The organism is Stagnimonas aquatica (assembly GCF_003730135.1).
GTDB lineage: Bacteria > Pseudomonadota > Gammaproteobacteria > Nevskiales > Nevskiaceae > Stagnimonas > Stagnimonas aquatica.
The window spans coordinates 1-55,188 of record NZ_RJVO01000010.1 but is presented as its reverse complement, the minus strand read 5'-3'; the positions used below and the strand labels follow the sequence as shown (position 1 = coordinate 55,188).

Sequence of the window (55,188 nt, the reverse complement as noted above, 5' to 3'; positions counted from 1 at the left end):
TACCAGTCCGCCAGCCACTGTCCGACGAACATCGCCGGCACCAGCCATAGCGCGCCAGTGGCGCCCTGGCTGAAGGCGACCAGCGCCGGACCCGGGCAGTAGCCGGCGAGTCCCCAGCCAAGGCCGAACAGCGCGGCGCCGACCAGCAGCGGCGCGTCGATGCGTCCCGCCGCCGTCGCCGGCGCCCGCCCGCTGCGGCGCAGCCACCAGAAGCCGGGCAGGGTGACTGCCAGGGCGCTGCCCATCACGAACATCAGCGAGGCGTCCCAGCCCGGACCGAGCCGGAGGAAGGCCAGCACCTTGCCGGGATCGGCCATGCCCGAGATCACCAGGCCGGCGCCGAACAGCAAGCCCGAGAGGCCGGCGAGCAGCGGGCTGGGCGTTGACGGCGCGCTCACGAATGCACCCCCGCGCTGAGCAGGCTGGCGGTCAGCACGCCCACCGCCATGAACACCAGCACCGCCACCAGCGAGCGCGGCGACAGTCGTGCCAGGCCGCAGATGCCGTGGCCGCTGGTGCAGCCGTTGCCGAGCCGGGTGCCGAAGCCCACCAGCAGGCCGGCCAGCAGCAGCCAGGGCACCGGCGTCAGCAGCGCGCGCGGCAGCGGCGCCGCCGGCAGCGCCAGCCAGCCGCCGGCCGCCAGCCCGGCCAGGAACCACCAGCGCCAGGCCCGTTCCGGCCCCCACAGCGCCGCATGGCTGATGCCGCTGATGCCGGCGATGCGGCCGGAGCCGGCGTAGAGCAGCAGCGCCGCGCTGCCGATCAGGGCGCCGCCGAGGGCGGCATGGAGATAGTCGTGCATGAGGGTCTCGGTTTTGACACGGTACCCCGTAGGGTATTAACTTGCGCCGCAATCCGCAATGGAGTCTCCGATGTCCGACTGGCAAGACAGCAAGGCGCAGGTGTTGGCGCGACTGAAGCGCGCCGAAGGCCAGGTGCGGGCGGTGGCCGGCATGGTCGAGCGCGAGGAGGACTGCGAGCGTGTCGCCCAGCAGCTGGCCGCCGCGCGCAAGGCCCTGGACCGCGCCTTCTACGACCTGATGGCCTGCATGCTGCGCCGCGAGCTGGCCGACGCCGGCCTGCAAGACACCAAGCTCGACGGCGTCAATCATCTGAGCGCGCTGCTCGCCCGCTATGGCTGAACTCGGGCCACTGCTGGGCATCGGCCTGTTCCTGGGCCTGGTGCTGGGGCTGACCGGGGCTGGCGGCGCCATCCTCGCGGTGCCGCTGCTGATGGCCGGGCTGGGCTGGGAGTTTCCCCGTGCCGCCGCGCTGGCGCTGACTGCCGTGGCGGCTTCGGCGGCGATCGGTGCCTGGTCGGGCTGGCGGCAGGGGCTGGTGCGCTACCGCGCCGCCTTGCTGATGGCGACGGCCGGACTGTTGTTCGTGCCGCTGGGCTTGTGGCTGGCGCAACGGCTGCCGCACCCGCTGCTGGAGCTGCTGTTCGCCGCCTTCATGCTCGCCGCCGCCTGGCGCCTGCACCGGCAGACGCTGGAGGCCGAGGTGGCGCGCGGCGCGGTACCGCTGCCGGCGCCGGAGCGCCCGGAAATGCTCTGCACGGTCAATCCCGCCACCGGCCGCTTCCGCTGGACCTCGCCCTGCGCGCTGGCGCTGACCGTCACCGGCGCCTTCACCGGCCTGCTCTCCGGATTACTGGGGGTCGGCGGCGGCTTCGTGCTGGTGCCGGCCATGCGCCAGGTCACCGATCTGTCCATGCATTCGGCGGTGGCGACCTCGCTGCTGTTCGTCGCGCTGGTCAGCGGCGGCGCCGTGTTCTGGGCCGCCGTCCATCACGGTCTGCCGGTGGCGACGCTGGCCTGGCCGTTTGTGCTGTCGGCGGTGGCCGGCATGCTGCTTGGCCGTCGCATCGCTCCGCGTCTGGCCGGCCCGCGTCTGCAACGCGGCTTTGCCGGCCTGATGCTGCTGGTGGCCCTTGGCATGGCCGGGTCTGCCCTACGTTGAGGAGAAACCCCATGCTGTTCCGCCAGCTCTACGACCACGAATCCTCCACCTACAGCTACCTGCTGGCCGATGGCCCCGGCGGCGAGGCCCTGCTGGTCGACCCGGTGCGCGAGCACAGCGCGCAGTACCTGCAGCTGATCGAGCAACTCGGCCTGCGCTTGCTGGTGGCGGTCGATACCCACACCCACGCCGACCACGTCACCGCCCTGGGTGCGCTGCGCGACGCCACCGCCTGCGTCACCCGCATGGGCGAGCAGAGCAAGGCCGAGTGTGTGAGCGAGCGCTTCCGCGACGGCGAGACCCTGCGCATCGGCAGCCTGCGCCTGCGCGCCCTGTACACCCCCGGCCACACCGACGAGTCCTACAGCCTGGTGATGGACGACCGGGTGTTCACCGGCGATGCCCTGCTGATCCGAGGCACCGGCCGCACCGACTTCCAGAACGGCGACAGCCATGCCGCCTACGACTCGCTGTTCAACAAGCTCTTGAAGCTGCCCGACGACACCCTGGTCTACCCCGGCCACGACTACAAGGGCTGGACGGTCTCCAGCATCGGTGAGGAGCGGCGCTGGAACCCGCGCCTGCAAGTGCGCAGCGCCGAGGAGTACGCGGCGCTGATGGCCAGCCTCAAGTTGCCGACCCCGAAGCTGATGGATGTGGCGGTGCCGGCCAATCTGGCTTGCGGGCGGGTGGCTGGCTGAGGCCCGTCAAAACCACGGGGTGCGCCGCGGTCGTGGGAGGGGCCTGGAGATCGTCGCTCGCTTGATGGAAGCCCCGGCTTGCAGCCGGGCTACGCTGGCTAGTTTGCTCACCCATGCTCATTTCGTAGCCCAACGCCCACGTTCAGGCGCGGCCGAGCCGAAGGCGAGGACGTCGCACTGGAACGTGTTGTTAGCGTTTGCTTGCGACACGATATCTATTCTCTGTGACGCCGTATTTCGTAAAGGCACACCTGGCCTTGCGAACACGAATGGGGTGCGGATAAGACGAGACCAGTTCTTTCACACGCTTTACGCTCGCGGACGAACGTTCCCCGATCACAACCTCCTCAAGTCTTATGTCTTTGCTGAAGGGAGCGAAATGTAGGCCGCCCTCTTCCTCGCACTCGGCTAGATCCACGAATACGCGCCTTTCATCCTCATACGACCACCCGGAGTATTTCGTGACAAATAGTTTCTTAGTCTCATCTTCCGCGCGTGTGGGATCGGAAATGGCACTGACGTCGAAGTCGAGGAGAGTTGCCGAGTAATTAACCTGGGCAACCAGGTGGTCCGGAATCTCGAAGCCGAGGGCCATGCCCTTGTGCTTGTCGCCGTAATGGGCCCACATCACCGGGCTAGACCAACTGGGGCTAAAGCAGAGAATGCCTCGTTTCCTGTTGAATTCATCGCGGTTGTGGCGCAACGCCGCCCGGAGGTCCTTATTCCTGACGTTGACGGGCAGCAGCTCGAACGGATCATTGAGGTCGGCGACACGCGACACTTTGATGCGTCGAAGAGCAAGGTTCAGGAGGCCATGATTGCTGTCGGTGAGGTTAAACAGTTTCATCGCAAACTCTAACGCCAATTAGCCAGCACAGCCGTGACGCTTAATCCACTGCCCGTGATCGCTAATCCGGCAGCAGGCAGCGCACGAATCGGCGCGGAAAGGCAGGCAACTGCCTGACCAGAAAGAAAAATCGGAATTCTGGGAGGCAACAGATGGCCTCACGTTATACGTCAGCGGCAAATGCGTCATCCGCGCAGCCCCTTCTGAATTATTGGATTCGCTGCGGTCCCACAGCCGCAGCTTGATCGGCAGCCTACGGGCGGTGGACTCCCGCGTCCACCGCGCCGCTTCCTCTCCGCTCTGCCTTGTTCTGCTAGCCGGCCGTCACAGCGCCGCAATCGGCAGATTCAGCGTGGTGTCGTCCAGCGTTGCCAGCAGTTCCGCCTGGCGCAGCGCCTTCGGCAGTTCGTGGCGGATGAAGTAGCGGCAGGCCCAACGCTTGCCCTGGTAGTAGTCCTGGTCGGCGGCACTGGCGCTAGGTAGCGCCTTGGTCGCCAGTTCCGCCTGTTGTAGCCACAGCCAGGCGATGACGGTGTGGCCCATCATCTCCAGGTACAGATGGGCGTTGGCGAGGAAGAGATCCAGCTTGCCCTGCGCGGCGGCGGCACCCAGGGTCATGGTGGTGCGGGTGGCGGCGTCGATGGCATTGGCCAGGGCGTCGGCGTATTCGGTGAGCGCGGCGTCGCCGCTGGCCCGGGCGCTGGCGATGCTGGCCTGGATGCGGCCGAGCAGCAGCTTGAGCGCGGCGCCGTTCTGCATCAGTACTTTGCGGCCCAGGAGGTCCAGGCCCTGGATGCCGTTGGTGCCTTCGTGGATGGGGTTGAGGCGGTTGTCGCGGTAGAGCCGCTCGACCGGATAGTCGCGGGTGTAGCCGTAGCCGCCGAGCACCTGGATGGCGAGCTTGTTGGCTTCCAGGCAGAACTCGCTGGGCCAGGCCTTGGCGATGGGCGTGAGGATGTCGAGCAACAGGTGGGCGTCGGCGCGGACCTGCTCGTCGGGGTTGGCCAGCTCTTCGTCCACCAGCCGCGCGCAGTACAGGCACAGCGCCAGGCCGCCTTCGACATAGGCTTTCTGCTGCAACAGCATGCGGCGCACATCGCTGTGTTCGATGATCGCGACCGGCTTGGCTTCCGGATTCTTGTTGCTGGCCGGGCGGCCTTGTAGCCGGGTCTTGGCGTAGTCGAGGCTGTAGCGATAGCCGGCGGAGGCGAGGGCGACGGCACTGAGACCAACGCCGATGCGCGCCTCGTTCATCATGTGGAACATGCAGGCCAGGCCCTGGCCGGGCGCGCCGACCAGCTCGCCCACGCAGTCGCCCTGTTCGCCGAAGCTGAGTGCGGTGTTGGTGGTGCCGCGATAACCCATCTTGTGGTTGAGGCCCATCAGCCGCACTCCGTTCTTCGCGCCCAGGCTGCCGTCGGCGTTGACGCGGTACTTGGGCACGATGAACAGCGAGATGCCCTTGACGCCGGCTGGCGCGCCGTCGATGCGCGCCAACACGTGGTGAACGATGTTCTCGCTCAGGTCGTGCTCGCCGCCGGAGATCCACATCTTGTTGCCGCTGATCGCATAGCCACCGTCGGGCAGCGGCTTGGCGCGGGTCTTGATGTCGCCCAGGCTGGAGCCGGCCTGCGGCTCCGACAGGCACATGGTGCCAAACCAGCGGCCCTCGATCATCGGCCGCATGTAGCGCTGGCGCTGCTCCGGCGAGCCGTGCGCGGCCAGCAGGTTGGCGGCGGCGCCGGTCAGGAACAGATAGCCGGCGGTGCCGATGTTGGCGGCGGTAAACAGCGCGCTGACCGCCTGGAAGATGGTGTAGGGCAGTTGCAGGCCGCCGTGCTCGCTGGCGAAGGCGGTGCCCAGGAAGCCGCCGTCGATATAGGCATCGAGCGCCGCCTTCACCTCCGGGATCAGGTGCACGCGCTCGCCGTCGAAGTGCGGCTCGTTGGCATCGAGCTTGGCGGCGTGCGGCAGGAACTGCTCCTCGGCCAGCACGGTGGCGGCGTCGATCACGTCGTCGTAGCTGGCGCGGTCCTGGCCGCTGTAGCGCGGGTAGCGGCTGAGGGTCTCAATGCGCAGCCATTCGTGCAGCAGGAAGTCGAGATCGCGACGCTGGATCAGTTCGGGCATGTCAGGGCTCTAATGTGGTTGTCTCCTCGGGCGGCAAGACTACCAGTCTGCCGCCGCCGTTAGCGCCCCGGTCCAGCGCGAAGGTTCAGCGGTTGAGCGTGCGCTCCCACATCTGCAGATAGCCTTCGGCGGAGTTGTAGAGCGCGTCCAGCGCTTCGCGCCCGCCCTCGATCCGCACTTCCTCAACGAAGTCGGCCACCAGGCCGTAGTGGGCCATGCCCTCGGCGTTGATGTCGAAGGCTCGCTCGCCACTGACCTGCTCGTCGAAGGTCACCGGCGCCACCTTGGCGAACTGCGGGCCCCAGTCGCTGCCCTGGAACAGGGTGAATGGGTAGCTCACCGGCACCGCCTCGCTGCCGCGCGGGTTGGCCTGCGAGCCCATGCCGTTGGTGTCGGCGCCGTAGCCGAGCGCGAACAGGTACTTGTCGCTCTTGATCGGCTTGAGGCGGTTGAGCATCTCGACGTGCTGGCGGCCGTTGCCTTTGTAGGGGTAGATCAGGCCGCCGCCGGCGAGGATGCGCTGCGCCTGCGTCATGCTGATGCCGCCATGGCCGCCGTGGGTGGACACCAGCGGATACACCGGCGTCTGCGCCTCGGCGAGGTCGAGCAGCTGGTTCTTCATCTTCAGCTCCAGATGATCGACCTCGATGATCATCTTCTTCTCCATCATCTTCTTGAACGCGTATTCGCCGAGGTTGGTCATGCTCCGCGAATTGCACTGCAGCTTGCTGGAGCTGTAGAGCGGCACCGCGCCGTTGAGGATGGGCAGCAGCAGGGCGGTGAGCGGATCGTTGCCCAGGCCCGGCACCGTGCTCATGATCGCGCCGGCGCCGTAGAGGTAGTCGTCCTCCGGGCAGTCGTAGGTGCCCCAGAACTTGCCGGTATCGGCAAAGTTGCCGATGTTGAGGATCAAGCCGTTGAAGATGCCGTTGCCGCCGAAGGCATTGTCGAACTCGTGGATCGGGAACATCTGCCGCACGCCCAGATCGTAGAGGCGGTCCATCTGCTCGTCGATGTCGGTCTCGGTGCAGCCGCTGACTTCGGTGAGGTTGGCGAGGTAGCGCACGTTGCAGTTGAACAGGTGCGAGATCTCGATGCCCAGCACCACTGCCATCTTGCCGTCGTTGATCACCTTGCGGGCTTCCTGCGGCGTGGTGACGATGCGGTACCAGCCCTTGCCGGGGCCGCCTTCCTGGGCGTCGATGTAGTCCTGCATGCGGTGCATGAAGTCGGCCTGGGAGACGGCGCTGTCCATCTCGTTGCAGTTCTTCAGCGGCTGCAACTGGGTGGTGGCGGCAAGCCGGCAGAGCACCTCGTTCTCCACCAGGTTGTTGACCATCAGCCGCAGGCCCGCCTTCCAGGCCCGCTCCACCCACTTGTAGTACATCGCCTCGTGGGTCAGCGAATGCGCCGCCGGCCAGTCGATGAAGCTGGGCCAGCCGATGTTGTCGTGGGTGGCTTCCGGGGTGCCGGCGTAGAGATTGCCGACCAGATCCAGGCGGCCGTTGGGGCCGTGCTTGGCCTGGCAGCTGCCCACCGCGTCCTCGACGCCGAAGCGCGAGTAGGGGTAGCCGTAGTGCGCGCCACCAAGAAAGTCGGTGGCGGAGATGTGCACGTGCACGTCGGCGAAGCCGAGCACCGGCTGGTCCTCGCCATTGCCCTTGAAGGTCTCGCCCTGAGTGTTGGTGGCGATCTCGGGGAACTCGCTGCAATTCTCCACCCACTCGAAGCCGAACTTGCCGGCATTGGCGGCGTTGGCGACCAGGCTCAGGCTGCCGTCGGCTGCGGCACTGAGGTAGCCGGCCTCGGAGGCGGAGTAGAGCGTGTAGCCCTGGTCGAGATCGCCGTCGATGGTCCAGTCGATGGCCTCGCCCAGGGCGGTGCTGCTGCTGACCGCGCTGCCGTTGCCGGTCAGGAAGGCGCGGCTCTGGTCATAGACCATGTACTTGCCGAGCGCGGTCGGCTTCAGGAAGAACGGCTCGGCCGCCTTGGCGGTTGCGGCGCTCATCGCATAACCGCTGCCGCTACGCGCGCACCAGCCCTGGGTGGCGCGCGATTGCAGCGCCCAGCAGCCGTTGGCGAGGTCGTAGCGGGTCTTGGCGGTGGGCAGTGCCGGCGTCGGCGAAACGCCATCGCCATCCTGCGGGCGTTCGGAACTGCCGCAGCCAACCAGCACGACGCCAAGCAGCAGCGCGGAAACCGCAAGGGACCAAGGGCGCATCGGGACTCTCCTGAATCAACCGCCGAGGACCGGTCGTCCCTGGCGGGCGCCGGTGTTCTTTTAGGGCCGTCATGCTAGTGACATATGCAGGTTCGCACCTATGGTAAAAACGCCTTCGCATAACCCGCCCGCGAACCCGCAAGACCCCATGCGCAATACCCTGATCACCCTCGCCATCGGCCTGCTGTTGCTGGTCGGCTTGTTCTGGCTGTTCAAGCCGACCCCGACCCCGACCCCGGCAGTTGCGGCCAGTGCGGTCGCACCGTCGGCCGCCGTCGACCCGGCCCCCGCGCCCGCGCCTGCACCGGCGCCGGCGGTGCAACGACTGGAGCTGCAGATCGCCGAAGGCCGCCTGCTCGGCGAGCCACAGAGCTTCCGGCTGTCGCAGGGTGCGCAGGTGGAATTGCAGCTGCGCAGCGACCGCGCCGGCGAACTGCACCTGCACGGCTACGATCTGGAAGCCAAGGTGCAGGCCGGCATGCCGGCGCTGCTGAGCTTCCGCGCCGACCACGCCGGGCGCTTCGAGATGGAGCTGCACAGCAAGGCCGGCCACATCGACCTCGGCGCCCTGGAAGTCCAGCCGCAGTGAGCCGGCGGCTGGCGCTGGCGCTTGCGCTGCTGTCGCCGGCGCTGGCCAGCGCCCACTCCTTTGGCCGCCAGTACAACCTGCCGGTCCCGTTCTGGCTGTACGCCTACGGGGCGGCGGCGGCGCTGCTGCTGTCGTTCCTGGTCGCCGGCTACTTCCTCAGGACCGGCGCGACTGGCAGCGGCGGGGCGACTGGCAGCGGCGGGGCGACACGCGAGCTGACCGACTCCGCCCTGCTGCGCGCGCTGCGTCGTTGGCGGCTGCCGGGGCTGCTGCGCGCCGCGAGCCTGGCCGCGCTGCTGCTCTGCGTGGTCGCCGGGCTGGTCGGCAGCCGCAACCCCTACACCAACATCAACATGACCCTGTTCTGGGTCTGCTTCGTGCTGGGCTTCGCCTACCTGAGCGCGCTGCTGGGCGATCTCTATGCCCGGATCAATCCCTGGCAGACCCTGGCCCAGGGCCTGGCGCGGCTGTGGCCGGACTACGCGCGCGGCCGGCTGCGGCAGCCGGAGCGCTATGGCTACTGGCCGGCGCTGGCGCTGTACATGGGCTTTATCTGGCTGGAGCTGTTCGGCCATAGCAAACCGCCCTCGCTGGCCCGGGCGCTGCTCGCCTACGGCGCGATCAATCTGCTGGGAGTCTGGCTCTGGGGCCTGCGGGCCTGGTTCCGTTACGGCGAGCTGTTTGCGGTGTTCCTGCGGCTGATCGCGCTGATGGCGCCGCTCGACATCCGGCGGCAGGACGGTTGCACCCGGGTCTATCTGCGCTGGCCGTTTTCCGGGCTGCTGCAGTCGCGTGCCGAGCACGGCAGCCTGCTGGTCTTCATCCTGTTCATGCTGTCGTCGACGGCGTTCGACGGCCTGCGCGAGACCGTGCCCTGGGTGCGGCTGTTCTGGACCGATGTCTACGCGCTGCTGAAACCCTGGGTGGGCGCCGAGCCGGCGCTGGCCTACCCGCGCTTGAGCGAGCTTTACCGGGTCTGGCAGACCCTGGCCCTGCTGCTCTCGCCGTTCCTCTACCTGGCGCTGTATCTGGGCTGCCTATGGCTGTCGCGGGCGCTCGCCGGCAGCCAGCTGCCACTGCGTGAACTGGCGCTGCGCTTTGCCTATTCGCTGCTGCCCATCGCCCTGGTCTATCACCTCACGCACTACTACACGCTGCTGATGATCCAGGGCGTGAAGATCGTGCCGATGCTGTCCGATCCCTTCGGCTGGCGCTGGAACCTGTTCGGCACCGCCGGCTGGTTACGCTCGGCGGTGATCCCCGACATGGGCCGGGTCTGGCATACCCAGGTGGGCCTGATCGTGTTCGGCCACATCGTCAGCGTGGTGATCGCGCATCTGGAAGCGCTGCGCTGCTTCCCCGGCCGGCGCCAGGCCACGCTGAGTCAGTTGCCGATGCTGCTGCTGATGGTGCTGTTCACGGCGGCGGGGCTGTGGATTCTGGCGCAGCCGATCCAGAGTGGCCGCTGACGGCCGCCTCGTGCGCGGCGGCCAGCTTCTTCCATTCGCTCAGCGCGCGGCCGTAGAGGCGTAGCTCGCAGTCGGCACAGCCGCCACCGCAGCAGTCGTAGTCCTGCGGCGGTTGGGGTCTGGGGGGCAGCGCGGGCAATGTCACCCGCGCAGTTTATCGCCTGCGGTTGCGGTTGCGCTCAGGCGCGGGCGCGGTCGCCGCGCTGTTCCGGCACCGCGTTGGCCACCACGTCCGGCAGGGTCTTCAGCGGTGCGCCTCCCTCGGGTGGGAACAGACCGTAGATGGCCGGCAGCAGTCGCAGCTGCGCGCCCGGCACCAGGGCGGCGGTGAGCGGGTCCAGGTGCGAAAGCTCGATGTCGACACGCGTGCCGTCGTGCGCCAGCTTGGCGCCGGCGCGGACGAAGGGTCCGGTGCGCTGTACCGACAGGACGCGGGCGTCGAGGCCGGGGCTGCTGTCCTCGACGATGCGCAGGTCGTGGGGGCGCACGTAGATCTCCACCGCACCGGACAGCGGGCTGTCGGTGTTGAGGCTCAGGCCGTTGATCTTGAGCTTGCCGCCTTGCACCTCGCCACGGAAGCGGTTGACGCTGCCGAGGAAGTCGAACACGAAGGGCGTCGCCGGCTGCTCGTAGACCTCGGCGGTGGTGCCGACCTGCTCGATGCGGCCACGGTTCATCACCACCACCCGGTCGGCCAGTTCCAGCGCCTCTTCCTGGTCGTGGGTGACGAACACGGTGGTCACGCCGGTCTTGTCGTGCAGTTCGCGCAGCCAGCGGCGCAGGTCCTTGCGCACCTTGGCGTCGAGGGCGCCGAAGGGTTCGTCGAGCAGCAGCACGCGCGGCTCGATGGCAAGCGCGCGCGCCAGCGCCACGCGCTGCTTCTGGCCGCCGGAAAGCTGGGCCGGATAGCGCTTGCCGAGGCCGGAGAGCTGCACCAGTTCGAGCAGCTCCTGGGCGCGCTGGCGGATCGCCGCCTTGTCCGGCTTGTCAGGGCCTTTGCGCACCGACAGTCCGAAGCCGATGTTGTCCTCAACGGTCATGTGCTTGAACAGCGCGTAGTGCTGAAACACGAAACCGACACGGCGTTCCTGTACCGACAGATGGGTGGCGTCGTTGGCGCCGAACTTGATCTGGCCGGCGTCGATCGGCTCCAGGCCGGCGAGCGCGCGCAGCAGGGTGGTCTTGCCCGAGCCCGAGGGGCCAAGCAGGGCGATCAGCTCGCCGCTGGCGATGTCGAGATCGACGCCGGCCAGCGCCGGGAAGGCGGCGAAGGTCTTGCGGACGTTACGGATGGAAATTTCCATGGCGATGGCGGACAGGTGGAATCAGTGGCGACGGGCGGCGGCGAGCTGGTCGGCGTAGCGCCATTCGAGGAAGGTCTTGAGCGCCAGCGTCACCAGCGCCAGGGCGGCGAGCAGCGAGGCCACGGCGAAGGCGGCGGCGAAGGCGTACTCGTTGTAGAGAATCTCGATGTGCAGCGGCAGGGTGTTGGTCTGGCCACGGATGTGACCGGACACCACGCTGACCGCGCCGAACTCGCCGAAGGCGCGGGCGTTGCACAGCAGCACGCCGTAGAGCAGACCCCACTTGATATTGGGCAGGGTGACGCGCCAGAAGGTGCGAAAGCCGCCGGCACCCAGGGTCAGCGCCGCCTGCTCGTCGTCGGTGCCCTGCTCCTGCATCAGCGGAATCAGTTCGCGGGCGATGAACGGGAAGGTGACGAAGATGGTCGCCAGCGCGATGCCCGGCACTGCGAAGATGATCTTGATGTCGTGCTCCGCCAGCCAGCCGCCGGCCCAGCCGTGGGCGCCGAAGATCAGCACGTAGACCAGGCCCGCCACCACCGGCGACACCGAGAACGGCAGGTCGATCAGCGAGATCAGCAACTGCTTGCCGCGAAACTCGAACTTGGCGATGCACCAGGCGGCGGCGACGCCGAACACGAGGTTGAGAGGCACGGCGATGGCGGCGGCGAGCAGGGTGAGCTTGACGGCCGAATAGGCGTCCGGCTCGCGCAGCGCCGAGACATAGGTACCCCAGCCGTCACGCAGGGCCTCGGTGAACACCGAGGCCAGCGGCAGCAGCAGGAACAGCGACAGGAAGCCGAGCGCGCTGCCGATCAGCAGCCAGCGCACCCAGGCCGGCTCGGTGATCGCCGAGTTCTTGCGCACCAGTGGTCCGGTGCCGAACTCCGGGGGGAGCGCTGGCGGGTCCTGCAGCGAGTGGTCGCGGGGTTGGCTCATCGGTTGCGGCTCCGGCGGGTCCAGGCCTGGAACAGGTTGATCAGCAGCAGCAGCAGGAAGGACAGCGTCAGCATCGCCGCCGCGATGGCGGTGGCGCCGGCGTAGTCGAACTCCTCCAGCTTGATGATGATCAGCAGCGGGGTGATTTCCGACACCATCGGGATGTTGCCGGCAATGAAGATGATCGAGCCGTACTCGCCGACCGCACGGGCGAAGGCGAGCGCGAAGCCGGTGAGCAGCGCCGGCCAGACGCTGGGCAGGATCACCCGCGTCACCGTGATCCAGCGGCCGGCGCCGAGGGTGGCGGCGGCTTCTTCCAGCTCCTTCTCGGCTTCGGCCAGCACCGGTTCGACGGTACGCACCACGAAGGGCAGGCTGATGAAGGTCATCGCCACCACCACGCCCAGCGGGTGGTAGGCGACCTGGATGCCGAGCGGCTCCAGATACTGGCCGAGCCAGCCATTGCCGGCGTAGAGCGCGGTGAGGGCAATGCCGGCCACCGCCGTGGGCAGGGCGAAGGGCAGGTCGATGAAGGCATCGAACAGGCGCTTGCCGGGAAACTGGTAGCGCACGAACACCCAGGCCACCAGCAGTCCGAAGAAGGCGTTGAACAGGGCGGCGATCAGCGCCGAGCCGAAGGTCAGCTTCAGCGAGGCCAGCACCCGCGCCGAGCCGAGGGTGTGCAGCAGGCCGTCCCAGCCCAGTCCGGCGGCCTTGAAGTAAACGCCGGCCAGCGGAATCAGCACGATCAGCGACAGATAGCTGAGGGTGATGCCGAGGGTGAGGCCGAAGCCCGGGATGGCTCGGCGTTGCTTGGGCTTGAAGGGGTTCAAGGGAATGTAACTAAGGAAAGTGAGTCGCCGGGCATTTTCGGCATATGGTGCGGGCCGGCAAGTGCCGGCCTCGCCTGGCGAAAGGAAGTTCTAACGATATGCGCTTCTTGCCCGTCGAGGCCGGACGGCATCCGCCGGTGCGACGGAGCTTCGGCTCAGCGGGCGCTGATGATCTGGTCGAACAGCGCGCCGTCGGCGAAATGGATCTTCTGCGCGGCGGCCCAGGAGCCGTACGACTGTTCGACGCTGAACAGGTTCAGCGGCGGCAGGTTGGCGGCGTACTTCTTCAGGACCGCCTCGTTGCTGGGGCGCAGGTCGTTCTTGGCGAAGATCTCCTGGCCGGCGTCGCTGTAGTGGTATTCCAGGTAGGCCCGGGCGAGCGCGGCGTTGCCCTTGCGCGCGGCGTACTTCTCGACCACCGCGACCGGGTTGTCGGCGCGCACGGTCAGCGAGGGGATCACTACGTCGAATTTCTCCGGGCCGAGTTCCTCCTTGATCAGCCGCACCTCGTTCTCGAAGGTGAGCAGCACGTCGCCGATGTCACGCTGCGCGAAGGTGGTGGTGGCGCCACGGCCGCCGGTGTCGAGCACCGGCACGTTGGCGAACAGACGGCTGACGAAGTCCTTGGCGCTGGCCTCGCTGCCGCCCGGCTGGCGCTTGGCGTATTCCCAGGCGGCCAGATAGCTGTAGCGGCCATTGCCGGAGGTCTTGGGGTTGGGGATGACCAGCTTGACGCCCGGCTTCACCAGGTCGTTCCAGTCCTTGATGCCCTTGGGGTTGCCCTTGCGCACCACGAACAGGATCGCGCTCCAGGACGGCGCCGAGTTGTTGGGCAGCTTCTTCTGCCAGTCCTTGGGCAGCAGGCCGGCGCGCTCGGCGATGGCGTCGATGTCGAGCGGGTTGTTCATGGTCACCACGTCGGCCTGCAGGCCGTCGATCACCGCGCGTGCCTGCTTGGAGGAGCCGCCGTGCGACTGCTCGATCTTGATCTCCTGGCCGGTCTTGGCCTTCCAGTCGGCGGCGAAGGCCGGATTGAAGTCCTTGTAGACGCCACGGGCGACGTCGTAGGAGACATTGAGCAGGGGCTCGGCCGCCAGAGCCTGGCCGAAGCCCAGGCCGGCGGTGACGATCAGTAGCGGTTTCAGCAGGGTTTTGAGAGTGCGCATGGAAGGGTCCGAAGGGCTGGAGTCCGGCGGGCGGGCATCGTGCGGCGGCCGGCGGATTGGGTGGGGTGGGAGGCGGGTTGGTGTCGGGATGCCGCTGCGCTTGGGTTCAGCCGAAGTTGAGCCGGTCTGCCGGATAGCTGCGCTGCTGCGGCTGCGGAGGGTCGGCCAGCGGCAGCCGGCTACGGTCGATCCAGCGGGTATTGGACAGCCATAGCCCTTCAAACTCGGCTCCGTGGGCGCGATTGAGGATCGCCAGCCCGCTGTTCTTGGCGTCCAGCAGCACCACCTTGTTCTCCGGTTTCAGGCCCAGCTCCAGCAGTTGCAGGAAAACCTCGTCGGCGAGCAGGCCGGGATAGCGTCCGTGCAGCGGCCGCAGCAGGTCGTTGACCAGATGCCAGGTATCCGAGCGGCCCGGCACCCGTCCGCCCAGCGGCAGGGTGCCGTTGTGCATCAGGTACAGGCCGTCGGCGATCTTGAACGGGTGGGCGTTGACCTTCTCGTTGCTGCCCCGGGTGCGCTGGCGCAGATGCAGCACCAGCTCGCCCTCGGGGTGGGCCTCGAGCGCCGCCCGGATGGCATCGGCGTCGGTCTCGGCATGGCGCTCGACCACCAGCTCGCCGTCGGCATCGAAGCCCATCAGGCCCCAGCCGTCGGCGTTGAGGCGCAGCGAGGCTTCCAGCAGGTCGGCCGGGATGCGGGCATCGCGCGGCTTGTGGACGATCACGCACATGGGCGGCTCTCCGGTGGCGCCTATTCGTCGAGCTTGGCCACCAGCACGTCGGCGGCCTTGAACAGCGCCAGTGCCGAATCGCCCACTTGCAGTCCCAGGCGCTTGACCGAGCTGGTGGTGATCACCGCGCCGATGACACCGGCGCTGGTTTCGATCTCCACTTCGCTCATCACGTCGCCACGCAGGATGCTGATGACGGTGCCTTTGAACTGGTTACGGGTGTTGACCCGGGTGAGGCTCATCGTTCGGTCCTAAAAAAGAGGGGGCGTTTCCGCCCCCCTGCAAGTGCAACCCCCAAGAAAGCGGGGTGGAGGGTGAGGTGCAGAGCCAAGCACTGCTTGGCTCCGCCGAACGCCCAGCCATGGATGGCTGGGCCGGGGTGGGTTTCCTGCGACCGGGTGGCGCCAGGGACGGCCCAGGCGGAGGGCAAGTTGGCTATTTGGCGGCGCCGGTGATCTGGTCGAACACGCCACCGTCAGAGAAGTGCGTGCTCTGCGCCTTGGCCCAGCTGCCGAACACGCTGTCGAGGGTGAACAGCGGCAGCTTGGAGAAGCGCGCCACGTCGGCGGGGTCGGCGAGTTCGGGCTTGCGCGGGCGGTAGTAGTGCTTGGCAGCGAGCTTCTGGCCGGTCGGCGAGTACAGGAAGTTGAGATAGGCCTCGGCTTCCTTGCGGGTGCCGTGCTTGCTGACGTTCTTGTCCACCACGGTCACCGGCGGCTCGGCCAGGATCGACAGGCTGGGCGCGACGATGTCGAACTTGTCCGGCCCCAGTTCGTTGATCGACAGGAAGGCCTCGTTCTCCCAGGCCAGCAGCACGTCACCGATGCCGCGCTGGACGAAGGTGGTGGTCGAGCCGCGCGCGCCGGTGTCGAGCACGGGTACGTTCTTGAACAGCTTGGTGACGAAGTCCTTGGCCGTCGCCTCGCTGCCGCCCGGCTGCTTCAGCGCCCAGCCCCAGGCCGCGAGGTAGTTCCAGCGCGCGCCACCCGAGGTCTTCGGGTTGGGGGTGATGACCTTGACGCCCGGCTTGACCAGATCGCCCCAGTCCTTGATGCCCTTGGGATTGCCCTTGCGCACCAGGAACACGATGGTGGAGGTGTAGGGCGTGCTGTTGTCGGGCAGGCGCTTCTGCCAGTCCTTCGGCAGCAGCGAGCCCTTCTCGGCGATGCTGTCGATGTCGTAGGCGAGCGCGAGGGTGACGACATCGGCCTCCAGGCCGTCGATCACCGCGCGCGCCTGCTTGCCGGAGCCGCCGTGGCTGGCCTTGATGTCCAGGCTCTCGCCGGTCTTGGCCTTCCAGTCGGCGCTGAAGGCGCTGTTGAACTCCTTGTAGAACTCGCGGGTGGGGTCGTAGCTGACGTTCAGCAGCTCCTTGGCGGAAGCGGCGGCGGAGGCCAGCAGGGCCGTCGCGGTGGCGACGGCGGTGAGGGTGGTGCGGAAACGGTTCATGGCTATGGCTACTCGGTCGTCGGGCGGCTTAGTACTGGATGGTCAGGCGGGTAAACAGCGCCTTCTCGGTATTGCGGTCGGCTCCGGCGGCGGCGCCGCCCTCGAAGCGGGTCTCGTTGTAGTCGGCGCTCAGCTTGGCGTTCTGCGTGAGATACCAGTTGACGCCAAGGCCGTAGCTGTCGGCCTTCTTCGCGGAGACATCCGGGTTGGCCAGACGGGTCGCGGCGGTGCCGACGAAGGCGTCGTCGTCGATGCTCAGGTTGCCGACGCGGGCGACCAGCTCCACCGCGCCGAAACCGTCGCCGCCGATGGCGTAGGGCTTGCTCGGCTTCACGCCCTTGAAGCTGGCGTCCTCGCCGGTCAGCACATAGCTGGCGGTAACCGAGTAGGCGGTGTTGCTGAGCGACTGCTCGGCGCCGCCATTGGTGCGGGCGATGGTCTGCTCGGAGGCCACGTACTCGGCCAGCAGGCCGAGGCTGTTGCGGTAGAAGTAGGCCTGCGGCGCGTAGCGGTTGTGGCTGCCGGTGGCGAAGTAGCCGGTGGCGCCGGCGGTTTCGCCGTAGTTGAAGAACACGTTCTGACCCGGGGTGCGGTAGCGCGGCAGCAGGTTGGCGCCGGTGCCGTCCTTGACGCCGGTGCTGCCGGCGATGCCGAAGCCCAGGCCCTTGAAGAAGCCGTAGTCGTTCTTGAACGGCTCGACGAACAGCCGGCCCTCGTACTCCTTCAGGCCGTCGTCGGCGGCGGCCACGTCGCGGCCATCGGCGGTGCCGTTGAACACGCCGACGGTGTAGCTGACGGTGCCCTGCGCCAGTTCGCCGAACAGTGCCACGCCGAGGTCACGGTTGGGCACCAGCTCGGTGGGGAAGCCACGCTCGATCAGCTCGATGCTGCCGCCGGACTGCAGGCGCTCCAGGCCGATCGGGCCCTTCTGCTTGCCGACGCGCAGCGAGGCGGCGGGCGAGAACTTCAGGTCGAAGTAGGCGTCAACGATGCTGTTGCCGCTGGCCTCGCCAAAGCCGGAGCCGGCGAATTCCGGGGTGAAGCGGAAGGCCACCAGCTTGCCCAGGTTGCCCTGGATGGTCGGACGCAGGCGGCGGGCCTGGAAGCCGTCGCGGAAGGCGCTGTCGTCGCCGATGAAGTAGCGACCGTCGATCTGGGCGAGGCCGCTGAACTTGATCTCGTAGTCGCCCTTGGCGTTCTTCAGCGAGAAGCCCTTCTCACCGGCGGTGACCACCGGCGCGTCCTTGGCCTTGGCGGCGGCTTCCTCGTTCTGGATTTCCAGCTTGCGCTCCAGCACCAGCAGGCGCTGCTCCAGCTCCTGCACGCGCAGTGTTTCGACCTGTTCCGCTTCCGCGGCGAGCGCCTGGCTGCTGACGGCGAAGGTGGAAAAGGCCAGCAGGCTGATCAGGCTGCGGGCGGGTAGGGAAAGACGGGACATCGGCGCGGCTCCTCGTTTTGGGGTGTTGAAGTGGGAGGCAGAATGAACAGGCGCGATGTGTCTGTAAAAGACTATGTAGATCGGATGATATTTTTAAAATGGAATATAAAAGCCCGCTCGCCGGAGGTCGTTGCCCGCTCGGGCGATCAGCGGTGGCTGGGGCGGAGCCCGCTTAGCCGGGGGCCGTCGGCGCGGCCGAGATGCAGGCGCGGGTGGTCGCCGTGGCTGAGGTTGAGGCTCAGTGCCAGCGCCTGCCGACCGTCGGGCAGCGGCGCGCTGTCCATGACTTCGCCGACCGCCTGGCCGCTCTCGCCGTCGGCGTAGATCGCGCTGCCTGGCGCTGCCGGGGCGTCGCAGAAGCCGAGGTGCAGGCGCTGCTTGAGGCGGCCCAGGTAGTGCACGCGGGCGACGATCTCCTGCCCCGGATAGCAGCCCTTGCTGAAGCTGATGCCGCCGGCCAGGTCGAGATCCACGGTCTGCGGCACGAAGTGCTCGACGGTTTCGCTGCGCACCACCGGGATCCCGGCCAGCAGCTCGGCGAGGTGCCAGTGCCGGTGGTCGAGCGGTGTGGCGGTATCGAGACGCTTGCGCAGTGCGTGCAGGCGCTCCGGCGGCGCGCGCAGCAGAAACCGTGGCCAGTCGCCCGGGCGACGGCTGATCTGCAGATCCCCGTCCCAGGCGCAGGCCAGTGCACCCTCCGGCACCGGCAGACCGAGTTGCTGCAGGCGCGCGCTGGCTTCGCGACCGGCCAATGCCAACGCCGGCAGGCTGGCGCTGACGTCGTCCAGGCTCAGCTTGCTGCGCAGCAGATACATGCGCAGCCGCTTGAGGCTGGCGGCCAGCAGTTCGGTCGGCAGCTCCAGGCCGTAGCTGCCCTCGCGGTCGAGGCGCGACACGGTCAGCACCGTCAGCAGACGCCCCTTGGCGCTGCAATAGCCAGAAAGCTGCGCCTGCTGGCGGCTGACGGCGTTCAGATCGTTGCTGAGTTGCGCCTGCAGGAAGGCCATGGCCTCCGGTCCTTCGGCGCGGATCAGCCCCCAGTCGGGCAGCTCACCGCAGGCGAAGCCCGGCAAAGACGCCAGCAGCGCGTCGGGATCGAAGGTCGGCTCGGGCTGGGGCAGAGTGGTCATCAGGCCAAAGTCGTAGCGCCTGCGGGCGGCGCTTCATTGCGTGCAGGGCGCTGATTTTGTCACACTATGGCGCTTGTTCAGCCCGCCGACTCTGCCCGCAGCAACCCAGACGTGTCCGCCAGCCCCGTTCGCATCCAGCCGCCGCAAGTTGCACGTAAAGGCGATGAGGTCATCCGCCTCGATGAATTGCTGGCAAGTGAACAAGCGGAGCCGGAGCCCGTCGCTCCCTCGGCGCACGACCGCATCCTCGAATTGGGTGGCCGCCGTGACGGTCCCGATCCGACCCGTTATGGCGATTGGGAAAAGAACGGCCGCTGCATTGATTTCTAGCCGCACCTCCTCCTGACAATTCTTCCAGAGCAAGAGAGCCCATGAGCACTCCAGCAACAACGAGCAAGTCAGCCCCGCAACGGCCGCTATCGCCGTTCATGATCGGGCCGTACTACAAGCCGCAGATGACCTCGATGCTCTCGATCACCCACCGTATCACCGGGCTGGGTCTGAGCCTGGGCGCGATCCTGCTGGTGGTCTGGCTGAGCTGCCTCGCCGCCGGCCCCGACTGCTACGCGCTGATCGCCCCGCATCTCGCCGCCTGGTACGGCAAGCTGGTGATCTTCGCCTTCACCTGGTCGCTGCTGTACCACTTCTGCAACGGCATCCGTCACCTGATGTGGGATCTGGGCAAGGGCCTGGACATGCCCACCGCCGAGAAGACCGGCTACGCCGTGATCTTCGCCTCGCTGGGCCTCACCGCCGGCGTATTCGTCCTCACCCTGGTGTAAGCGGAGCCCGATCATGTCCTACCGTTCCCCTCTCGGTCGTGCCCGTGGCCTCGGCTCCGCCAAGGAAGGCACCCATCACTTCTGGGTGCAGCGCGTCACCGCCGTCGCGCTGATTCCGCTGGTGCTGTGGTTTGTCTATTCGATCGCGCAGCTTCCTTCCGGCAGCTACGAGGCCGTGCGCTGGTGGGTGCACGCGCCCTCGGTGGCCGTGGCCCTGGTGCTGTTCATCGCCTGCGCGCTCTATCACTCGCTGCTCGGCGTGCAGGTGGTGATCGAGGACTACATCGCCGCTGACGGCACCAAGATTGTCGCGCTGCTGCTGTCCAAGTTCGCGCATGCCGTCGCTGCGGTCACTGGCATCTTCGCGGTGCTGAAGATCGCGCTGGCCTGATCCTTACCAGAATCCGAGAACTCCCATGGCAGACGCTTCCTCCACCCCGACCAAGACTGGTCCGGCCTATGACATCGTCCACCACGAGTACGACGTGGTGGTGGTTGGCGCCGGCGGCGCCGGCCTGCGCGCCACGCTCGGCCTCGCCGAAGCTGGTCTGAAGACCGCCAACATCACCAAGGTCTTTCCGACCCGTTCGCACACCGTCGCGGCGCAGGGCGGCATCTCCGCCGCGCTCGGCAACATGGGCGACGACTCCTGGCAGTGGCACATGTACGACACCGTCAAGGGCTCCGACTGGCTCGGCGACCAGGACGCCATCCAGTACATGTGCCGCGAGGCGATCCCCGCGATCATCGAGCTGGAGCACTACGGCGTGCCGTTCTCGCGCACCCCGGAAGGCAAGATCTACCAGCGCCCCTTCGGCGGCATGACCACCCACTGGGGCAAGGGCACCGCGCAGCGCACCTGCGCCGCCGCCGACCGCACCGGCCACGCCATCCTGCACACGCTGTACCAGCAGTCGCTCAAGTGCAAAGCGCAGTTCTACATCGAGTACTTCGCCATTGATCTCATCATGGACGAGGACGGCTCCTGCAAGGGCGTGCTGGCCTGGGACATGAGCACCGGACAGTTGCACCGCTTCCGCGCGCATCAGGTGATTCTGGCCACCGGCGGCTACGGCCGTGCCTACTTCTCCGCCACCTCGGCGCACACCTGCACCGGTGACGGCAATGCCATGGTCGCGCGCGCCGGCCTGCCGCTGCAGGACATGGAGTTCGTGCAGTTCCACCCCACCGGCATCTACGGCTCGGGCTGCCTGATCACCGAAGGCGCGCGCGGCGAGGGCGGTTACCTCACCAACTCCAAGGGCGAGCGCTTCATGGAGCGCTACGCGCCCAACCGCAAGGATCTCGCCTCGCGTGACGTGGTGTCGCGCTCGATGACCATGGAAATCCGCGAGGGTCGCGGCATCGGCGCTGAAGCCGACCACATCCACCTGCACCTCGAACACCTGCCGCCGGAGATGCTGCACGCCAAGCTGCCGGGCATCTCCGAGTCCGCGAAGATCTTCGCCGGCGTCGACGTGACCAAGGAGCCGATCCCGGTTATCCCCACCGTGCACTACAACATGGGCGGCATCCCGACCCTGTACACCGGTGAAGTGGTGACGCTCAAGAACGGCAACCCGGACACCGTGGTGCCCGGCCTGATGGCGGTCGGCGAAGCCGCCTGCGTGTCGGTGCACGGCGCCAACCGCCTGGGCTCCAACTCGCTGCTCGACCTGGTGGTGTTCGGCCGCGCCGCCGCCATCCAGGCCGCGAAGATCACGCCCAAGGGCCAGAACCACAAGCTGCTCAATGGCTCGCTCGGCGGCAAGAGCGAGGAGCAGGCCCTGGCCCGCCTCGACAAGCTGCGCCACGCCAACGGCAGCCGCAGCACCGCCGACCTGCGCCTGGAAATGCAGAAGACCATGCAGGGCCACGCGGCGGTGTTCCGCACCATCCCGTCGATGGAAGAGGGCCTGGCCAAGCTGCAGAAGACCTGCGCCGCCTTCAACGACGTGAAGGTGTCGGACCGCTCGATGATCTGGAACAGCGATCTGGTCGAGACCCTGGAACTCGACAACCTGCTCGCCAACGCCCTGCTGACCATCGCCTCCGGCGCCGCCCGCAAGGAAAGCCGTGGCGCCCACGCGCTGGACGATTTCACCGAGCGCGACGACGTCAACTGGATGAAGCACAGCCTGGCCTGGCGCACCAGCGACACCGAGGTGAAGCTCGACACCCGCCCGGTGCACACCTACACGCTCGACGACGAGATGCACTACGTCGAGCCCCAGAAGCGCGTCTACTAAACAAGGCACACAGGACAATCCCATGGCCCAGTTCACGCTGCCCAAGAACTCCACCATCGACAAGGCCGCCGGCAAGACCTTCAAGTCGCCGGGCGCCAAGAAGCCGCGCAGCTTCAAGATCTACCGCTACGACCCGGACACCGGCGCCAACCCGCGCGTGGACACCTACGAGGTGGACATGGCGGCCTGCGGCCCGATGGTTCTCGACGCGCTGATCAAGATCAAGAACGAGGTCGATCCGACGCTGACCTTCCGCCGCTCCTGCCGCGAAGGCATCTGCGGCTCCTGCGCGATGAACATCGACGGCACCAACACCCTGGCCTGCATCAAGGGCTGCGACGAGGTTTCGGGTGATGTCGCGATCTACCCCTTGCCGCACATGCCGGTGATCAAGGATCTGGTCCCGGACATGACCCACTTCTACGCCCAGCTCGCGTCCATCGAGCCCTGGCTGAAGACCGACACCCCGGCGCCGACCCGCGAGCGCCTGCAGAGCGAGGACGACCGCGCCAAGATCGACGGCCTGTACGAGTGCATCCTCTGCGCCTGCTGCTCGACCAGCTGCCCGAGCTACTGGTGGAACAGCGACCGCTACCTCGGTCCGGCGATCCTGCTGCAGGCCTACCGCTGGCTGATCGACAGCCGCGACGAAGCGACCGGCGAGCGTCTCGACGCGCTGGAAGATCCGTTCAAGCTGTACCGCTGCCACACCATCATGAACTGCACCAAGACCTGCCCCAAGGGTCTGAATCCGGCCAAGGCCATCGCCGAAACCAAGAAGATGATGGTCGAGCGCACGGTCTGAGCGCGCGCCCGCAGGACGTTTGCCAAGGGCGGCCCGCAAGGCCGCCCTTGTTGTTTGGAGGAGCGATGGAAGAAGCCCGTATCAAATGGCTGCTGCGGCGTGGCATGAAGGAGCTCGACGTGATGTTCGGGCGCTACTACCAGCACCGCTACCCGGTTGCGCCGGAAGCCGAGCGCGCGGCGTTCCGGGCCTTGCTCGATGGTCCGCAGGAGCCGGAAATCTACGCCTGGGCGATGGGCTTCGAGGCGCCGCCTGCGGAATTCGCCGAGGTCATCCTTGAGTTTCGAAACTACCGTTGATGTCTCGCTGCGGCCCTCGCTGCGGCTGTTGCAGTGGTTGTCGACGCTGCACGTGGTGCCGCTGGCGCTGATTCCCTTCGCCATGCAGCCGGGCCCGGCAATGGCGCTGCTGATCGGCGCCTTGGCGCTGAGCTGGTTCTCGCTCAGGAGGCAGGCGGCGTTCGGTTTTGGCCGGCGGGCGCTGCGGCGCCTGGTCTGGCATGCCGACGGTCGCTGGAGCGTCTACGACGCCGGCGCGCGGCCACTGGCCGCCGAGCTGGAGCCCGGCGGCCTGCGCCATCCGCAATTGCTGCTGCTGCGGTTCCGGCTGGAGGGCGGTGGCCGCCGCACGCGCCTGATCGGCGGCGACGAGGCCGATCCGGAACTGCTGCGGCGGCTGCGGGCGCGGCTGAGCACGGCGGATTGAGCGTTCCGCGCCGGGCAAGCCGGCGCGGCGTTCGTGGCGTGGATTGCCATTCAAGGCAATCCACGACAGCCCCACTCACGTGTCCGAAAACGGCGAGTGCCAGCCGGCGCCCGGCCTACACTGGCGGCGATGAAACTCGATCTCGCCAGTTGCCACCAGGCCCTGCAGGCCCGCGATGCGCGCTTCGACGGCCGCTTTTACGTCGGCGTCAGCAGCACCGGCATCTACTGCCGGCCGGTGTGCCCGGCGCGCACGCCGCGTGCCGCCAATTGCGACTTCTTCCCGCATGCCGCCGCCGCCGAGCGCGCCGGCTATCGGCCCTGTCTGCGCTGCCGGCCGGAACTGGCGCCCGGACTGGCGCCGATGGACGCGCCCGACCGGCTCGCGCGGCAGGCCTGTGCGCGCATCGAGGCCGGCGCTCTCGATGCCGCGAGTCTGATGGCACTCGCCGCCGAGCTGGGGGTCAGCGAGCGCCATCTGCGTCGCGTCGTCGAGGAGGCGACCGGCGCCTCGCCGGTCGATCTCGCCCAGACCCGGCGCCTGCTGCTCGCCAAGCAACTGCTGACCGATACCGCGTTACCGATGGCGGTGGTCGCGCAGACGGCCGGCTTTGGCAGCCTGCGCCGCTTCAATCACCTGTTTCAGTCGCGCTACGGCCTGGCGCCCGGCCGTCTGCGCCGGGCCAGCCCGGAGCGGGCGGAGACCCCGGTGCCGGATCGCATCGAACTGCGCCTGGCCTATCGTCCGCCGCTGGCCTGGCCGGCGCTGCTGGAGTTCCTGGCCGGTCGCGGCGCCGCCGGGGTCGAGGCGGCAGTCGGTCCGTGCTACCTGCGCACGGTGCAACTGGCAGGGCGGCGCGGCTGGTTGGCGGTGCAGCCGGACGTCGAGGCGGCCCGCCCGCAGTTGCGGGTGCAGCTCAGTGCCGGCCTGCTGCCGGTACTGAGCGCGGTCTTGCAGCGCCTGCGCCGCCTGCTCGATCTCGACGCCAATCCCGAGGCGATTGCCGCGCAGCTGGGACGCGATGCGCGGCTGGCTCCGCTGCTGGCGGCCACGCCGGGCCTGCGGGTGCCCGGCGCCTTCGACGGCTTCGAGCTGGCGCTGCGCGCGGTGCTCGGCCAGCAGGTGACGGTGAAGGCGGCGACCACCCTGTTCGGCCGCTTCGCCGCCCGCTACGGCGAGCCGGCGCAAAGCCCGTTCGCCGAGTTGCGCTACCACGCGCCGACCGCCGAGCGTGTCGCCGAGGCGCCACGGCAGGCGCTGATCGAACTGGGCCTGACCGGCCGGCGCGCGGAGACCGTGCAGCGTCTCGCGCGGGCGATGGCCGAGGGCCAGTTGCGCCTGGAGCCGGGCGCGGACCCCGAGGCGACATTGGTGGCGATGCAGGAGCTGCCCGGCATCGGCCCCTGGACCGCGCACTACGTGGCGATGCGCGCGCTCGGCTGGCCGGACGCCTTTCCGGACGGCGACCTCGCGCTGCTCAAGGCGCTCGCCGCGCCGAACGCCCGTGCCCTGCGCGAAGCCGCCGAGGCCTGGCGGCCCTGGCGCGCGTATGCGGCGATCCATTTCTGGCGTTCGCTGGCGATGGGTGGCTAATGCTGGGTTTTTGTCCTTCCCCCGCAAGCGAGGGAGGGAGTAATCGAAATCGCAAGGGAGATCGAGACATGACCATCTACACCACCATCAACAGCCCCGTCGGGGACCTGACGCTGTCCGCCGTCGCTGGACGCCTGACTGGCCTGTTGTTCGAGGACAACCGCTATCCGCCCGACCGCGAGGGCTGGCGCCGCGACGATGCCGATTCGGCGCTGCGTGCGGCGTGCGCTCAGTTGGAGGAATACTTCGCGGGCCGCCGCAAGGGCTTCCAGCTGCCGATGAACTCTAAGGGCACCGAATTCCAGCAGAAGGTCTGGGCGGCGTTGCTGGAAATCCCGTTCGGCGAGACCCGCAGCTACGGCGAGCAGGCGCGGCTGATCGGCGACCACAAGGCGGTGCGCGCGGTCGGCCTCGCCAACGGCAGGAACCCGATCCCGATCATCGTGCCCTGCCACCGGGTGATCGGCGCTGATGGCTCCATGACCGGGTTCGGCGGCGGCATCGAGCGCAAGAAATGGCTGCTCGCGCACGAGGCGCGGTTTCGCAGCAAGACGCTGTTCGACTAGGGCGCTACGCCCTGCCGCAGTCCGCTGCGTTGCGCCCGCCCAATCGGCACCTGAGCACCGCTACACCGGCGGCGGGCAGCGCTCGGCGAACTGGCCGTTCCAGTAGGGGTAATAGGGATAGGGCGGGGTGACCGCGCTGGCGGCGTCGAGCCGCGCCAGCTGGGCCGGGCTCAGTTGCCAGCCGAGTGCGCCGAGGTTCTGCCGCAACTGCGCCTCGTCGCGGGCGCCGATCAGCACGTTGGCCACGGTCGGGCGGCGCAGCAACCAGTTGATGGCGATCTGCGGCAGGGTCTTGCCGGTTTCCTCCGCGACTTCGTCCATCGCCTCGACGATCCGGTACAGGCGCTCCTCGTCCACCGGCGGCGCGAAGCCGGCGGTCTCGTGCAGGCGGCTGCCGGCGGGCAGCGGCTGGCCGCGCCGGATGCGGCCGGTGAGCCGGCCCCAGCCCAGCGGGCTCCAGACGATGGCGCCCAGACCCTGGTCGAGCCCGAGCGGCATCAGCTCCCATTCGTAGTCGCGGCCGATCAGCGAGTAGTAGGTCTGGTTGGCGACGTAGCGCGACAGGCCCAGGCGCTCGGAGGCGGCCAGCGACTTCATCAACTGCCAGCCGGAAAAATTCGAGACGCCGATGTAACGCAGCTTGCCGGCGCGCACCAGGTCGTCCAGGGTGCCGAGCACCTGCTCGACCGGCGTCATCGCGTCGAAGGCGTGCAGTTGCAGGATGTCGATGTAGTCGGTGTCCAGCCGGCGCAGCGCGGCCTCGGTCGCTGCCAGCAGATGCTGGCGCGAGGAGCCGACCTGGTTGGGCCCATCGCCACTGCGCAGCGACAGCTTGGTCGAAATGATGGCCTGGCTGCGGCGGCCTTTCAGCGCCGCGCCGAGGATGGTTTCGGAAGCGCCGTCCGAGTACACGTCGGCGCTGTCGAACAGACTCAGGCCGGCGTCGAGGCAGATGTCGACGATGCGGCGCGCGCCGGCACTGTCGGTATTGCCCCAGGCGCTGAACAAGGGGCCCTGGCCGCCGAAGGTGCCGGCGCCGAAGCCGAGCACAGGAACCTTGAAGCCCGAACGTCCGAGATAGCGGTATTCCATGGCGAAGTCCTTGGGTTGGAGGGAAACGATTCAGGCGCTGGCCGCGATGCGGCCGGCGGGCGACGCGCGCTGGTCGAGCGCACGCGCCGACAGGGCGACGGCCAGCGCCGCCAGTGGCACCAGGGCACCGACCCAGGGCAGCGCGGCCAGACCCAAGCCCTGGTCGATGACCTCGCCACCCAGCCAGGCGCCGAGGGCATTGCCGAGGTTGAAGGCGCCGATGTTGAAGCTGGAGGCCAGGCTCTGGCCGGCGCCGCCGGCTTTTTCCAGCACCCACATCTGCAAGGGCGGCACGGTGGCGAAGGAGGCGGCGCCGAGCAGGGCGACGAACAGCACGGTCAGCCACTGGCTGTGCAGGGCGAAGCTCATCAGGCCCATCACCAGCGCCAGCAGCAGCAGGCTGCCGAGCAGGGTCGGCAGCAACCGGCGGTCGGCGAGCTTGCCGCCCAGCAGGTTGCCGACCACCAGGCCACCGCCGAACAGCAGCAGGATCGGCGACACCGCAGCTTCCGAAAACCCGCTGACTTGGCGCAGCAGCGGCGCGATGTAGGTGAACACCGTGAACAGGCCGCCGAAGCCGAGCACGGTGGTGAGCAGGCCGAGCAGCACCGGCGGCCGCGCCAGCGCGCGCAACTCGGCGCGCCAGTCGCCGGCATCCGCCGGAGCCGCCTGGCTGGGCACCAGGGCGGCGATGATCGCCAGCGCCAGGGCGCCCACCGCGCTCACCGCCCAGAAGGTTGCGCGCCAACCGTAGTGCTGGCCCAGCCAGGTGCCGAAGGGCACGCCGAGCACGGTTGCCACGGTCAGGCCGGTGAACATCACCGCGATTGCCGAGGCGCGCTGCTGCGGTGCCACCAGACCGGTGGCGACCACCGAGCCGACGCCGAAGAAGGTGCCGTGGGCGAAGGCGGTCAGCACCCGCGCCGCCAGCAACGCGGCGTAGCCGGGTGCCAGCGCGCAGGCGAGATTGCCGAGCGTGAAGATCGCCATCAGCACCAGCAGCACGGTCTTGCGCGGCCAGCGGGCGGTGAGGATGGTCATCAGCGGCGCGCCGACCATCACCCCCAGGGCGTAGCCGGAAATCAGCAGGCCGGCGGCGGAGATCGAGACGCCGAGATCGGCGCTCACTTCCAGCAGCAGGCCCATGATCACGAACTCGGTGACGCCGATACCGAAGGCGCCGGCGGTGAGGGCGTACAGGGCGAGTGGCATGACGGGGGCTCCGTGAAATTCAGGGCGCCACCATGCCAGTCGCGGCTATTGATGATAAGAATGTCGCTATTCAAAACTCTCGTGCTCTCAATGCACGAATAGAACGCATGGACAACCGCACCGGTGAAATCGAGGCGTTCCTGCGGTCGGTGGAAACCGGCAGCTTCGCCGCCGCCGCCAAGGCGCTGCGGCAGACGCCTTCGGCGGTCAGCCGCAGCGTCGCCCGGCTGGAAGCGCGACTGGGCACGCGGCTGTTGCAGCGGACCACCCGCTCGCTGGCACTGACGCCGGAGGGCGAGGCCTATCGTCTGCGCGCGCAAGCCATCCTCGCCGACCTCGACGAGCTGGAGCGCAGCTTCGTCGCCGACAAGGCCGAGCCGCGCGGCCGGCTGCGGGTCAGTGCCTCGCTGCCGTTCGGCCTGCACCGGGTGCTGCCGATCCTGCCGGAGTTCATGGACCGCTATCCGCAGGTGAGCGTGGATCTGTCGCTGAGCGATGCCCTGGTCGATCTGGTCAGCGAGCGCACCGACGTGGCGATCCGCCACGGGCCCTTGCGCGATTCCAATCTGCGCGCCCGCAAGCTCGGCAGCAGTCGCTGGGTCATCGCCGCCGCGCCGTCCTACCTTGCGAGGCACGGAACGCCGCTACGGCCAGACGAGCTGGAGCGGCACAACTGCCTCAACTTTAACTTCCGCCGCGCCATCGAGGGCTGGAGCTTTCGCGTCGAAGGCCAGTGGCTACAGCGCAGCGTGCCGGGGCGTTTCCAGGGCAATTCCGGCGAGGCGCTGCGGCTGATGGCAGTGGGCGGCGCCGGCATCGCGCGGCTGGCGCACTTTCTGGTCGGCGAGGATCTGCGCGCCGGCCGGCTGCTGCCGGTGCTGAGCGAATTCACCCCCGGCGACAGCGAGGACATCCACGCGCTCTATGTCGGCCACCAGCGGCTGGCGGCGCGGGTGCGCGCCTTCGTCGATTTTCTCGCCGAGCGTGCTGCGGTCAGCGAATGAGCCGCAGCCGGCTCAGTGGCTGGGCGTGAGCACCGTCGGCTCCGCCTTGGGCAGCGTCTGCGGATAGTCCAGCGTGTAGTGCAGGCCGCGCGATTCCTTGCGCAGCATCGCCGAGCGCACGATCAGTTCGGCACAGACCACCAGGTTGCGCAGCTCCACCAGGTGCGCGGTGATCTTGTAGTTACCGTAGTAGTCCTGGATTTCGCGCTTGAGCACCTCGATGCGGTTCATCGCCCGCTCCAGCCGCTTGCTGGTGCGGACGATGCCGACGTAGTCCCACATGAAGGTGCGCAGCTCCAGCCAGTTGTGGCTGACCACCACGTCCTCGTCGGAGTCGGTGACCCGGCTGGCGTCCCACTGCCGGAGCGCCGGTGGTGCTGGGCGCTTGGACAGGCTCTGCTCGATGTCCTCGGCCGCCGACTCGGCGAAGGCCAGGCATTCCAGCAGGGAGTTGGAGGCGAGGCGGTTGGCGCCATGCAGGCCGGTGCAGGCGACCTCGCCGATGGCGTAGAGGCCATCGACCTCGGTGCGCGCCTTCAGGTCGGTGATCACGCCGCCGCAGGTGAAATGCGCCGAGGGCACCACCGGGATCGGCTCCCTGGTGATGTTCAGCCCCAGCTCCAGGCAGTGTGCGTAGATGGTCGGGAAGTGTTCCTTGATGAACGCGGCCGGCAGGTGGGTGACATCGAGGTTCACATGGCGCAGGCCCAGGCGCTTCATCTCGTGGTCGATGGCGCGGGCGACGACATCGCGCGGCGCCAGCTCGGCGCGCGAGTCGAAGCGCGGCATGAAGCGTTCGCCGGTGGTGGGGATGCGCAGGTAGCCGCCTTCGCCGCGCAGGGCCTCGGTGAGCAGGAAGCTGCGCGAGTCCTTGTGGTAGAGGCAGGTCGGATGGAACTGCATGAATTCCATGTTCGCCACCCGGCAGCCGGCGCGCCAGGCCATGGCGATGCCGTCACCGGAGGCGCCGAAGGGATTGCTGGAATACAGGTAGACCTGGTTGGCGCCGCCGGTGCACAAGGCCACGGTCTTGGCGCCGACGGCCTCGACCTCGCCGCTGTCGCGGTCGAACAGATAGGCGCCGTGGGCGCGCTTGGCGGCGCGGTCGACGATCAGCTCCACCACCACCGCGCGCTCGCGCACGGTGATGTTGGGGTGGTGTGCCGCCAGCGAGGCGAGGGTGGTTTCCACCGCGCGGCCGGTGGCGTCGGCGGCGTGCACCACGCGGCGATGGCTGTGGCCGCCCTCGCGGGTGAGGTGCAGGGGGCGCTGCTTGCCCTCCTCGTCGCGGGTGAACTGCACGCCCTGCGCCAGCAGCCAGCGGATGCAGCCCGGTCCGCGTTCGACGGTGAATCGCACCGCTTCCTCGTCACACAAGCCGCCGCCGGCGACCAGGGTGTCGCGGACATGGTTTTCCAGCGAGTCGTTCTCGTCCAGCACCGCCGAGATGCCGCCCTGGGCCCAGAGCGTGGAGCCGGATTCCAGCTTGCTCTTGGATACCAGCATCACCGAGCGGCCCTTCTGCGCCAGCCGCAGCGCCAGGGAAAGGCCGGCGGCGCCGCTGCCGAGCACCAGCACGTCGTAGGGGGTTGCGGAGCTGGTCGGTGCGGAGGGCATGTTCAAACTTGCTAGACTTCAGGCATTGAGGACGCGCGGCTTGCGCGTCGGCGAATTTAAGGGAGTTTAGCGCGGCAGAGCCGGTCGACTTTGAGACCGCCGCCGGGTCCAGGCATGAGCGAGGAAGGCGTAGACGAGCAACTGGTAGCCAGGGCCCAGGCGGGTGACATGCGCGCCTTCGAGCTCCTGGTGCGCAAGTACCAGCACAAGATCGTGCAACTGGTCAGCCGCCTGGTCGGCGATGGTGATGCGCCCGATGTCGCCCAGGAAACCTTCATCCGCGCCTGGCGCGCGCTGAAGGGCTTCCAGGGCAACAGCGCCTTCTACACCTGGCTGTACCGCATCGGCATCAACACCGCGAAAAACCACCTGGTGTCGCGCTCGCGGCGGCCGGCCGACCGCGACATCGACATCGCCGACGCGGAACTCTACGGGCATACCGAGCAACTAAGCGATGGCGACACGCCGGAAGCGACGGCTCTGTCCGAGGAGATCAAGGAAAAGGTGGCGGAAACCATCGCCAAGCTGCCCCCCGATCTGCGCACGGCCATCACCCTGCGCGAGTTGGAAGGCCTGTCCTACGAGGAGATCGCCGAGGCCATGGATTGCCCGATCGGCACCGTCCGTTCGCGCATTTTCCGCGCTCGCGAGGCCATCGACGCGGTGCTGGCACCGCTACTCGACTAGTCATGAACAACCTTCCATCGTCCATGCATGGAACTTTATCGTCGCTGAACGGTTCATTGGTCTGCGTGCGGCCGCTTGGCCGTCACCTGTCTTAGCAGGAAGTCCCGAATGTCCAGAGAAGTGCTCTCCGCTGCCGTCGACAACGCCGCCACCGCCGCCGAATGGGACGGCCTGCTGGAGGCGATGGACCGCGATCCCGCCCTGAAGAACGAATGGAGCCGGCTTTGGGAGGCGCGTGATGCCCGTGAGGGCGTGGCCGTCCGCACCACTGGCGGCGATTTCTGCGCCGGCGTGATGGCAGCCCTTCAGCAGGAGCAGCAGGACGCCATCGACCACCCCACAGTGGTGCGGCTGGACAGCCGCCGCCAGCCGCCGACCGGCAATCGGCCCGCCGCGCGCCCGACCTGGCGCAGCCTGGTGCCGCTGTCGGCCGCCGCCGGTGTCGCCGCCGCAGTGCTGTTCTTCGGTCAGCCGCTGAGCCGTGATGCCGCCACGCAGGTTGTCGCCACCGTGGCGCCGGCGGTGCCGGCCGCCGAAGTCGCCGCCGTGCGTTGGAGCGCGCCCGAGCCCAACGGTGATGGTGGCCGTGCGCTGGATGCCGCCTCCGCCGAGGTGCTCAACAGCTATCTGATGGAACACAGCAATACCCTCGCCGAACGCAGCATGGGTGGTGCCATCTCCAATGCCCGCTTCGTCGTGAACACGACCGGGTATTCCGCGGACGGCGAATAAGCATGCTGCGCCGCTGTCTCGCTGCCTGCGTGCTGGGCCTGGTCGCCGCAGGCGCCGCCCAGGCCGATCCGGAACAAATTCTGCTCAAGGCCGCCGACGCCTCGCGGACCGCCAATTACCGGGGCGTGGTGGTCTACCGCGCCGGCAGCGCCATCGAGTCGCTGCGTCTGGTGCACGGCTACGAGGGCGGGGTGGAGCGTGAACGCCTGACCGCCCTCACCGGCGAGCCGCGCGAGATCATCCGCCAGGACAACAAGATCACCTGCCTCTTGCCCAAGGAGCGCAAGCTCGACCTCAAGCGGCCGGCGCTCAAGGGCCTGCTGACCCAGGTCTCGCCGGAAACCCTGGCGGCGCTGGCCGCCTGGTACGAGTTGCGCGAGCTGGGCAACGCCCGCATCGCCGGCCGCAACTGCAAGGGCGTGGAGCTGGCGCCGAAGGACGATTACCGCTATGGCTTCGAGATCTGGGCCGACGAGAGTTCCGGCGTGCCGCTGAAGGTGCGCCTGGTCAGCCGTGACCGGCGCATTCTCGAAGAGGTGATGTTCACCGAGGTGGAGTTCCCCGAGAGCTTGCCGGTGCAGGCCTTCGAGCCCGACTTGGACGCCCGTCAGTTCCGCACCGTGGTGCGTCAGGAACCGACGCCCTCGGACAACGCCGATCTCAGCGACTTTCCGCTGCGCCTGGAGCAGTTGCCCGCCGGCTTCAAGGTCACGCTGCGCGACCGCCGTCCTGGCAAGGACGGCCGTGGCGCCGTCGAGCACGTGCTGATTTCCGACGGCCTGTCGGCGGTGTCGCTGTTCGCCGCCCGCGACGTGCCTCCGGAACGGGCGTTCGTCGGTCTTAGCAGCATGGGCGCGGTGAATGCCTATGGCCGCGTGTACGGCGGCTTTCACGTCACCGTGGTTGGCGAGACGCCGCCGGCGGCGGTGCGCTACATCGGCGAACACCTGCTGCTCAAGGATGCCCCAGAGGCTGCCAAGCCCTGAAGCCGCCCTGCGGCCTAGAATAATCGCCTCGTCGTCCCCGTTCCGGAGCCTTGCCCATGCCGTCTGCCGTCTGGCCGCGCGCCGCCTCGCTGTGTGTTGCCGCGCTGCTCTCGGTGGCCTGTTCCAGGACTCCCGCCGAGGTGCGCCTGCCGGATTTCGCCGATCTGGTGGAAGAGGTCAGCCCCTCGGTGGTGAACATCAGCACCATCCCGGCCGAGACCGCTGCCGCCACCGAAGCCGAGCCGGGTGCGGCCGAGGGCGGTGCGCCGGTGCCGGACAATCTGCCGGAATGGATGAAGCGCTTCCTCGAGCAGCACGCGCCCAACGGCCTGCCGCCGGCCGAGGAACCCGAGGAGTCGCCGGAAGATCAGCAGTCCCTGGGCTCCGGCTTCGTGCTCTGGAAGGACGGCTACATCATCACCAACACCCACGTGGTCAAGGACGCCAAGGAGGTGCTGGTGCGCCTGTCCGACCGCCGTGAGCTGACCGCCACCGTGGTCGGCATGGACGAGCCCAGCGACATCGCCCTGCTCAAGATCGACGCTGACAAGCTGCCGGCGGTGAAGGTCGCCGAGGCCGGCAAGCTCCGGGTCGGGCAGTGGGTGATGGCCATCGGTTCGCCGTTCGGCTTCGACTACTCGGTGACCGCCGGCATCGTTTCCGCCAAGGGCCGCAGCCTTTTCACCGAGCAGTACGTGCCGTTCATCCAGACCGACGCGGCGATCAACCCGGGCAATTCCGGTGGTCCGCTGTTCAACCTCAAGGGCGAGGTGGTTGGCGTCAACTCGCAGATCTACTCCCAGACCGGCGGCAACTCCGGCATCGCCTTCGCGATCCCCATCGAGGTCGCCTTGCGCGTCGCCGAGCAGCTCAAGGACAAGGGCCACGTCACCCGTGGCTGGCTGGGCGTGGTCGTGCAGGAAGTCACCCGTGCCCTGGCGCAGAGCTTCGGCATGGCGCGTGCCGAGGGCGCCCTGGTCGCCAAGGTGATTCCCGGCTCGCCGGCGGAAAAGGCCGGCATCCAGCCCGGCGACGTGATCCTGGCTTTCGACGGCCAGAACCTGGGCGTTTCCAGCGAGCTGCCGCCGTTGGTGGGCGTGGTCGACCCGGGCGCCGACGTGCCGCTGAAGGTGCTGCGCGAGGGCAAGCAGATCACGGTCAAGGTCGAGATCGGCGAACTGCCGGAAGAGGTGGCGACCGGTGGCGAGGCGCCGGTGCGCTCGCGCCTGCCGCTGGGCCTGGGCGTGGAACGGCTGAGCGCCGCCGACCGTGCGCAAGCCCGTGTCGCCGAAGGTGGCGTACGGGTGCTGGCGGTCGAACCCGGCCCGGCGCTGGAAGCCGGCGTGCGCGAGGGCGATGTGCTGCTGACCCTCTCCGGCCAGGCCATCGACAGTGCCGAGCGGCTGAAGGAAGTCGTGGCCCGCCTGGCGCCCGGCTCCAGCGTGCCGCTGCTGATCCAGCGCGATGGCGCGCCGCTGTTCCTGGCCCTGGCGGTGCCGGAAGCACCGGCCGAGGGGAAGAAGTAGGTGCGCCGCTTCACTCTGCTGACCCGGCCTGGCTGCCATCTCTGCGAGGATTTCGAGGCGGAGCTGATGGCCGAGTTCGAGGGGCGGCTGGAGGTGGAGAGCGCCCATGTCGATTCCGATCCCGCCTGGCTGGCGGCCTACGATCTGCGCATTCCGGTGCTGCTGGCACCGGACGGCAGCTTCGTCTGCGCGGTGCAGCCGGATTTCGCGGCGGTGCAGGCGGTGCTGGACCGGCCCCGGGCGGTCTGAACCGCTATACTCCGCGACCATTTTTTGACCGCTCCGGCTTTCTTGCCGACCGGCACACTCCATGCAGCAGTCCCACATCCGCAATTTCTGCATCATCGCCCACATCGACCACGGCAAATCGACCCTGGCCGACCGCTTCATCCAGCTCACCGGCGGCCTGGAAGAACGCGAGATGCAGGCCCAGGTGCTCGACAACAACCCCATCGAGCGCGAGCGCGGCATCACCATCAAGGCGCAGGCGGTGCAGTTGCACTACAAGGCGCGCAATGGCGAGCGCTACCAGTTCAACCTGATCGACACCCCCGGGCACGTTGACTTCAGCTACGAGGTGAGCCGCTCGCTGGCTGCCTGCGAGGGTGCGCTGCTGGTGGTCGATGCCTCCCAGGGCGTCGAGGCGCAGAGCGTCGCCAACTGCTACACCGCCATCGAGCTGAATCTCGAAGTGATGACGGTGCTCAACAAGATCGACCTCCAGAACGCCGAGCCGGAACGGGTGGTGAAGGAGATCGAGGAGATCATCGGTGTGCCCGCCGAGGATGCCATCCGCATCTCTGCCAAGACTGGGCTCAACGTGCTCGATGTGCTCGAAGAGGTGACCAAGCGGCTGCCGCCGCCCAAGGGCAACCCCGAGGGCAAGCTGCAGGCGCTGATCGCCGATAGCTGGTTCGACAACTACCTGGGTGTGGTCTCGCTGGTTCGGGTCATGCACGGTTCGGTGAAGAAGGGCCAGAAGATCCGGGTGATGTCCACCGGCCGCGACTACGAAATCACCATGATCGCGGTGAACACGCCCAAGCGCGTGTTCAAGGATCAGCTCGAATGCGGCGAAGTCGGGATGATCGTCGCCAACATCAAGGACATCTTCGGCGCGCCGGTCGGCGACACCATCACGCTCAGTGCCGACCCCTGTGCCGAGGCGCTGCCCGGCTTCCGCGAGGTGCAGCCGCGCGTCTTCGCTGGCATGTTCCCGGTCGACGCCGACGACTTCGAGGACTTCCGCGAATCGCTGCAGAAGCTGCGCCTGAACGACTCCGCCTTGCAGTTCGAGCCGGAGAATTCCTCGGCGCTGGGCTTCGGCTTCCGCATCGGCTTTCTCGGCATGCTGCACATGGAGATCGTGCAGGAGCGCCTGGAGCGTGAGTACAACCTCAACCTCATCACCACCGCGCCCAGCGTGGTCTACGAGGTGCTGAAGTCCGACGGCGAGGTGATGCGTATCGACAACCCCTCCGAACTGCCCGAACCCGGCAGCCTGGAGGAGGTGCGCGAGCCGATCATCGTCGCCCGCATCCTGATGCCCAACGAGTACGTCGGCCCGGTGATGCAGCTCTGCATGGAGAAGCGCGGCGTGCAGAAGAACCTGCGCTACGTCGGCAACCAGGTGCAGATGGAGGTGGAGATGCCGCTGGCCGAGGTGGTGCTCGACTTCTTCGACCGCCTGAAGAGCGTCAGTCGCGGCTTCGCCAGCTTCGAGTACGAGTTTGACCGCTTCCAGGCCGCCGACGTGGTCAAGCTTGACGTGCTGGTCAACGGCGACAAGGTCGATGCCCTGGCCTCCATCGTCCACCGCGACAACAGCTACAACCGTGGTCGTGACCTCTGCGAGCGCATGCAGGAAGTCATCCACCGGCAGATGTTCGATGTCGCCATCCAGGCTGCCATCGGCGCCAAGATCATCGCCCGCACCACGGTCAAGGCACTGCGCAAGGACGTGACCGCCAAGTGCTACGGCGGCGACGCCAGCCGCAAGAAGAAGCTCCTCGAGAAGCAGAAAGAGGGCAAGAAGCGCATGAAGCAGGTTGGCTCGGTGGAAATTCCGCAGGAAGCCTTCCTGGCGGTGCTGGGCATGGACAAGAAGAAGTGAGGCACTAGATGAGCAGCTTTTTCACCCACATCGGCACCGACTTCGCGTCGATCCTGTTCGTCCTGACCATCGTCACCGGCGTGCTCTGGGTGCTCGACCGTTTCAAGCTGGAGCCGGCGCGCAAGTCGGTGGCCGCCGCCGCCGGCACCGAACCGGCGAAGGCGAACTGGCTGGTCGACTTCGGCCGCCAGTTCTTTCCGGTGATCGCCGCCGTCTTCCTGCTGCGCTCCTTCGTGGTCGAGCCGTTCCGCATCCCCTCCGGGTCGATGATCCCGACCTTGCGGGTCGGCGACTTTATCCTGGTCAACCGCTTCGCCTACGGCCTGCGTTGCCCGGTGGGCGACTGCAAGCTGCTGGCGCTGGGCGAGCCCAAGCGCGGCGACGTGGTGGTGTTCCGTTATCCGGTGGACCCGAAGATGGACTTCATCAAGCGCGTCATCGGCCTGCCCGGCGACACGGTGCGCTATGTCGGCAAGCAACTGACGGTGAACGGCCAGTTGCTCAGCCAGGAGCTGCTGGGCGAGTTCGAGGGCAGCCCGGTGCTGCGCTACCGCGAGGACTACCAGGGCGTGGTCCACGAGATTTTGCAGAACCCCGACCGGCCGCCGCAGGACTTCGAATTCACCGTGCCGGAAGGCCAGTACTTCATGATGGGCGACAACCGCGACGGCTCCAGCGATTCCCGCTACTGGGGCACCGTGCCGGAGGCGTATCTGAAAGGCCGTGCCTTCCTGATCTGGATGAGCTGGGACGCCGAGGCCAGCCGACCGGCGCTGTCCCGCATCGGCGGCAGCATCCGCTAAGATCGCGGCATCTTCAGCCTAGTCCACCGAAACGGAGTTCCGACATGCAGATGCGTAGCCGCCAGCGGGGCATGGGGCTGTTCAAGATGGTCTTCGTGTTCGGCTCGATCGCGCTGGTCGCGACCATCGGCATCAAGACCTTTCCGCTCTATGCCAACCAGCTCAAGGTCGCCAAGGCGGTCAAGAGCGTGGCCAGCGAAGGTCACGTCGACCCCTTCACCGTGCAGAAGGGCCTGGAGCGGCACTGGGACATCGAGGACATCACCTTTCTCGACTACCGCCAGGTGAAGATCGAGCGCAGCGAGCGCGGCAAGGTCGACCTCGCCTACGCCTACGAGGCGCGCGTGCACCTGTTCTACAACGCCGATCTGGTGCTGAGCTTCCAGGGTCGCGAACCGATCGACGGAGCCGAGTGAGTCAGGATCTGGCGGCCGCGCTGCAGCGGGTTCTCGGCTACCAGTTCAACGACGGCTCCCTGCTGGCACGGGCGCTTACCCACCGGAGCGCTGGCGGCGCGCACTACGAGCGCCTGGAGTTTCTCGGCGACGCCCTGCTCAATTTCGTGATCGGCGAGGCCGCCTATGCGGTCTGGCCCAAGGCGGCCGAGGGCGATCTTTCGCGCTGGCGCTCCAGCTTGGTCTGCGAGGACACCCTGGCTGGACTCGGCAAGCAGCTGCATCTCGGAGAGCTGCTGCGCATGGGTAGCGGCGAGTTGAAGAGCGGCGGCTACCGGCGCGAATCCATACTGGCCGACGCGGTGGAGGCGGTATTCGGTGCGGTCTACCTCGATGGCGGCTTCGAGCCGGCACGGGCGGTGATCTTGCGCCAGTTCGAGCCGCTGCTGAGCCAGCCGCCGGAACCCGATTCGCTGAAAGACTCCAAGACCCGCTTGCAGGAGGCCTTGCAAGCGGCGTCGAGGCCGCTGCCGGAGTACACGGTGCTGTCCGAGCACGGCCCGCCGCACCGGCGGGTGTTCCAGGTCCGCTGCCGACTGCCGGACAATGGCCATGAAACCCAGGCTGGCGGTGCCAGCCGCAAGCAGGCCGAGCAGGACGCGGCCCGCCTGATGATCGAAAAATTAAAGGAAAACGCGCATGCGTAGTGGAATGGTGACCATCCTCGGGCGGCCCAACGTCGGGAAGTCCTCGTTGCTGAACGCCCTGGTCGGACGCAAGGTCAGCATCGTCAGCCACAAGCCGCAGACGACACGCCACCGCATCCAGGGCGTGCTGCACGACGAGCGCGGCCAGGTGGTGTTCGTCGATACCCCCGGCCTGCACCGCAAGGCCGAGCGGGCACTCAACAAGGTGATGAACCAGGCCGCCTCGGGCGCCATTCACGATGTTGACCTGATCCTGTTCGTGGTCGAGTCCGGGCGCTGGACCGACGAGGACGCTGGCGTGCTGGAACGGCTGGAGGGCATCACCACCCCGGTCGGTCTGGTGATCAACAAGGTCGACCGCCTGGAAGACAAGGAGCGCCTGCTGCCGGAGCTGGAGAAGCTCTCCAAGCTGCGCGATTGGGCCTTCATCGTGCCGCTGTCGGCGCTCAAGCGCGACGGCCTCAGCGGCCTGGCCGTGGAGTTGTTCGAGCGCCTGCCGCAAGGCGAGCCGATGTACCCGGACGACATGCTCACCGATCACGACGCCGCCTTCAGCGCCGCCGAGATCATCCGCGAAAAGCTCATTCGCAACCTGCACCAGGAGCTGCCCTACGCGACCACGGTGGAGATCGAGAAGTACGAGCGCGAAGGCCAGCTCGACAAGATCCAGGCGGTGATCTGGGTCGAGCGCGACGGTCAGAAGGCCATCGTCATCGGCAAGGACGGCGAGACGCTCAAGCTGATCGGCTCCAATGCCCGCCGCGACATCGAGCGTGCGCGTGGCCGCAAGGTGTTCCTCAAGCTCTGGTGCCGGGTCAAGGAGAACTGGAGCGACGATCCCAAGGCGCTCAGCAAGTTCGGCTACTCCGGCGGCGAGTAGCGCCACGGCCCCATGCAAAGCCGGCGCGTCGAGCTGCAACCGGCCTATCTGCTGCACACGCGCGGTTACGGCGACACCAGCCTGCTGATCGAGGCGTTCACGCCCGAGTACGGACGGGTCGGCTTGATCGCCAAGGGTGCGCGCGGTCCGCGCTCCAAGACCCGCGCCTACCTGCAGCCGCTGCAGCCGCTGCTGCTGTCCTGGTCGGCGCGCGGCGAGCTGGGCACGGTCACCGGCATCGAGGCGCAGGGGCAGCCGGTGCCGCTGGCGGGCGAGGCGATGTTCTGCGCCTGGTATGCCAATGAACTGCTGATGCGGCTCTGTGCCCGGGAAGATCCGCACCCCATCCTGTTCGCCGCCTATGTCAGCCTGCTGCCGCGCCTGCGCGAAGACCGCGAACCGGCGCTGCGGGCCTTCGAGTGCCGCCTGCTGGACGAACTGGGCTACGGCTTGCGCCTGCCCGCCGACCTCGAGCCCGGGCTGCGCTATCGCTACGACTGGGAGCGCGGCCCGCTGCCGGTCGGCGAGGACGGCGAGGAGGTGTTCGCCGGGTCCAGCCTGATCGCGCTGCGGGAGGACCGTCTGCGCGGCGCGGGGCAGCTCCAGGATGCGCGGCGCCTGCTGCGGCAGGCGCTGCACCGGCAGTTGGCTGGCAAGCCTTTGCAGACGGCGCTCCTGCTGCGGCAGTTGCGCCAACTGGAGTCCGCAGGGTCGTCGGGGCTGGCGGCGGTTGCGCCGCCGGCCACTGACGCCAAGCCTTAGAATCCGCGCAAATTTCCGCTTGGCCATTGCGATGAAGGCTTCCATCCGTCTCGGCGTCAACGTCGATCATGTCGCCACCCTGCGCCAGGCGCGCGGGACCGCTTACCCCGATCCTGTGGAAGCAGCGCTGGTGGCGGTGGCGGCCGGTGCCGACTCCATCACCGTGCACCTGCGCGAGGACCGCCGGCACATCCAGGACGAAGACGTGCGGAGGGTGGTGGCCCGCTGCCCGGCGCCGGTGAATCTGGAGATGGCGGTGACCAAGGAGATGGTCGACTTTGCCTGTGCGGTGAAGCCGCGCTACGTCTGCCTGGTGCCGGAGAAGCGCGAGGAGAAGACCACCGAGGGTGGGCTCGATGCCGGCATGATCGAGTCGGTGGTGAAGGTTGCCTGCCGGCGCATGAGCGAGGCCGGCATCCAGGTGGCGCTGTTTTTGGACCCCGATCCGCGCCAGTTGGCGGCGGCGGTGCGCATCGGGGTGCCGCACCTGGAAATCCACACCGGCCGCTATGCCGACGCTCGCGATGACGGCGAGCGGGCACTGGAACTGAGCTATATCCGCAACTTCGCCGAGGCCGCGCAGTCGGCGGGTATCGAGGTGCATGCCGGCCACGGTCTGACGGTCGAGAACGTCGGTCCCATCGCCGCCATTCCGGAGATCGTCGAGCTGAACATCGGTCATTCGATCATCGCCCGCTCGGTGTTCGTCGGCCTGCCGGCGGCGGTGGCGGAGATGCGCCGCCGCATGCTCGAAGTGCGTCAGGCCCGATGATCCACGGCGTCGGCACCGATCTGCTGCTGATCGCCCGCGTCGAGCGGCTGTGGCTGAAGTACGGCGAGCACTTTCTCGACAAGATCCTGATGCCGGAGGAGCGCGCCCAGTTCGATCCGGCGCGCAAGCCGGGCAACTTCCTGGCCAAGCGCTTCGCGGTGAAGGAGGCGTTCGTGAAGGCCCTGGGCACTGGCTTTCGCGAGGGCATCACGCATCACGACGCCGGCTTCGTGCAGGCCGCCAACGGCCGTCCCGGCCTGGTCTACAGCGCGGCGATGCAGGCGCGGCTGGCGGCGCTGGGCATCGTCAATGGTCAGGTTTCGCTCAGCGACGAGGACGGTCGGGTGCTGGCCTTCGTGGTGCTGGAGCGCGCGCCGTAAAATAGCGGCATGCACGCGCTCACCCTCGCCGAGACCATCGGCAATGCCCCCCTGGTCCGGCTCAGCCGGCTGCCCGGCATCGGCAGCAACATCCTGCTGGCCAAGCTGGAGGGCAACAACCCCGCCGGCTCGGTCAAGGACCGTCCCGCCTACCTGATGATCCGTGGCGCCCAGGAGCGCGGCGAGATCAAACCCGGCGACACCCTCATCGAGGCCACCAGCGGCAACACCGGCATCGCGCTGGCGATGGCGGCGGCGGCACTCGGCTACCGCATGGTGCTGATCATGCCCGAGCACCTGTCGGTGGAACGCCGCGCGGTGATGAAGGCCTTCGGTGCCGAACTGATCCTGGTCAGCAAGGAGCAGGGCATGGAAGGCGCCCGCGACCTCGCCGACGACATGGAGCGCCAGGGGCAGGGGCGGGTGCTCAACCAGTTCGCCAACCCGGACAATCCGCGCGCGCACTACGAGACCACCGGCCCGGAAATCTGGCGCGACACGGAAGGCCGCATCACCCACTTCGTGTCGAGCATGGGCACCACCGGCACCATCATGGGCACTTCGCGCTTTCTCAAGGAGCAGAACCCCCGGGTGCAGATCGTCGGCGTACAGCCGGACGGTGAGAGCAGCATCCCCGGCATCCGCAAGTGGCCAGAGGCCTATCTGCCGAAGATCTTCGACCGCTCGCGGGTGGACCGCATCATCGAGGTCAGCAGCGCCAACGCCGAGCACACCATGCGCGAGGCGGCGCGGCTGGAAGGCCTGTTCTGCGGGCCTTCCTCCGGCGGCGCGCTGTGGAGCGCGCTGCAACTCTGCCAGGAAGTCGAGAACGCGGTGATCGTCAGCATCGTCTGTGACCGTGGCGACCGCTACATCTCCACCGGCGTGTTTCCGGCCTAGGGCCCGAGTACCCGATGCTTATCCTCGATCTGAAGACCGTGCCGGACCCGGCGGCGGCCAAGCGGCTGCTGGCGCTGGAGCCGTTTTCCGACGGCGAGGCGGTGCTGGCGCTGACCACGCTGAGAGTCGCCCGTCAGCAGCCGGCCTTGCAGCCGCCGCCCTTGCGCAAGGTGGTGGCGGCAGCGCTGTTGCACGCCGGTCCCGAGCGCTTCGAGCTGCGGGAGTTTGACGGCCAGACCGGCGAGCCGGCCTTGTTGCTGGCGCTGGAGCAGGCAGCGGCCGGCGGCGAGCCGCCGCTCTGGTGCTGGGATGGCGGGGCGCAGACGCGCAGCCTGCTGCTGGCCCGGGCCTTGGCGACCGACCTGGCGCTGCCGCGATTGCTGGCCCAGCTTGGGCCGCGCAGTCTGGCCGAGCAGTTCGGTTTCGCGCCCGGACTGGCTTCGCTCTGGGAGCTGGCGGCGGTCCACGACCTGCCGCACGACCTCGGCCTGCGCGAGGCCGAGTGCGAGCAGGCCCTGGCCACCGGCGACCGCGCCCGCCTGCTGGCCGGCAGTGGTGCCGATGCGCTGATCGCGTATCTGCTGAGCCTGGCGCTGGAGCACGGCACCGGCCTGCGCACCAGCGCATCCCTGCGCGCCGAACGCCGCCTGGTCGCCGACTGGCTGGAGCGCCAGAGCGCCACCCACTGGCGCGCCTTCCGTAGTCGCTGGAGTCCCTGATTCATGGTTCGTCGCCGGGTATTGCCGCAGGGTGTCCACAGTGCCGAAGTCAGCGGCCTGGACCATGAAGGGCGGGGTGTCGCCCGTCTGGCCGGCAAGGTCACCTTCATCGCCGACGCGCTGCCGGGCGAGACGGTGGAGTTCCGCTACACCGCCTGCTCGCGCGACCACGACGAAGGGCAGGTGACGGCGGTGAAGATCGCCAGCCCGGATCGGGTGACGCCGCCCTGCGCCCACTTCGGCGTCTGCGGCGGCTGCGCCTTGCAACACCTCGCGCCGGAACAGCAGATCCTCTGGAAGCAGGACGAGCTGCTCAACGCCCTGCGACGCATCGGCAAGATCGAACCCGAGGAGTTGGTGCCGCCCTTGACCGGCAGCTCGTTGGGCTACCGGCGTCGCGCCCGTCTGGGCGTCAAGTTCGTCACCAAGAAGAGCGGCACGCTGGTGGGCTTTCGCGAGCGCGGCTGCTCCTTTTTGGCGACGCTGGAGTCCTGCGTGGTGCTGGACCCACGGGTCGGCCTCAAGCTCAAGGACATCGCGCGGATGATCGACCGGCTGGCGATCCGCCAGGCGATCCCGCAGATCGAGATGGCCGCCGGCGATCACGTCTGCCTGGTGTTCCGGGTCTTGCAGAACCCGAGCGCCGAGGACCGCGCCATCCTCGCTCAATTCGGCGCCGAGCATGGCTTTGAAATTCTCCTGCAGCCGGCGGGTCTCGACAGCATCGTGCCGCTGGCCGCTGAGCGTCGGCCGCTGAGCTACTCGCCGGATGGCAGCGACTCGCGCCTGGCTTTCGAGCCCGCCGACTTCATCCAGGTCAACGGCGCGCTTTCGCAGGCGATGGTGCGGCAGTCGCTGGACTGGCTGGCGGCGCAGCCCGGCGAGTCGGTGCTGGAACTGTTCGCCGGCCTGGGCAACTTCACCCTGCCGCTGGCCAAGACCGGTGCGAAGGTGATGGCGGTGGAGGGTGACAAGGGCCTGGTCGCGCGCGGCGCCGCCAACTGCATCGCCAATGGGTTCCCCGAGGTGCGCTGGCAGGTCGCGGACCTGTTCAAGCCCGATCCCAAGGCGCCGTATCTGAGCGAGCGCTACGACGCGGTGCTGCTCGACCCGCCGCGTGCCGGCGCACTGGAGATGATGCCGGTGCTGATCGCGCAAAAGCCCAAGCGCATCGTCTATGTGTCCTGCCATCCGGCCACCCTGGCGCGCGACGCGGGCCTGCTGGTCGAGGGCGGTTATCGCCTGGTCAAGGCGGGCGCCATGGACATGTTCCCGCACACCGCGCATGTCGAAAGCATGGCGCTGTTCGAGCGCGGCCGCTAAGGAGCTGCACGGTCGCCGCTTTCCCCTCACAGCGCCGCAGGCGCGCCCTCACAGACCGCGCGCCGCGCGGGCCCTCACAGGCGGCAACGCCGCCACCCGCACAGGACTCACATGGCGATAGAAATCGAACGCAAATTCCTGGTCGCCAACGACCTCTGGCGCGCCGCCGCGCATGCCTCGGTGCCGATGCGCCACGGCTATCTGGCGCCGCTGGGTGCGGCGGCCAGCGTGCGGGTGCGGGTGGAGGGCACGGTCGGCAAGCTCAACATCAAGGCGGCGAAAGTGGGCATCAGCCGCGCCGAGTACGAGTACGAGATTCCCGCTGTCGAGGCCGAGGAGATGATCAGCACCCTCTGCACCGGCATCATCCTCAAGACCCGCTACTACGTGAAGCACGGCGGCCATCTCTGGGAGATTGATGTCTTCGAGGGCGACAACGCGCCCTTGGTGGTGGCGGAAATCGAGCTTGCCAGCGAGGACGAGGCGTTCGAGCGACCTGAATGGCTTGGCAGGGAAGTCAGCGACGACCGTCGCTATTACAATCACGCGCTGTCCGTGACCCCCTACAAGAATTGGGAATAAGGTTTTGGGGATACTCCGCCTGACCGTGGATCTCGCCGCGCAGCGCCTGACCGTCTGGGACGGCGCGCATGCCAGCCGGCACTACCCGGTATCGACCGCCGCCAATGGCCCCGGCGAGATCGAGGGCTCGGGCTGCACGCCGCGCGGGCGCCACCGCATTCGCGCCAAGATCGGCGCTGGCGAGCCGGCCGGCGCGGTCTTCCGCGCGCGCCGGGTGTGCGCCGAGGTGCCGCTGTATACCCCGGAGGCGGCCGCGCGTTTTCCTGGGCGGGACTGGATCACCAGCCGCATCCTCTGGTTGTCCGGACTGGAGGTTGGCCGCAACCGCCTGGGTTGCGTCGATAGCATGCGACGTTACATCTACATCCACGGCACGCCCCACCTCGATACCCTGGGACGGCCGGCTTCACATGGTTGCGTCCGCATGCGCGATGCCGACGTGATCGAACTCTTTGACCTGATCCCGGTAGGGACGGAAGTGGAACTGCATGAGTAATACCAGCAGCAATCTGATCGGCCCGGTGATGCTCGACATCGCCGGCCAGGAACTCACCGCCGAGGACCGCGAGGTCATCGCCCATCCGCTGGTCGGCGGGGTGCTGCTGTTCACCCGCAACTACCGCGATCCGGAGCAGCTCAAGCGGCTCTGCGACGACATCCTGGCGATCAAGAAGCCGCGCCCGCTGCTGGCGGTGGACCACGAAGGCGGGCGGGTGCAGCGTTTCCGGGTCGGCTTTTCGCGCATCCCGGCGATGCGCACCTTGGGCAAGCTCTACGAGGAGTCGCCCACCAAGGCCCATGAAGAGGCGCGCCGCTGTGGCGAGCTGATCGGCCAGGAACTGGGCGCTTTCGGTTTCGACCTGCCGTTCGCGCCGGTGCTGGACCGCGACTGCGAGGTCAGCCAGATCATCGGCGACCGCGCCTTCGCCAGCGAGACGGGCGTGCTCATCGAACTGGCGCGCTCGTTCTGGCAGGGTCTCAACGCCGCCGGCCTGTCGGCCACCGGCAAGCATTTCCCTGGACACGGCGCGGTCACCGCCGACTCCCACGTCGAATTGCCAGTGGACCGTCGTCAGTTGCCGGCGCTGGAAGCCGACATGCAGCCGTTCAAGGCGCTGATGGACGAGGGCCTGGAGTCGATCATGATGGCCCACGTGCGCTACACCGCCGTCGATGCCACGCCGGCCTCGCTGTCGGAGAAGTGGATACGCGGCATCGTCCGCCGGCAATGGAAGTACAACGGCGCGATCTTCTGCGACGACCTGTCGATGGGCGGCGCCGCCGTCGCCGGCACCCTGGAAGAGCGCGCCAAGCTGGCGCTGGAAGCCGGCTGCGACATGATCCCGGTCTGCAACGACCGCAACGGCGCCCTGCGGGTGCTGGAAGCCCTGCGCGACCACAAGCCCAATCGGCTGTCGAGCGCGCGCCTGAAGCGCCTCTACCGCCGCCCGGTGGCGACGCCGTGAGCCGTGCCGAGGAGGCTCAGCGCATCCTGCGCGAGGCGGACTTGCTGGTCGGCGCCGCCGAGGTGGATGCCGCCTACGACCGTCTGGCGCTGCGCATCGCCGCCGACTACGAAGGCCGGCTGCCGCTGGTGCTGTGCGTGATGAACGGCGGGCTCTACGCCACTGCCGAGATCACCCGCCGCCTGGGCATCCCTTTCGAGCTGGACTACCTGCACGCCACCCGTTACCGGGGCGCGACTCAGGGCGGCGGCCTGCTGTGGAAGCGCCAGCCGGATACCGCCATGGGTGGCCGGCATCTACTGGTGATCGACGACATCCTCGACGAGGGCCACACCCTGGTGGCGATCCGCAAGGCGCTGCTGGAGTTCAACCCGGCCTCGCTGAAGGTGGCGGTGCTGTCGGAAAAGCTGCACGAGCGCCGCGCCGCCGACGCGCACGCCGAATACATCGGCCTGTCGCTGCCGGACCGCTACGTGTTCGGCTGCGGCATGGACGTGAAGGAATACTGGCGGCAGTTGCCGGCCATCTACGCAGCGAACTTGTGAATAAATCTACTGCGCTGGGCAATCGCCGCGTCATGCGGTGCTCACAGTCCTCACGCACACGAGTACGCTGCGGTTGTTGCGCTCCTATTCCTTGCGCTGACCCATGCTCGCTACGATTTCTCCACAAGTTCGACCTATGAGCACAAAGATCGCGGTCATCGGTGGCACCGGCATGAACAGCTGGCCGGGCCTGGACGTGCTGGCGCGCATCGACGCCGACACCGCCTATGGCAAGCCCAGCGCGCCGCTGCTGCGCGGGCGGGTCTACGGCGTCGAGGCGATCTTCCTGGCGCGCCACGGCGAGGGCCACAAGCTGCCGCCGCACGCGATCAACTACCGCGCCAACCTCAAGGCTCTGGCCGAGGCGGGGGTGCAGCGGGTGATCGCCATCGCGGCGGTGGGTGCGATTGCGCCCTGGTTCGCGCCCGGCGAGGTGGCGGTGCCGGACGATCTCATCGACCACACCTGGGGCCGCGAACACAGCTATTCCGACGGCCGTCCGGGCTCGGCGCTGGCGCATGTCGAGTTCACCCATCCCTACACGCCCGCGCTGCGCGAGGCCTTGCTGGCGGCTGCCACCGTGGCCGGGGTTCAGGCCGGCGCGCAGGGGGTGATGGCGGTGACCCAGGGTCCGCGTCTGGAGACGCCCGCCGAGATCCGGGCGCTGCAGCGCGAGGGCAGTGACATGGTCGGCATGACCGGCATGCCGGAAGCCGCCCTGGCCCGCGAGCTGGGGCTGGATTACGCCTGCCTGGCGGTATCGGTGAACTGGGCGGCTGGTCTGTCGCCGGCCGGCGCCGGCATCCACGACGAGATCCATGCCTCCATCGAGGCCGGCATGGCCAAGGTGCGGGCGATTCTGGAGCGGGCGCTGCCGAACCTGGCCTGAGCCCGCCTCGGCGGGCCGGTGCCGGACTTCGCAACGGGCTGGGACCAACTTCGCAGTTGGCATTAGAGTTTTGCGCTATCCCATGAATATTCCTGTAAATTTCCCTGCGGTCGGTCCCCCAGGCCGACCCGCATGCCCGTTCTACCGTCGCTCGCCATGACTGCTGCCCCGATGCGTCTTCTGTTCGCCCTGTTCGGTTTGTCCCTGGCGGTCTCCGCGGTGGCCGCCGACGACGCCGTGCTGACGGTGGATACCGTCAGCGGCGGCGTGGTGGTGCAGCGCGACGGCAAGCAGCTGCCGCTGCACCTGGGCGACGGCCTTCAGGAGCAGGACCTGATCCAGACCGAGGCCGGGGGACATCTGACCCTGCGCTTCGCCCGTCATGGTTTCGTCGACATCGGCCCCAACACCGAGGCTGGCGTCGAGCGTCTGCCGTTTGCCGCCTACGCCAAGGATCTGAAGAGCATCTTCAGCCTCTCGCGCGGCTATCTGCGGGTGGTGTGGAAGCATCCGCAGATTTCCACCAGCTGGCCGCTATTCATCTACATGAGCGGCCATCGCATCAGCCTCACCAGTGGCGAGTTCTTCTTCCAGCACGATGGCAACGAGCAGCTGGCCTGCGCCGCTGCCGGCCAGCTGGCGCTGCAGGCGGTGGGTGCCGATGGCGTCGAAACCGTGCGGCCGCCGGCCTGTACCCGCCTGATCGCCGGCCTGCCGCCGCAGACCGCCCCGCGCGATCCCGACGACTGGATCGCGGTGCGTCGCGCCTACGATCTGCACGCGGACGCTTCCAAGCTGGCGCGCCTGGAGACTTCGGAACCGGTCACGGCCGCGTCGCCGGTGGTCGGCGCCGCGCCCGCACCGCTGGCCGCACCGGCTCCCCTTCCGGCTGTTCTCCCTCCGACGCCTGCTCCTGCCACTGCCAGCGTCGCCAGCCCGGTCGGCCCGGCGCCGAGCGCGGTCCGTGAGCCCACGGTGCTCGACCTGATCCTGGGCGAGCAGAAGTCCAGCAGCACGGAAGCTCTGGCGCATCCCGGGCCGGTGTCTGCGGCGCCGGTACTGCCAAGTCCCTCGCCGTCTCCGAAGGTGGGGCTGAGCGCACCCTTGCCCAGTCCGGTGGTCACTACGGTCAGCCCGGCACCGGCACCGGCGGCGTCGAGAGCGGCTCCGCCTACTGCGCCCCCGGCGCTGGTCAGACTGCCCGCGCCGGCCAAGCCGGCCCCGGAGTGGTCCCTGAACATTGCCTCCTACGCCGACGCGACCTCGGCCGAGCAGCAGGTGCAGCGTCTGCGCGATGCCGGTTACCCGGTGGTGGTGCAGCCGGCCACGGTCAACGGCAAGTCCTGGTGGCGGGTGCAGGTGCCAGGCTATGCCTCGCAGCAGGACGCCAAGGCCGCCGCCAACGAGATCCGGAACAAGCTGGGCGTGAGCGGCATCTGGGTGGTGCGGCCGTCTTCCTGACCCCGCCGCGCTGCCCGGGGATCAGGGCTTTGGCGCATCCAGCTTGACCACCCGCACCAGCAGGCCCAGGCGGGCGCTGTCCAGGTACTGCAGGTTGGCGTTCGGCGTCTTGCGCTGCTCGCGCAGCCGGTAGCCTTGCGGCTGCCCATCGAGGCTTTGCACGTACTCCAGGTCGGCTTCGATGTGCGGAAAGCGGCCGGCGGATAGCCGCAGCCAGCCATCGAGGCCGCTGACGCCGTCGCCGGACGGCGCATACAGCCGCAGCGCCGGGCCGTTGGCGGCCGGCGGGTTGTCCTGGGTCCAGGCCAGGCGCAGCAGCGGCTGGTAGCGCTTGGCCGCGCGCAGATTGGCCCATTCCGCGCTCAGCACGCTGGCGCTGTCGGCCTGCAGACTGATGCCGGCGCCGGCCAGGCCATTGCTGTCGTCGAGGGCATAGGCCCGCGCCAGCTCGGGTTGCTGGGGCGCATGGCCGGCCTCGGTGGGCGGCGGGTTGAGAAACACCAGGGCCTCGACCCGGTAGCGGTCGGCGTGGGCGGCGAGCGGCGCCAGCAGCAGCGCCAGTGCCAGCGAGGTGGTGCGTAGCGTCGGTTTCATCCGCTGAGTGTAGCCAAGAGCTTGGACAGACTATCGACCCGCAGGTCGATGGCCGCCAGCTCGGCGCTGATGTGCAGCTTCTTCTGGCCTTCCAGCTTGTAGACCTTGGGTTGCTTCTGGATCAGCGCGATCAGCTTCGTCGGATCGAGCTTGGGCTGCGGTCCGAATTCCAGCACCGCGCCCTTGGCATGCGCGCGCAGCTTGCGGATGCCCAGCGGCTCGGCCAGCGTGCGCAGGCGCGCCTGGTCGAACAGCCGCTCGGCGGCCGGCGGCAGCAGGCCGAAGCGGTCGATGAACTCCACCTGCAGCTCGCGCAGCGCGTCCTCGCTGCTGGCCTCGGCGACCCGCTTGTAGAGCGCCAGGCGGGTGGCGATATCGGGCACATAGTCGGAGGGGATCAGCGCCGAGACGCCGAGATCGACCTCGCAGGCGGCGTGGCCGAAGGGCTCGTCGTCGAGCTTGCCCTTCTGGATCGCCCGCACCGCACGGCCGAGCAGTTCGGAGTAGAGGGTGAAGCCGACTTCCTCGATCTGCCCACTCTGCTCGTCGCCCAGCAGCTCGCCGGCGCCGCGAATCTCCAGGTCGTGAGTGGCGAGCGCGAAGCCCGAGCCCAGCTCGCCCAGGGTCTCGATCGCGGACAGCCGCTTCTCGGCGTCCGGCGTCAGCGCGCGCTTGCTGGGCACCAGCAGATAGGCGTAGGCGCGGTGATGGCTGCGGCCGACGCGGCCGCGCAGCTGGTGCAACTGCGCCAGGCCGAGGCTGTCGGCGCGGTCGATCAGGATAGTGTTTGCGCTGGGTACGTCGATGCCGGACTCGATGATCGTGGTGCAGACCAGGATGTTGAAGCGGTTGTGGTAGAAGTCGAGCATCACCTGCTCCAGCTCGCGCTCGCGCATCTGGCCATGGGCAAAACGGACCTTGCCCTCGGGGACCAGCTCCTGGATCTTGGCGGCGAAGACCTCGATGTCCTTCACCTCGTTGTGCATGAAGTAGATCTGGCCGCCGCGCTTCAGCTCGCGCAGGCAGGCCTCGTAGACCAGGCCGTTGTCCCACTCCGCCACCGTGGTCTTGATCGCCTGCCGCGAGGGCGGCGGGGTGGCGATGATCGAGAGATCGCGCAGGCCGGCCAGACTCATGTTGAGCGTGCGCGGGATCGGCGTAGCGGTGAGGGTGAGCAGGTCCACCTCGGCGCGCAGGTTCTTCAGGCGCTCCTTGTGGCGGACGCCGAAGCGGTGTTCCTCATCGACCACCACCAGGCCAAGATCCTTGAACTTGATGTCCGGTTGCAGCAGGCGGTGGGTGCCGATCACCACGTCCAGCGAGCCTTCTTCGAGCTGCTTGAGCGCGGCGTTCTGCTCCTTGGTGGTACGCAGGCGCGACAGCGCGGCGACGCGGATCGGCCAGCCGGCGAAGCGGTCGGAGAAATTCTTCGCGTGCTGCTCGGCCAGCAGGGTGGTGGGTGCCAGCACGCAGACCTGGCGGCCGGCGCGCGCCACCGCAAAGGTCGCGCGCAGTGCCACCTCGGTCTTGCCGAAGCCGACATCGCCGCAGACCACGCGGTCCATCGGCTTTTCCAGTTGCAGGTCGGCGAGCACCGCGTCGATGGCGCTCTGTTGATCGGGCGTGGTGGTGAACGGAAACTGGCCGATGAAGGCCTGGTAGTCCTCGTCGCTGAGATCCAGCTTCAGGCCGGGCTTGGCGGCGCGCCGGGCCTGGATCTTCAGCAGTTCGGCGGCGACATCGTGGGCCTTCTCGCGTGCCTTGGCCTGCGCCTTTTCCCAGCGCTCGTTGCCCAGCGAATGCAGGGGTGCTACCTGCTCCTCGGCGCCGGTGTAGCGGTGGATCAGTGAGAGCGAGCCGACCGGCACGTAGAGCTTGTCGCCGCCGGAGTATTCGAGCACCAGGTATTCGTTGGCGACCCCGCCGGCATCCAGCGTCTGCAGGCCCTTGTAGCGGCCGACGCCGTGCTCGACGTGCACGACTGGCGAGTCGATGGTGAGGCTGGAGAGATCGCGCAGGATCGTCTCCGGATCGCGGGCGCGCTGGCGGCGCTTGAGCTGCGCCTGCGGCGCGGTGAGGCCGAAGATCTGCGCCTCGGCAACGATGCAGGCGCCGGGCAGACGCAGGCCTTCCTGGATCGGCCCCAGAACCAGGCCAACCTTGTTGCGGTCGCTCAGGAACTGCTCGAAGGTCTCGTGCAGGCGCGGCGCTACACCCAGCGGTTTGAGCCAGTGCATCACCGCCTCGCGGCGACCGGCGGACTCGGCGACGAACAGTAGGCGCTCGTCAGGGTTGGCCAGCAGGGCCTTGACCGCTTCCGGTCCGGCCGGCAGGGCCTCCACCGGATAGCTGCCACCGGGCGCGATGCCGACCCGCTCCAGCGGGTAGTACTGCAATTGCGCACGCGCCTGCGTGGGATTGAGGAAAACATCGCCGGCGGCCATCAGTGGCCGTTCCAGATTGCCGTCGTAGCGGTCGCGGCGCTCGACGATCTGCTTCCAGTCGGCTTCCAGCCGCGCGTCGAGATCGTCGAGTACCAGCCACAGCGCATTGGCCGGCAGGTAGTCGGCCAGCACTGCGGTTTCACGGCCGGGGAAGAACAGCGGCAGATAGGCTTCGATGCCGCCGGGCATCAGGTTCTTGCTGACCTCGGCGTACACCCGCGAGCGGCTGAGATCGCCGGGGAAGTATTCGCGGTAGTTGCGGCGGAAGGTCTCGATGCCGTCCTTGTCGGTGGGGAACTCGCGCGCCGGCAGCAGGCGCACTTCCGGCACTTTGTCCTGCGAGCGCTGGGTTTCCGGGTCGAAGCTGCGGATCGCCTCGATCTCGTCGTCGAACCAGTCGAGCCGGTAGGCGCTGGCAGAGCCCATGGGGAATAGATCGAGCAGCGAGCCGCGCAGCGCGAATTCGCCCTGGCTCTGTACCTGGCTTACGCTCTGGTAGCCAGCCGAGACCAGGCGCTCGCGCAGGCTGTGCGGATTGAGCTTCTGGCCGGTTTTCAGGAAGAAGCTGCGCCCTTGCAGCCAGGCCACGGGCGGCAGTCGTTGCAGCAGGGCGTCGGCGGTGACGATCAGCGCGCCGCGGTGGGTGTCCGGCAGTCGGTGCAGGGCGGCCAGACGCTCGGAAAGGATTTCCTGGTGCGGCGAGTAGGGGTCGAAGGGCAGGGTCTCGGTGTCCTGCAGATGCACCACCGGCCAATCCTTGCCGAGAAAGAAGCGCAGCTCGGCTTCCAGCCGGTAGGCCTGTTGCTCGTCGCCGGCCACCGCCACCACCAGACCCTGGTATTGCTGCACCCGGCTGGCGACCGCCAGCGCCTGGGCACCTGGCGGCAGGCTGCGGAGCGCAGTGGTGGAAGCGGGCAGGGTGGGCAGCGTCGGCAGGGCCATGAGCGGCGGCGGGTAAAAAGGGCGTGGATTATCCGCCCGCCAATGCACACATGCCAGAATCGCGCGATCCGAACCTTCACAGGGTGATGTCATGAGTCAGGCCGAACGTTTTCTCACCCACAGCGTCGACAATCAGGTGCCGCCACCGCCGGCGCTGAATCTCTATCGCAGCGATCTGGTTCTGCGTGAGGCCATCAACCGCGAGGGCGGCGGCTGGGGCGAGGCCGATCTGGCGGCTTATGGCGCCATTGCCGGCGGCGAGCTGATGGAACTCGGCTTCCAGGCCAACGAGAACAAGCCCAAGGCCAAGCTGTTCGACCGTTACGGGCATCGCCTGGACGAGGTGGAGTTCCACCCCGCCTACCACCGGATCATGGCCCTGGGCCTCAAGCACGGTGTGGCTGGCTACGCCTGGCGCCATGCCGGCAAGCCAGGCGCCCACGTCGCCCGCGCTGGCCTGGCCTATCTGCACAACCAGGCCGATCAGGGCACCAGCTGCCCCTTGACCATGACCTATGCCTGCGTTGCCGCGCTGCAGCACGAGCCGGCGCTGGCCAAGGACTGGGTGCCGCGCGTCGCCGGCGCCGACTACGACCCGCTGGTGAAGCCGGCGCTGGCCAAGAGCACGCTGACCATCGGCATGGGCATGACCGAGAAGCAGGGCGGCTCGGACGTGCGCGCCAATACCACCAAGGCGTTTGCGCAGGCCGATGGAACCTACGAGATCGTCGGCCACAAATGGTTCTTCTCGGCGCCGATGTGCGACGCCTGGCTGGTGCTGGCCTACACCGAGTCCGGCATCACCTGCTTCCTGGCGCCGAAGATGAAGCCGGACGGCGCGCGCAATGCCATCCGCGTGCAGCGGCTCAAGGACAAACTCGGCGACTGGAGCAATGCCTCCTCGGAGGTCGAGTTCCAGGGCGCCTGGGCTGAGCGGGTGGGGCCGGAAGGCCGCGGCATCGCCACCATCCTGGAAATGGTCGCGCTGACCCGGCTGGACTGCATGATCGGCTCGGCCTCGCTGATGCGGCAGGCGCTGGTGCAGGCGCTGCACCATGCCAGCCACCGCAAGGCCTTCGGCAAGCGCCTGATCGAGCAGCCGCTGATGCGCAATGTGCTCGCCGATCTGGCGCTGGAATCGGAGGCGGCGACCGCGCTGACCTTCCGCGTGGCCCGCGCGGTGGACGCCGGCGAGCGCGATCCGCACGAGGCGGCGATGGCGCGCCTGGCCACCGCGCTCGGCAAGTACTGGATTTGCAAGCGCGCGCCCGCCTTCGTCAACGAGGCGCAGGAGTGCCTGGGCGGTGCCGGTTACGTTGAGGAAAGCAATCTGCCGCGCCTGTACCGGCAGGCGCCGCTGAACTCGATCTGGGAGGGCAGCGGCAACATCCAGTGCTTGGACGTGCTGCGCGCTTTGTCACGCGAGCCGGAAACCCGCGAGGCCTACCTCACCGAACTGGCGGCCCTGCGCGGCGCACACCCGGACTACGACCGCGAGCTGAACTGGCTGGCGCATGCCTTCGACGATCCCGCCAGCCTGGAACTGCGCGCCCGCCATGTGGTGGAGCGCATGACCCTGGCCTTGCAAGCCTCGATTCTGCTGCGCGGTGGCGACCCGGCGGTCGCGGAACTGTTCTGCCGGACCCGCCTGGCGGGTCAGCAGGGGCTGGCGTTCGGCACCCTGCCGGCCGACAGTCCCTTCGAGACCCTGCTGGCGCGTGCCCTGCCGGCCGTGGCCTAGTTGCGGGGACGGTGAAAACAAGAAAGCCCGCTGTGAGCGGGCTTTCTGTTGTGGCATTTGGTGGACAGTACAGGGCTTGAACCTGTGACCCCCGCCGTGTGAAGGCGATGCTCTACCACTGAGCTAACTGTCCGTCAGGGGTGCGAATAGTAGTGAGCCGCACCCCCTGCGTCAACGCTGTCAGGCCGGTTTTCGTCCGATGCTGTAGTACTGGAAGCCAGCTTTCTTGAGGTAGGCGGGATCGTACTGGTTGCGGCCGTCGAAGATGACCGGCTGCTTGAGCAGCTTGGCCAGGGTGGCAAAGTT

The 55,188-nt window shown here is 68.0% G+C and carries 58 protein-coding genes and 1 tRNA gene (1 of these 59 only partly in view); 38 read left to right on the top strand and 21 right to left on the bottom strand.

All coding sequences use genetic code 11. From position 1 onward, the window contains the following. Positions 1-317, bottom strand: the 5' portion of a protein-coding gene (locus tag ED208_RS16360) for a DUF6691 family protein (RefSeq protein WP_199720653.1). The gene continues 13 nt to the left of window position 1, outside the view; the window shows 317 of its 330 coding nt (coding positions 1-317); it begins with the start codon at positions 315-317; the stop codon falls past the left edge of the window. Positions 318-394: 77 nt separating this feature from the next. After that, positions 395-802: a YeeE/YedE family protein gene (locus tag ED208_RS16355; protein WP_123213003.1), complete on the bottom strand. Its 408-nt coding sequence runs from the start codon at positions 800-802 to the stop codon at positions 395-397. Positions 803-872: 70 nt separating this feature from the next. Between ED208_RS16355 and ED208_RS16350 the strand changes: the two genes are divergently transcribed. The 3 genes from ED208_RS16350 to ED208_RS16340 are packed head-to-tail and all read left to right on the top strand — an operon-like array spanning position 873 to position 2,663. Then, positions 873-1,142, top strand: coding sequence for a metal-sensitive transcriptional regulator (locus tag ED208_RS16350; protein WP_123213002.1), 270 nt, complete (start codon positions 873-875; stop codon positions 1,140-1,142). Further along, positions 1,135-1,962: a sulfite exporter TauE/SafE family protein gene (locus ED208_RS16345; RefSeq protein WP_123213001.1), complete on the top strand. Its 828-nt coding sequence runs from the start codon at positions 1,135-1,137 to the stop codon at positions 1,960-1,962. The genes ED208_RS16350 and ED208_RS16345 overlap by 8 nt, the downstream gene beginning before the upstream one ends. An 11-nt stretch (positions 1,963-1,973) precedes the next feature. Beyond that, positions 1,974-2,663, top strand: coding sequence for an MBL fold metallo-hydrolase (locus ED208_RS16340; protein WP_123213000.1), 690 nt, complete (start codon positions 1,974-1,976; stop codon positions 2,661-2,663). Between the two features lie 190 nt (positions 2,664-2,853). Here ED208_RS16340 and ED208_RS16335 read toward each other — a convergent pair whose 3' ends face one another. The 3 genes from ED208_RS16335 to ED208_RS16325 form a co-directional block, all read right to left on the bottom strand. Then, positions 2,854-3,510, bottom strand: a complete 657-nt coding sequence (locus ED208_RS16335) for a DUF2971 domain-containing protein (RefSeq protein WP_123212999.1) — start codon at positions 3,508-3,510, stop codon at positions 2,854-2,856. A gap of 324 nt (positions 3,511-3,834) precedes the next feature. Continuing rightward, positions 3,835-5,640 carry an acyl-CoA dehydrogenase gene (locus ED208_RS16330; protein ID WP_123212998.1) on the bottom strand — a complete coding sequence of 602 codons (1,806 nt, stop codon included), beginning with the start codon at positions 5,638-5,640 and terminating at the stop codon, positions 3,835-3,837. An 85-nt stretch (positions 5,641-5,725) separates the two neighbouring features. Then, entirely contained in the window at positions 5,726-7,861 is a 2,136-nt protein-coding gene (locus ED208_RS16325; RefSeq protein WP_123212997.1) for an amidohydrolase family protein, read from the bottom strand. Between the two features lie 148 nt (positions 7,862-8,009). On the opposite strand from ED208_RS16325, the gene ED208_RS16320 reads away from it, so the two are divergent. Continuing rightward, positions 8,010-8,450, top strand: coding sequence for a cupredoxin domain-containing protein (locus ED208_RS16320; protein WP_123212996.1), 441 nt, complete (start codon positions 8,010-8,012; stop codon positions 8,448-8,450). Further along, positions 8,447-9,919 carry a hypothetical protein gene (locus ED208_RS16315; protein WP_123212995.1) on the top strand — a complete coding sequence of 491 codons (1,473 nt, stop codon included), beginning with the start codon at positions 8,447-8,449 and terminating at the stop codon, positions 9,917-9,919. The genes ED208_RS16320 and ED208_RS16315 overlap by 4 nt, the downstream gene beginning before the upstream one ends. Here ED208_RS16315 and ED208_RS17845 read toward each other — a convergent pair. The 10 genes from ED208_RS17845 to ygfZ form a co-directional block, all read right to left on the bottom strand. Beyond that, a complete protein-coding gene (locus ED208_RS17845; RefSeq protein WP_123212994.1) occupies positions 9,867-10,064 on the bottom strand; it encodes an oxidoreductase-like domain-containing protein in 198 nt (65 codons plus the stop codon). The two genes, ED208_RS16315 and ED208_RS17845, sit on opposite strands and share 53 nt — an antisense overlap. A 34-nt stretch (positions 10,065-10,098) precedes the next feature. Beyond that, on the bottom strand, positions 10,099-11,223 hold the full coding sequence (locus ED208_RS16305; protein ID WP_123212993.1) for a sulfate/molybdate ABC transporter ATP-binding protein: 1,125 nt from the start codon (positions 11,221-11,223) through the stop codon (positions 10,099-10,101). A gap of 21 nt (positions 11,224-11,244) precedes the next feature. Further along, positions 11,245-12,162 carry a sulfate ABC transporter permease subunit CysW gene (gene cysW / locus ED208_RS16300; protein ID WP_123212992.1) on the bottom strand — a complete coding sequence of 306 codons (918 nt, stop codon included), beginning with the start codon at positions 12,160-12,162 and terminating at the stop codon, positions 11,245-11,247. Next, entirely contained in the window at positions 12,159-12,995 is an 837-nt protein-coding gene (gene cysT / locus ED208_RS16295) for a sulfate ABC transporter permease subunit CysT (RefSeq protein WP_199720650.1), read from the bottom strand. Before cysT ends, cysW begins: the two co-directional genes overlap by 4 nt. Before the next feature lie 155 nt (positions 12,996-13,150). Beyond that, positions 13,151-14,161, bottom strand: a complete 1,011-nt coding sequence (locus ED208_RS16290) for a sulfate ABC transporter substrate-binding protein (RefSeq protein ID WP_123212990.1) — start codon at positions 14,159-14,161, stop codon at positions 13,151-13,153. 106 nt (positions 14,162-14,267) lie between these two features. After that, a complete protein-coding gene (locus ED208_RS16285) occupies positions 14,268-14,891 on the bottom strand; it encodes a class II glutamine amidotransferase (RefSeq protein WP_123212989.1) in 624 nt (207 codons plus the stop codon). Between the two features lie 20 nt (positions 14,892-14,911). Next, on the bottom strand, positions 14,912-15,133 hold the full coding sequence (locus ED208_RS16280) for a TOBE domain-containing protein (protein ID WP_123212988.1): 222 nt from the start codon (positions 15,131-15,133) through the stop codon (positions 14,912-14,914). A gap of 193 nt (positions 15,134-15,326) precedes the next feature. Further along, positions 15,327-16,340, bottom strand: coding sequence for a sulfate ABC transporter substrate-binding protein (locus ED208_RS16275; RefSeq protein WP_123212987.1), 1,014 nt, complete (start codon positions 16,338-16,340; stop codon positions 15,327-15,329). 28 nt (positions 16,341-16,368) lie between these two features. Further along, positions 16,369-17,778, bottom strand: a complete 1,410-nt coding sequence (locus ED208_RS16270; RefSeq protein ID WP_123212986.1) for an OprO/OprP family phosphate-selective porin — start codon at positions 17,776-17,778, stop codon at positions 16,369-16,371. Between the two features lie 146 nt (positions 17,779-17,924). Continuing rightward, the gene (gene ygfZ / locus ED208_RS16265) at positions 17,925-18,908 is read right to left on the bottom strand and encodes a CAF17-like 4Fe-4S cluster assembly/insertion protein YgfZ (protein WP_123212985.1); all 984 of its coding nucleotides are present in this window, start codon (positions 18,906-18,908) and stop codon (positions 17,925-17,927) included. A gap of 111 nt (positions 18,909-19,019) precedes the next feature. On the opposite strand from ygfZ, the gene ED208_RS17500 reads away from it, so the two are divergent. From ED208_RS17500 to ED208_RS16220, 9 genes are all read left to right on the top strand, one after another. Next, positions 19,020-19,238 carry a DUF1674 domain-containing protein gene (locus ED208_RS17500; protein WP_233575098.1) on the top strand — a complete coding sequence of 73 codons (219 nt, stop codon included), beginning with the start codon at positions 19,020-19,022 and terminating at the stop codon, positions 19,236-19,238. Positions 19,239-19,279: 41 nt separating this feature from the next. After that, complete coding sequence (sdhC, locus tag ED208_RS16255) at positions 19,280-19,690, top strand: succinate dehydrogenase, cytochrome b556 subunit (RefSeq protein ID WP_123212984.1); 411 nt, start codon at positions 19,280-19,282, stop codon at positions 19,688-19,690. A 13-nt stretch (positions 19,691-19,703) separates the two neighbouring features. Further along, entirely contained in the window at positions 19,704-20,081 is a 378-nt protein-coding gene (gene sdhD / locus ED208_RS16250; RefSeq protein ID WP_123212983.1) for a succinate dehydrogenase, hydrophobic membrane anchor protein, read from the top strand. A gap of 25 nt (positions 20,082-20,106) precedes the next feature. Then, positions 20,107-21,939, top strand: coding sequence for a succinate dehydrogenase flavoprotein subunit (sdhA, locus tag ED208_RS16245; protein WP_123212982.1), 1,833 nt, complete (start codon positions 20,107-20,109; stop codon positions 21,937-21,939). Positions 21,940-21,961: 22 nt separating this feature from the next. Next, entirely contained in the window at positions 21,962-22,744 is a 783-nt protein-coding gene (locus ED208_RS16240) for a succinate dehydrogenase iron-sulfur subunit (protein ID WP_123212981.1), read from the top strand. Between the two features lie 65 nt (positions 22,745-22,809). Further along, positions 22,810-23,043 (top strand): FAD assembly factor SdhE, encoded by a 234-nt coding sequence (locus ED208_RS16235; RefSeq protein ID WP_123212980.1) that lies wholly within the window; start codon positions 22,810-22,812, stop codon positions 23,041-23,043. Further along, entirely contained in the window at positions 23,021-23,449 is a 429-nt protein-coding gene (locus ED208_RS16230; protein WP_148044783.1) for a protein YgfX, read from the top strand. Before ED208_RS16235 ends, ED208_RS16230 begins: the two co-directional genes overlap by 23 nt. A gap of 129 nt (positions 23,450-23,578) precedes the next feature. After that, a complete protein-coding gene (locus ED208_RS16225) occupies positions 23,579-25,042 on the top strand; it encodes an AlkA N-terminal domain-containing protein (RefSeq protein WP_123212978.1) in 1,464 nt (487 codons plus the stop codon). 68 nt (positions 25,043-25,110) lie between these two features. Next, a complete protein-coding gene (locus tag ED208_RS16220) occupies positions 25,111-25,608 on the top strand; it encodes a methylated-DNA--[protein]-cysteine S-methyltransferase (RefSeq protein ID WP_123212977.1) in 498 nt (165 codons plus the stop codon). A 60-nt stretch (positions 25,609-25,668) separates the two neighbouring features. Here the strand turns inward: ED208_RS16220 and ED208_RS16215 are convergent, their stop codons facing one another. Beyond that, positions 25,669-26,700: an aldo/keto reductase gene (locus ED208_RS16215; protein ID WP_123212976.1), complete on the bottom strand. Its 1,032-nt coding sequence runs from the start codon at positions 26,698-26,700 to the stop codon at positions 25,669-25,671. A 30-nt stretch (positions 26,701-26,730) separates the two neighbouring features. After that, on the bottom strand, positions 26,731-27,912 hold the full coding sequence (locus ED208_RS16210; RefSeq protein WP_123212975.1) for an MFS transporter: 1,182 nt from the start codon (positions 27,910-27,912) through the stop codon (positions 26,731-26,733). A gap of 107 nt (positions 27,913-28,019) precedes the next feature. Between ED208_RS16210 and ED208_RS16205 the strand changes: the two genes are divergently transcribed. After that, positions 28,020-28,916, top strand: coding sequence for a LysR family transcriptional regulator (locus tag ED208_RS16205; RefSeq protein ID WP_123212974.1), 897 nt, complete (start codon positions 28,020-28,022; stop codon positions 28,914-28,916). 12 nt (positions 28,917-28,928) lie between these two features. On the opposite strand, the gene nadB is transcribed toward ED208_RS16205, so the two are convergent. Continuing rightward, on the bottom strand, positions 28,929-30,533 hold the full coding sequence (gene nadB, locus ED208_RS16200; RefSeq protein WP_123212973.1) for an L-aspartate oxidase: 1,605 nt from the start codon (positions 30,531-30,533) through the stop codon (positions 28,929-28,931). Positions 30,534-30,647: 114 nt separating this feature from the next. Here nadB and rpoE point away from each other — a divergent pair, with 114 nt between their 5' ends. From rpoE to ED208_RS16090, 22 genes are all read left to right on the top strand, one after another. Beyond that, on the top strand, positions 30,648-31,220 hold the full coding sequence (gene rpoE / locus ED208_RS16195) for an RNA polymerase sigma factor RpoE (protein WP_123212972.1): 573 nt from the start codon (positions 30,648-30,650) through the stop codon (positions 31,218-31,220). 108 nt (positions 31,221-31,328) lie between these two features. Then, positions 31,329-31,952 carry an RseA family anti-sigma factor gene (locus ED208_RS16190; protein WP_123212971.1) on the top strand — a complete coding sequence of 208 codons (624 nt, stop codon included), beginning with the start codon at positions 31,329-31,331 and terminating at the stop codon, positions 31,950-31,952. 2 nt (positions 31,953-31,954) lie between these two features. Beyond that, positions 31,955-32,938, top strand: coding sequence for a MucB/RseB C-terminal domain-containing protein (locus ED208_RS16185; protein ID WP_123212970.1), 984 nt, complete (start codon positions 31,955-31,957; stop codon positions 32,936-32,938). Between the two features lie 56 nt (positions 32,939-32,994). Beyond that, the gene (locus ED208_RS16180; protein WP_123212969.1) at positions 32,995-34,464 is read left to right on the top strand and encodes a DegQ family serine endoprotease; all 1,470 of its coding nucleotides are present in this window, start codon (positions 32,995-32,997) and stop codon (positions 34,462-34,464) included. Beyond that, the gene (locus ED208_RS16175) at positions 34,465-34,713 is read left to right on the top strand and encodes a glutaredoxin family protein (protein WP_123212968.1); all 249 of its coding nucleotides are present in this window, start codon (positions 34,465-34,467) and stop codon (positions 34,711-34,713) included. It abuts the gene before it with no gap. 61 nt (positions 34,714-34,774) lie between these two features. Next, positions 34,775-36,577, top strand: a complete 1,803-nt coding sequence (gene lepA, locus ED208_RS16170; RefSeq protein WP_123212967.1) for a translation elongation factor 4 — start codon at positions 34,775-34,777, stop codon at positions 36,575-36,577. 8 nt (positions 36,578-36,585) lie between these two features. Next, positions 36,586-37,380 carry a signal peptidase I gene (lepB, locus tag ED208_RS16165; protein ID WP_123212966.1) on the top strand — a complete coding sequence of 265 codons (795 nt, stop codon included), beginning with the start codon at positions 36,586-36,588 and terminating at the stop codon, positions 37,378-37,380. Positions 37,381-37,424: 44 nt separating this feature from the next. After that, the gene (locus ED208_RS16160; protein ID WP_123212965.1) at positions 37,425-37,796 is read left to right on the top strand and encodes a DUF4845 domain-containing protein; all 372 of its coding nucleotides are present in this window, start codon (positions 37,425-37,427) and stop codon (positions 37,794-37,796) included. Continuing rightward, positions 37,793-38,482, top strand: a complete 690-nt coding sequence (rnc, locus tag ED208_RS16155) for a ribonuclease III (RefSeq protein ID WP_199720648.1) — start codon at positions 37,793-37,795, stop codon at positions 38,480-38,482. The genes ED208_RS16160 and rnc overlap by 4 nt, the downstream gene beginning before the upstream one ends. After that, positions 38,475-39,362, top strand: a complete 888-nt coding sequence (gene era / locus ED208_RS16150; RefSeq protein ID WP_123212964.1) for a GTPase Era — start codon at positions 38,475-38,477, stop codon at positions 39,360-39,362. The genes rnc and era overlap by 8 nt, the downstream gene beginning before the upstream one ends. Before the next feature lie 12 nt (positions 39,363-39,374). Further along, positions 39,375-40,124, top strand: coding sequence for a DNA repair protein RecO (recO, locus tag ED208_RS16145; protein WP_123212963.1), 750 nt, complete (start codon positions 39,375-39,377; stop codon positions 40,122-40,124). 31 nt (positions 40,125-40,155) lie between these two features. Beyond that, positions 40,156-40,896, top strand: a complete 741-nt coding sequence (gene pdxJ, locus ED208_RS16140; RefSeq protein WP_123212962.1) for a pyridoxine 5'-phosphate synthase — start codon at positions 40,156-40,158, stop codon at positions 40,894-40,896. Continuing rightward, positions 40,893-41,276, top strand: coding sequence for a holo-ACP synthase (gene acpS / locus ED208_RS16135; RefSeq protein ID WP_123212961.1), 384 nt, complete (start codon positions 40,893-40,895; stop codon positions 41,274-41,276). The genes pdxJ and acpS overlap by 4 nt, the downstream gene beginning before the upstream one ends. A gap of 9 nt (positions 41,277-41,285) precedes the next feature. Then, on the top strand, positions 41,286-42,176 hold the full coding sequence (gene cysM, locus ED208_RS16130) for a cysteine synthase CysM (RefSeq protein ID WP_123212960.1): 891 nt from the start codon (positions 41,286-41,288) through the stop codon (positions 42,174-42,176). 14 nt (positions 42,177-42,190) lie between these two features. Next, positions 42,191-42,895 carry a hypothetical protein gene (locus ED208_RS16125; protein WP_123212959.1) on the top strand — a complete coding sequence of 235 codons (705 nt, stop codon included), beginning with the start codon at positions 42,191-42,193 and terminating at the stop codon, positions 42,893-42,895. A gap of 3 nt (positions 42,896-42,898) precedes the next feature. Then, positions 42,899-44,218, top strand: a complete 1,320-nt coding sequence (gene rlmD / locus ED208_RS16120; protein ID WP_123212958.1) for a 23S rRNA (uracil(1939)-C(5))-methyltransferase RlmD — start codon at positions 42,899-42,901, stop codon at positions 44,216-44,218. Between the two features lie 111 nt (positions 44,219-44,329). Next, positions 44,330-44,800 (top strand): CYTH domain-containing protein, encoded by a 471-nt coding sequence (locus ED208_RS16115; RefSeq protein WP_123212957.1) that lies wholly within the window; start codon positions 44,330-44,332, stop codon positions 44,798-44,800. A gap of 4 nt (positions 44,801-44,804) precedes the next feature. Continuing rightward, positions 44,805-45,296 (top strand): L,D-transpeptidase, encoded by a 492-nt coding sequence (locus ED208_RS16110; RefSeq protein ID WP_123212956.1) that lies wholly within the window; start codon positions 44,805-44,807, stop codon positions 45,294-45,296. Further along, positions 45,289-46,266: a beta-N-acetylhexosaminidase gene (gene nagZ / locus ED208_RS16105; RefSeq protein WP_233575097.1), complete on the top strand. Its 978-nt coding sequence runs from the start codon at positions 45,289-45,291 to the stop codon at positions 46,264-46,266. The genes ED208_RS16110 and nagZ overlap by 8 nt, the downstream gene beginning before the upstream one ends. Next, positions 46,263-46,811, top strand: coding sequence for a hypoxanthine-guanine phosphoribosyltransferase (locus tag ED208_RS16100; protein ID WP_123212955.1), 549 nt, complete (start codon positions 46,263-46,265; stop codon positions 46,809-46,811). The genes nagZ and ED208_RS16100 overlap by 4 nt, the downstream gene beginning before the upstream one ends. 136 nt (positions 46,812-46,947) lie before the next feature. After that, a complete protein-coding gene (locus ED208_RS16095; RefSeq protein WP_123212954.1) occupies positions 46,948-47,700 on the top strand; it encodes an S-methyl-5'-thioinosine phosphorylase in 753 nt (250 codons plus the stop codon). Positions 47,701-47,856: 156 nt separating this feature from the next. Next, positions 47,857-49,161: an SPOR domain-containing protein gene (locus ED208_RS16090; RefSeq protein WP_158608597.1), complete on the top strand. Its 1,305-nt coding sequence runs from the start codon at positions 47,857-47,859 to the stop codon at positions 49,159-49,161. Between the two features lie 21 nt (positions 49,162-49,182). Here the strand turns inward: ED208_RS16090 and ED208_RS16085 are convergent, their stop codons facing one another. Both ED208_RS16085 and mfd read right to left on the bottom strand, forming a co-directional pair. Then, the gene (locus ED208_RS16085; RefSeq protein ID WP_123212952.1) at positions 49,183-49,755 is read right to left on the bottom strand and encodes a CsiV family protein; all 573 of its coding nucleotides are present in this window, start codon (positions 49,753-49,755) and stop codon (positions 49,183-49,185) included. Then, the gene (gene mfd / locus ED208_RS16080; RefSeq protein WP_123212951.1) at positions 49,752-53,141 is read right to left on the bottom strand and encodes a transcription-repair coupling factor; all 3,390 of its coding nucleotides are present in this window, start codon (positions 53,139-53,141) and stop codon (positions 49,752-49,754) included. The genes ED208_RS16085 and mfd overlap by 4 nt, the downstream gene beginning before the upstream one ends. A gap of 91 nt (positions 53,142-53,232) precedes the next feature. Between mfd and ED208_RS16075 the strand changes: the two genes are divergently transcribed. Further along, the gene (locus tag ED208_RS16075; protein ID WP_123212950.1) at positions 53,233-54,882 is read left to right on the top strand and encodes an isovaleryl-CoA dehydrogenase; all 1,650 of its coding nucleotides are present in this window, start codon (positions 53,233-53,235) and stop codon (positions 54,880-54,882) included. A 58-nt stretch (positions 54,883-54,940) separates the two neighbouring features. Here the strand turns inward: ED208_RS16075 and ED208_RS16070 are convergent. Next, positions 54,941-55,015 (bottom strand) — tRNA-Val (locus tag ED208_RS16070). Positions 55,016-55,188: the final 173 nt, after the last annotated feature.

Bases quoted from the DNA above. Each gene is read 5' to 3' on its own strand.
- ED208_RS16355 (WP_123213003.1), bottom strand. From the start codon at position 802: ATGCACGACTATCTCCATGCCGCCCTCGGCGGCGCCCTGATCGGCAGC.
- ED208_RS16350 (WP_123213002.1), top strand. From the start codon at position 873: ATGTCCGACTGGCAAGACAGCAAGGCGCAGGTGTTGGCGCGACTGAAG.
- ED208_RS16345 (WP_123213001.1), top strand. From the start codon at position 1,135: ATGGCTGAACTCGGGCCACTGCTGGGCATCGGCCTGTTCCTGGGCCTG.
- ED208_RS16340 (WP_123213000.1), top strand. From the start codon at position 1,974: ATGCTGTTCCGCCAGCTCTACGACCACGAATCCTCCACCTACAGCTAC.
- ED208_RS16335 (WP_123212999.1), bottom strand. From the start codon at position 3,510: ATGAAACTGTTTAACCTCACCGACAGCAATCATGGCCTCCTGAACCTT.
- ED208_RS16330 (WP_123212998.1), bottom strand. From the start codon at position 5,640: ATGCCCGAACTGATCCAGCGTCGCGATCTCGACTTCCTGCTGCACGAA.
- ED208_RS16325 (WP_123212997.1), bottom strand. From the start codon at position 7,861: ATGCGCCCTTGGTCCCTTGCGGTTTCCGCGCTGCTGCTTGGCGTCGTG.
- ED208_RS16320 (WP_123212996.1), top strand. From the start codon at position 8,010: ATGCGCAATACCCTGATCACCCTCGCCATCGGCCTGCTGTTGCTGGTC.
- ED208_RS16305 (WP_123212993.1), bottom strand. From the start codon at position 11,223: ATGGAAATTTCCATCCGTAACGTCCGCAAGACCTTCGCCGCCTTCCCG.
- cysW (WP_123212992.1), bottom strand. From the start codon at position 12,162: ATGAGCCAACCCCGCGACCACTCGCTGCAGGACCCGCCAGCGCTCCCC.
- ED208_RS16290 (WP_123212990.1), bottom strand. From the start codon at position 14,161: ATGCGCACTCTCAAAACCCTGCTGAAACCGCTACTGATCGTCACCGCC.
- ED208_RS16285 (WP_123212989.1), bottom strand. From the start codon at position 14,891: ATGTGCGTGATCGTCCACAAGCCGCGCGATGCCCGCATCCCGGCCGAC.
- ED208_RS16280 (WP_123212988.1), bottom strand. From the start codon at position 15,133: ATGAGCCTCACCCGGGTCAACACCCGTAACCAGTTCAAAGGCACCGTC.
- ED208_RS16275 (WP_123212987.1), bottom strand. From the start codon at position 16,340: ATGAACCGTTTCCGCACCACCCTCACCGCCGTCGCCACCGCGACGGCC.
- ED208_RS16270 (WP_123212986.1), bottom strand. From the start codon at position 17,778: ATGTCCCGTCTTTCCCTACCCGCCCGCAGCCTGATCAGCCTGCTGGCC.
- ygfZ (WP_123212985.1), bottom strand. From the start codon at position 18,908: ATGACCACTCTGCCCCAGCCCGAGCCGACCTTCGATCCCGACGCGCTG.
- sdhC (WP_123212984.1), top strand. From the start codon at position 19,280: ATGAGCACTCCAGCAACAACGAGCAAGTCAGCCCCGCAACGGCCGCTA.
- sdhD (WP_123212983.1), top strand. From the start codon at position 19,704: ATGTCCTACCGTTCCCCTCTCGGTCGTGCCCGTGGCCTCGGCTCCGCC.
- sdhA (WP_123212982.1), top strand. From the start codon at position 20,107: ATGGCAGACGCTTCCTCCACCCCGACCAAGACTGGTCCGGCCTATGAC.
- ED208_RS16240 (WP_123212981.1), top strand. From the start codon at position 21,962: ATGGCCCAGTTCACGCTGCCCAAGAACTCCACCATCGACAAGGCCGCC.
- ED208_RS16235 (WP_123212980.1), top strand. From the start codon at position 22,810: ATGGAAGAAGCCCGTATCAAATGGCTGCTGCGGCGTGGCATGAAGGAG.
- ED208_RS16225 (WP_123212978.1), top strand. From the start codon at position 23,579: ATGAAACTCGATCTCGCCAGTTGCCACCAGGCCCTGCAGGCCCGCGAT.
- ED208_RS16220 (WP_123212977.1), top strand. From the start codon at position 25,111: ATGACCATCTACACCACCATCAACAGCCCCGTCGGGGACCTGACGCTG.
- ED208_RS16215 (WP_123212976.1), bottom strand. From the start codon at position 26,700: ATGGAATACCGCTATCTCGGACGTTCGGGCTTCAAGGTTCCTGTGCTC.
- ED208_RS16210 (WP_123212975.1), bottom strand. From the start codon at position 27,912: ATGCCACTCGCCCTGTACGCCCTCACCGCCGGCGCCTTCGGTATCGGC.
- ED208_RS16205 (WP_123212974.1), top strand. From the start codon at position 28,020: ATGGACAACCGCACCGGTGAAATCGAGGCGTTCCTGCGGTCGGTGGAA.
- nadB (WP_123212973.1), bottom strand. From the start codon at position 30,533: ATGCCCTCCGCACCGACCAGCTCCGCAACCCCCTACGACGTGCTGGTG.
- rpoE (WP_123212972.1), top strand. From the start codon at position 30,648: ATGAGCGAGGAAGGCGTAGACGAGCAACTGGTAGCCAGGGCCCAGGCG.
- ED208_RS16190 (WP_123212971.1), top strand. From the start codon at position 31,329: ATGTCCAGAGAAGTGCTCTCCGCTGCCGTCGACAACGCCGCCACCGCC.
- ED208_RS16185 (WP_123212970.1), top strand. From the start codon at position 31,955: ATGCTGCGCCGCTGTCTCGCTGCCTGCGTGCTGGGCCTGGTCGCCGCA.
- ED208_RS16180 (WP_123212969.1), top strand. From the start codon at position 32,995: ATGCCGTCTGCCGTCTGGCCGCGCGCCGCCTCGCTGTGTGTTGCCGCG.
- lepA (WP_123212967.1), top strand. From the start codon at position 34,775: ATGCAGCAGTCCCACATCCGCAATTTCTGCATCATCGCCCACATCGAC.
- lepB (WP_123212966.1), top strand. From the start codon at position 36,586: ATGAGCAGCTTTTTCACCCACATCGGCACCGACTTCGCGTCGATCCTG.
- ED208_RS16160 (WP_123212965.1), top strand. From the start codon at position 37,425: ATGCAGATGCGTAGCCGCCAGCGGGGCATGGGGCTGTTCAAGATGGTC.
- era (WP_123212964.1), top strand. From the start codon at position 38,475: ATGCGTAGTGGAATGGTGACCATCCTCGGGCGGCCCAACGTCGGGAAG.
- recO (WP_123212963.1), top strand. From the start codon at position 39,375: ATGCAAAGCCGGCGCGTCGAGCTGCAACCGGCCTATCTGCTGCACACG.
- pdxJ (WP_123212962.1), top strand. From the start codon at position 40,156: ATGAAGGCTTCCATCCGTCTCGGCGTCAACGTCGATCATGTCGCCACC.
- acpS (WP_123212961.1), top strand. From the start codon at position 40,893: ATGATCCACGGCGTCGGCACCGATCTGCTGCTGATCGCCCGCGTCGAG.
- cysM (WP_123212960.1), top strand. From the start codon at position 41,286: ATGCACGCGCTCACCCTCGCCGAGACCATCGGCAATGCCCCCCTGGTC.
- ED208_RS16125 (WP_123212959.1), top strand. From the start codon at position 42,191: ATGCTTATCCTCGATCTGAAGACCGTGCCGGACCCGGCGGCGGCCAAG.
- rlmD (WP_123212958.1), top strand. From the start codon at position 42,899: ATGGTTCGTCGCCGGGTATTGCCGCAGGGTGTCCACAGTGCCGAAGTC.
- ED208_RS16115 (WP_123212957.1), top strand. From the start codon at position 44,330: ATGGCGATAGAAATCGAACGCAAATTCCTGGTCGCCAACGACCTCTGG.
- nagZ (WP_233575097.1), top strand. From the start codon at position 45,289: ATGAGTAATACCAGCAGCAATCTGATCGGCCCGGTGATGCTCGACATC.
- ED208_RS16095 (WP_123212954.1), top strand. From the start codon at position 46,948: ATGAGCACAAAGATCGCGGTCATCGGTGGCACCGGCATGAACAGCTGG.
- ED208_RS16090 (WP_158608597.1), top strand. From the start codon at position 47,857: ATGACTGCTGCCCCGATGCGTCTTCTGTTCGCCCTGTTCGGTTTGTCC.
- ED208_RS16085 (WP_123212952.1), bottom strand. From the start codon at position 49,755: ATGAAACCGACGCTACGCACCACCTCGCTGGCACTGGCGCTGCTGCTG.
- mfd (WP_123212951.1), bottom strand. From the start codon at position 53,141: ATGGCCCTGCCGACGCTGCCCACCCTGCCCGCTTCCACCACTGCGCTC.
- ED208_RS16075 (WP_123212950.1), top strand. From the start codon at position 53,233: ATGAGTCAGGCCGAACGTTTTCTCACCCACAGCGTCGACAATCAGGTG.